The sequence below is a fragment of the Streptomyces cyaneofuscatus genome (genome assembly GCF_033109485.1).
Taxonomy (GTDB): domain Bacteria; phylum Actinomycetota; class Actinomycetes; order Streptomycetales; family Streptomycetaceae; genus Streptomyces; species Streptomyces cyaneofuscatus.
Map to the genome: position 1 here is coordinate 6,700,001 of NZ_CP137002.1, position 57,671 is coordinate 6,757,671.

51 protein-coding genes and 2 rRNA genes (2 of these 53 running past the window's edge) are annotated in these 57,671 nt (G+C 72.2%); 43 read left to right on the forward strand and 10 right to left on the reverse strand.

Going from position 1 to position 57,671, the window contains the following annotated elements; genetic code table 11:
• The 4 genes from R2B67_RS29550 to R2B67_RS29565 all read left to right on the forward strand — a co-directional run.
• Positions 1-977: ribosomal RNA gene (locus R2B67_RS29550) — 23S ribosomal RNA — on the forward strand (it extends 2,149 nt beyond the left edge of the window).
• A gap of 111 nt (positions 978-1,088) precedes the next feature.
• A 5S ribosomal RNA gene (gene rrf, locus R2B67_RS29555) occupies positions 1,089-1,205 on the forward strand.
• Between the two features lie 213 nt (positions 1,206-1,418).
• Entirely contained in the window at positions 1,419-2,627 is a 1,209-nt protein-coding gene (locus R2B67_RS29560) for a hypothetical protein (protein ID WP_317822289.1), read from the forward strand.
• Complete coding sequence (locus tag R2B67_RS29565; protein ID WP_317822291.1) at positions 2,624-3,376, forward strand: tetratricopeptide repeat protein; 753 nt, start codon at positions 2,624-2,626, stop codon at positions 3,374-3,376. The genes R2B67_RS29560 and R2B67_RS29565 overlap by 4 nt, the downstream gene beginning before the upstream one ends.
• Before the next feature lie 101 nt (positions 3,377-3,477).
• On the opposite strand, the gene R2B67_RS29570 is transcribed toward R2B67_RS29565, so the two are convergent.
• Positions 3,478-4,755 carry a DUF1015 family protein gene (locus R2B67_RS29570; RefSeq protein ID WP_317822292.1) on the reverse strand — a complete coding sequence of 426 codons (1,278 nt, stop codon included), beginning with the start codon at positions 4,753-4,755 and terminating at the stop codon, positions 3,478-3,480.
• 71 nt (positions 4,756-4,826) lie between these two features.
• On the opposite strand from R2B67_RS29570, the gene R2B67_RS29575 reads away from it, so the two are divergent.
• A complete protein-coding gene (locus R2B67_RS29575) occupies positions 4,827-5,870 on the forward strand; it encodes an HAD-IIA family hydrolase (protein ID WP_317822294.1) in 1,044 nt (347 codons plus the stop codon).
• A 145-nt stretch (positions 5,871-6,015) separates the two neighbouring features.
• Positions 6,016-6,816, forward strand: coding sequence for an ABC transporter ATP-binding protein (locus R2B67_RS29580; RefSeq protein ID WP_018515526.1), 801 nt, complete (start codon positions 6,016-6,018; stop codon positions 6,814-6,816).
• Positions 6,817-6,924: 108 nt separating this feature from the next.
• On the opposite strand, the gene R2B67_RS29585 is transcribed toward R2B67_RS29580, so the two are convergent.
• Entirely contained in the window at positions 6,925-7,272 is a 348-nt protein-coding gene (locus tag R2B67_RS29585) for an SCP2 sterol-binding domain-containing protein (protein ID WP_026242116.1), read from the reverse strand.
• 132 nt (positions 7,273-7,404) lie between these two features.
• Here R2B67_RS29585 and R2B67_RS29590 point away from each other — a divergent pair, with 132 nt between their 5' ends.
• The 5 genes from R2B67_RS29590 (at position 7,405) to R2B67_RS29610 (ending at position 12,826) form a co-directional block, all read left to right on the forward strand.
• Positions 7,405-7,737, forward strand: coding sequence for a hypothetical protein (locus R2B67_RS29590; RefSeq protein WP_381075257.1), 333 nt, complete (start codon positions 7,405-7,407; stop codon positions 7,735-7,737).
• 7 nt (positions 7,738-7,744) lie between these two features.
• Positions 7,745-8,560, forward strand: coding sequence for a TlyA family RNA methyltransferase (locus tag R2B67_RS29595; RefSeq protein WP_026242115.1), 816 nt, complete (start codon positions 7,745-7,747; stop codon positions 8,558-8,560).
• An 8-nt stretch (positions 8,561-8,568) separates the two neighbouring features.
• Positions 8,569-9,489, forward strand: coding sequence for an NAD kinase (locus tag R2B67_RS29600; RefSeq protein WP_317822295.1), 921 nt, complete (start codon positions 8,569-8,571; stop codon positions 9,487-9,489).
• A gap of 116 nt (positions 9,490-9,605) precedes the next feature.
• On the forward strand, positions 9,606-11,351 hold the full coding sequence (gene recN, locus R2B67_RS29605) for a DNA repair protein RecN (protein ID WP_317822296.1): 1,746 nt from the start codon (positions 9,606-9,608) through the stop codon (positions 11,349-11,351).
• A gap of 383 nt (positions 11,352-11,734) precedes the next feature.
• Positions 11,735-12,826, forward strand: coding sequence for a glycosyltransferase family 4 protein (locus R2B67_RS29610; protein WP_317822297.1), 1,092 nt, complete (start codon positions 11,735-11,737; stop codon positions 12,824-12,826).
• On the opposite strand, the gene R2B67_RS29615 is transcribed toward R2B67_RS29610, so the two are convergent.
• Both R2B67_RS29615 and R2B67_RS29620 read right to left on the reverse strand, forming a co-directional pair.
• The gene (locus R2B67_RS29615; protein WP_317822302.1) at positions 12,823-14,448 is read right to left on the reverse strand and encodes a PucR family transcriptional regulator; all 1,626 of its coding nucleotides are present in this window, start codon (positions 14,446-14,448) and stop codon (positions 12,823-12,825) included. The genes R2B67_RS29610 and R2B67_RS29615 overlap by 4 nt on opposite strands.
• Before the next feature lie 121 nt (positions 14,449-14,569).
• Complete coding sequence (locus R2B67_RS29620) at positions 14,570-15,520, reverse strand: TauD/TfdA dioxygenase family protein (protein ID WP_317822303.1); 951 nt, start codon at positions 15,518-15,520, stop codon at positions 14,570-14,572.
• A 516-nt stretch (positions 15,521-16,036) separates the two neighbouring features.
• Between R2B67_RS29620 and R2B67_RS29625 the strand changes: the two genes are divergently transcribed.
• From R2B67_RS29625 to R2B67_RS29665, 9 genes are all read left to right on the forward strand, one after another.
• The gene (locus R2B67_RS29625) at positions 16,037-17,287 is read left to right on the forward strand and encodes an ROK family transcriptional regulator (protein WP_317822304.1); all 1,251 of its coding nucleotides are present in this window, start codon (positions 16,037-16,039) and stop codon (positions 17,285-17,287) included.
• Between the two features lie 100 nt (positions 17,288-17,387).
• Positions 17,388-17,459 (forward strand): putative leader peptide, encoded by a 72-nt coding sequence (locus R2B67_RS29630; RefSeq protein WP_317824983.1) that lies wholly within the window; start codon positions 17,388-17,390, stop codon positions 17,457-17,459.
• Positions 17,460-17,800: 341 nt separating this feature from the next.
• Positions 17,801-19,399 (forward strand): ABC transporter substrate-binding protein, encoded by a 1,599-nt coding sequence (locus R2B67_RS29635; protein WP_317822305.1) that lies wholly within the window; start codon positions 17,801-17,803, stop codon positions 19,397-19,399.
• Between the two features lies 1 nt (position 19,400).
• Positions 19,401-20,345, forward strand: coding sequence for an ABC transporter permease (locus tag R2B67_RS29640; RefSeq protein ID WP_317822306.1), 945 nt, complete (start codon positions 19,401-19,403; stop codon positions 20,343-20,345).
• A gap of 5 nt (positions 20,346-20,350) precedes the next feature.
• The gene (locus tag R2B67_RS29645; protein WP_317822307.1) at positions 20,351-21,256 is read left to right on the forward strand and encodes an ABC transporter permease; all 906 of its coding nucleotides are present in this window, start codon (positions 20,351-20,353) and stop codon (positions 21,254-21,256) included.
• Positions 21,253-23,151: a dipeptide ABC transporter ATP-binding protein gene (locus R2B67_RS29650; protein WP_317822308.1), complete on the forward strand. Its 1,899-nt coding sequence runs from the start codon at positions 21,253-21,255 to the stop codon at positions 23,149-23,151. Before R2B67_RS29645 ends, R2B67_RS29650 begins: the two co-directional genes overlap by 4 nt.
• Positions 23,148-24,086, forward strand: a complete 939-nt coding sequence (locus R2B67_RS29655) for a formylglycine-generating enzyme family protein (protein ID WP_455679981.1) — start codon at positions 23,148-23,150, stop codon at positions 24,084-24,086. The genes R2B67_RS29650 and R2B67_RS29655 overlap by 4 nt, the downstream gene beginning before the upstream one ends.
• Complete coding sequence (locus R2B67_RS29660; RefSeq protein ID WP_317822311.1) at positions 24,083-25,915, forward strand: sulfatase; 1,833 nt, start codon at positions 24,083-24,085, stop codon at positions 25,913-25,915. The genes R2B67_RS29655 and R2B67_RS29660 overlap by 4 nt, the downstream gene beginning before the upstream one ends.
• Entirely contained in the window at positions 25,912-28,260 is a 2,349-nt protein-coding gene (locus tag R2B67_RS29665; RefSeq protein ID WP_317822312.1) for a sulfatase-like hydrolase/transferase, read from the forward strand. Before R2B67_RS29660 ends, R2B67_RS29665 begins: the two co-directional genes overlap by 4 nt.
• On the opposite strand, the gene R2B67_RS29670 is transcribed toward R2B67_RS29665, so the two are convergent.
• Both R2B67_RS29670 and R2B67_RS29675 read right to left on the reverse strand, forming a co-directional pair.
• Positions 28,232-29,002, reverse strand: coding sequence for a hypothetical protein (locus tag R2B67_RS29670; RefSeq protein WP_317822313.1), 771 nt, complete (start codon positions 29,000-29,002; stop codon positions 28,232-28,234). The two genes, R2B67_RS29665 and R2B67_RS29670, sit on opposite strands and share 29 nt — an antisense overlap.
• 171 nt (positions 29,003-29,173) lie before the next feature.
• Positions 29,174-30,976 (reverse strand): glycoside hydrolase family 15 protein, encoded by a 1,803-nt coding sequence (locus R2B67_RS29675; protein ID WP_317824984.1) that lies wholly within the window; start codon positions 30,974-30,976, stop codon positions 29,174-29,176.
• Between the two features lie 431 nt (positions 30,977-31,407).
• On the opposite strand from R2B67_RS29675, the gene R2B67_RS29680 reads away from it, so the two are divergent.
• The 13 genes from R2B67_RS29680 to R2B67_RS29740 all read left to right on the forward strand — a co-directional run bounded on the left by R2B67_RS29680 (position 31,408) and on the right by R2B67_RS29740 (position 46,152).
• The gene (locus R2B67_RS29680) at positions 31,408-33,063 is read left to right on the forward strand and encodes a CTP synthase (protein WP_030569795.1); all 1,656 of its coding nucleotides are present in this window, start codon (positions 31,408-31,410) and stop codon (positions 33,061-33,063) included.
• Positions 33,064-33,153: 90 nt separating this feature from the next.
• Positions 33,154-33,780 carry an NUDIX domain-containing protein gene (locus R2B67_RS29685; protein ID WP_317822315.1) on the forward strand — a complete coding sequence of 209 codons (627 nt, stop codon included), beginning with the start codon at positions 33,154-33,156 and terminating at the stop codon, positions 33,778-33,780.
• A 201-nt stretch (positions 33,781-33,981) separates the two neighbouring features.
• On the forward strand, positions 33,982-36,126 hold the full coding sequence (locus R2B67_RS29690; protein WP_317822316.1) for a tetratricopeptide repeat protein: 2,145 nt from the start codon (positions 33,982-33,984) through the stop codon (positions 36,124-36,126).
• A gap of 143 nt (positions 36,127-36,269) precedes the next feature.
• Positions 36,270-37,385, forward strand: coding sequence for an alanine dehydrogenase (gene ald / locus R2B67_RS29695; protein ID WP_164240680.1), 1,116 nt, complete (start codon positions 36,270-36,272; stop codon positions 37,383-37,385).
• Between the two features lie 368 nt (positions 37,386-37,753).
• Positions 37,754-38,872 (forward strand): ParA family protein, encoded by a 1,119-nt coding sequence (locus R2B67_RS29700; protein WP_018515503.1) that lies wholly within the window; start codon positions 37,754-37,756, stop codon positions 38,870-38,872.
• A complete protein-coding gene (locus R2B67_RS29705; protein ID WP_317824985.1) occupies positions 38,869-39,447 on the forward strand; it encodes a hypothetical protein in 579 nt (192 codons plus the stop codon). Before R2B67_RS29700 ends, R2B67_RS29705 begins: the two co-directional genes overlap by 4 nt.
• An 83-nt stretch (positions 39,448-39,530) precedes the next feature.
• A complete protein-coding gene (locus R2B67_RS29710; RefSeq protein ID WP_317824986.1) occupies positions 39,531-40,571 on the forward strand; it encodes a segregation and condensation protein A in 1,041 nt (346 codons plus the stop codon).
• Entirely contained in the window at positions 40,568-41,224 is a 657-nt protein-coding gene (scpB, locus tag R2B67_RS29715; protein WP_317822317.1) for an SMC-Scp complex subunit ScpB, read from the forward strand. The genes R2B67_RS29710 and scpB overlap by 4 nt, the downstream gene beginning before the upstream one ends.
• Positions 41,224-42,510 carry a pseudouridine synthase gene (locus R2B67_RS29720; protein ID WP_317822319.1) on the forward strand — a complete coding sequence of 429 codons (1,287 nt, stop codon included), beginning with the start codon at positions 41,224-41,226 and terminating at the stop codon, positions 42,508-42,510. Before scpB ends, R2B67_RS29720 begins: the two co-directional genes overlap by 1 nt.
• 126 nt (positions 42,511-42,636) lie before the next feature.
• Positions 42,637-43,293 (forward strand): nicotinamide riboside transporter PnuC, encoded by a 657-nt coding sequence (pnuC, locus tag R2B67_RS29725; RefSeq protein WP_317822320.1) that lies wholly within the window; start codon positions 42,637-42,639, stop codon positions 43,291-43,293.
• Complete coding sequence (locus R2B67_RS29730) at positions 43,290-44,369, forward strand: AAA family ATPase (RefSeq protein ID WP_317822321.1); 1,080 nt, start codon at positions 43,290-43,292, stop codon at positions 44,367-44,369. Before pnuC ends, R2B67_RS29730 begins: the two co-directional genes overlap by 4 nt.
• Complete coding sequence (locus R2B67_RS29735; RefSeq protein WP_317822322.1) at positions 44,366-45,130, forward strand: NUDIX hydrolase; 765 nt, start codon at positions 44,366-44,368, stop codon at positions 45,128-45,130. Before R2B67_RS29730 ends, R2B67_RS29735 begins: the two co-directional genes overlap by 4 nt.
• Positions 45,127-46,152, forward strand: coding sequence for an ADP-ribosylglycohydrolase family protein (locus tag R2B67_RS29740; RefSeq protein WP_317822323.1), 1,026 nt, complete (start codon positions 45,127-45,129; stop codon positions 46,150-46,152). The genes R2B67_RS29735 and R2B67_RS29740 overlap by 4 nt, the downstream gene beginning before the upstream one ends.
• 7 nt (positions 46,153-46,159) lie before the next feature.
• Here R2B67_RS29740 and R2B67_RS29745 read toward each other — a convergent pair whose 3' ends face one another.
• The gene (locus R2B67_RS29745; RefSeq protein WP_317822325.1) at positions 46,160-46,846 is read right to left on the reverse strand and encodes a nucleotidyltransferase domain-containing protein; all 687 of its coding nucleotides are present in this window, start codon (positions 46,844-46,846) and stop codon (positions 46,160-46,162) included.
• A gap of 75 nt (positions 46,847-46,921) precedes the next feature.
• Positions 46,922-47,383, reverse strand: coding sequence for a Rieske (2Fe-2S) protein (locus R2B67_RS29750; RefSeq protein WP_317822326.1), 462 nt, complete (start codon positions 47,381-47,383; stop codon positions 46,922-46,924).
• Positions 47,384-47,519: 136 nt separating this feature from the next.
• On the opposite strand from R2B67_RS29750, the gene R2B67_RS29755 reads away from it, so the two are divergent.
• The 7 genes from R2B67_RS29755 (at position 47,520) to der (ending at position 53,062) form a co-directional block, all read left to right on the forward strand.
• Positions 47,520-47,882: a DUF1304 domain-containing protein gene (locus R2B67_RS29755; RefSeq protein ID WP_317822327.1), complete on the forward strand. Its 363-nt coding sequence runs from the start codon at positions 47,520-47,522 to the stop codon at positions 47,880-47,882.
• 12 nt (positions 47,883-47,894) lie between these two features.
• Entirely contained in the window at positions 47,895-48,497 is a 603-nt protein-coding gene (locus R2B67_RS29760; protein ID WP_317822328.1) for a TetR/AcrR family transcriptional regulator, read from the forward strand.
• 68 nt (positions 48,498-48,565) lie between these two features.
• The gene (gene aroH, locus R2B67_RS29765) at positions 48,566-48,928 is read left to right on the forward strand and encodes a chorismate mutase (RefSeq protein ID WP_018515490.1); all 363 of its coding nucleotides are present in this window, start codon (positions 48,566-48,568) and stop codon (positions 48,926-48,928) included.
• Positions 48,925-50,010, forward strand: a complete 1,086-nt coding sequence (locus tag R2B67_RS29770) for a prephenate dehydrogenase (RefSeq protein WP_317822329.1) — start codon at positions 48,925-48,927, stop codon at positions 50,008-50,010. Before aroH ends, R2B67_RS29770 begins: the two co-directional genes overlap by 4 nt.
• A gap of 155 nt (positions 50,011-50,165) precedes the next feature.
• The gene (gene cmk, locus R2B67_RS29775; RefSeq protein WP_018515488.1) at positions 50,166-50,861 is read left to right on the forward strand and encodes a (d)CMP kinase; all 696 of its coding nucleotides are present in this window, start codon (positions 50,166-50,168) and stop codon (positions 50,859-50,861) included.
• Positions 50,858-51,514 carry a lysophospholipid acyltransferase family protein gene (locus R2B67_RS29780; RefSeq protein ID WP_317822331.1) on the forward strand — a complete coding sequence of 219 codons (657 nt, stop codon included), beginning with the start codon at positions 50,858-50,860 and terminating at the stop codon, positions 51,512-51,514. The genes cmk and R2B67_RS29780 overlap by 4 nt, the downstream gene beginning before the upstream one ends.
• Before the next feature lie 78 nt (positions 51,515-51,592).
• Entirely contained in the window at positions 51,593-53,062 is a 1,470-nt protein-coding gene (der, locus tag R2B67_RS29785) for a ribosome biogenesis GTPase Der (protein ID WP_237325169.1), read from the forward strand.
• An 81-nt stretch (positions 53,063-53,143) separates the two neighbouring features.
• Here der and R2B67_RS29790 read toward each other — a convergent pair whose 3' ends face one another.
• Positions 53,144-53,476: a hypothetical protein gene (locus tag R2B67_RS29790; RefSeq protein WP_317822332.1), complete on the reverse strand. Its 333-nt coding sequence runs from the start codon at positions 53,474-53,476 to the stop codon at positions 53,144-53,146.
• Between the two features lie 137 nt (positions 53,477-53,613).
• A complete protein-coding gene (locus R2B67_RS29795; RefSeq protein ID WP_026242105.1) occupies positions 53,614-54,396 on the reverse strand; it encodes a DUF8842 C-terminal domain-containing protein in 783 nt (260 codons plus the stop codon).
• Between the two features lie 519 nt (positions 54,397-54,915).
• Here R2B67_RS29795 and R2B67_RS29800 point away from each other — a divergent pair.
• The 3 genes in view from R2B67_RS29800 to R2B67_RS29810 are tightly spaced (at most 48 nt apart) and all read left to right on the forward strand, a layout consistent with a single transcriptional unit that may run on beyond the window.
• Positions 54,916-56,199 (forward strand): glycosyltransferase family 4 protein, encoded by a 1,284-nt coding sequence (locus tag R2B67_RS29800; RefSeq protein WP_317822334.1) that lies wholly within the window; start codon positions 54,916-54,918, stop codon positions 56,197-56,199.
• Positions 56,196-57,008: a transferase gene (locus tag R2B67_RS29805; RefSeq protein ID WP_317822336.1), complete on the forward strand. Its 813-nt coding sequence runs from the start codon at positions 56,196-56,198 to the stop codon at positions 57,006-57,008. The genes R2B67_RS29800 and R2B67_RS29805 overlap by 4 nt, the downstream gene beginning before the upstream one ends.
• A gap of 48 nt (positions 57,009-57,056) precedes the next feature.
• A protein-coding gene (locus R2B67_RS29810) for a helix-turn-helix transcriptional regulator (RefSeq protein WP_076967931.1) crosses the window boundary here: on the forward strand, positions 57,057-57,671 show its 5' portion. It continues 357 nt past the right edge of the window; the window shows 615 of its 972 coding nt (coding positions 1-615); it begins with the start codon at positions 57,057-57,059; its stop codon lies off the right edge, out of view.

Consider the following 57,671-nt stretch of genomic DNA (forward strand, 5'->3'; position numbering starts at 1 on the left):
TCCTAAGGTAGCGAAATTCCTTGTCGGGTAAGTTCCGACCTGCACGAATGGCGTAACGACTTCTCGACTGTCTCAACCATAGGCCCGGTGAAATTGCACTACGAGTAAAGATGCTCGTTTCGCGCAGCAGGACGGAAAGACCCCGGGACCTTTACTATAGTTTGATATTGGTGTTCGGTTCGGCTTGTGTAGGATAGGTGGGAGACTGTGAAGCGGCCACGCCAGTGGTTGTGGAGTCGTCGTTGAAATACCACTCTGGTCGTGCTGGATGTCTAACCTGGGTCCGTGATCCGGATCAGGGACAGTGTCTGATGGGTAGTTTAACTGGGGCGGTTGCCTCCTAAAGAGTAACGGAGGCGCCCAAAGGTTCCCTCAGCCTGGTTGGCAATCAGGTGTTGAGTGTAAGTGCACAAGGGAGCTTGACTGTGAGACCGACGGGTCGAGCAGGGACGAAAGTCGGGACTAGTGATCCGGCAGTGGCTTGTGGAAGCGCTGTCGCTCAACGGATAAAAGGTACCCCGGGGATAACAGGCTGATCTTCCCCAAGAGTCCATATCGACGGGATGGTTTGGCACCTCGATGTCGGCTCGTCGCATCCTGGGGCTGGAGTCGGTCCCAAGGGTTGGGCTGTTCGCCCATTAAAGCGGTACGCGAGCTGGGTTTAGAACGTCGTGAGACAGTTCGGTCCCTATCCGCTGCGCGCGTAGGAATATTGAGAAGGGCTGTCCCTAGTACGAGAGGACCGGGACGGACGAACCTCTGGTGTGCCAGTTGTCCTGCCAAGGGCATGGCTGGTTGGCTACGTTCGGAAAGGATAACCGCTGAAAGCATCTAAGCGGGAAGCCTGCTTCGAGATGAGTATTCCCACCAACTTGATTGGTTAAGGCTCCCAGTAGACGACTGGGTTGATAGGCCAGATGTGGAAGCCCTGTAAGGGGTGGAGCTGACTGGTACTAATAGGCCGAGGGCTTGTCCTCAGTTGCTCGCGTCCACTGTGTTGTTCCCGGGTTGCGAACAGTTATCGCACCGGTTGAACAGTTTCACTACTTAATTGAAGAGTGTGCTTGTTCGCTAGAACCCGATAGGGTTTCGGTGGTCATTGCGTTAGGGAAACGCCCGGTTACATTCCGAACCCGGAAGCTAAGCCTTTCAGCGCCGATGGTACTGCAGGGGGGACCCTGTGGGAGAGTAGGACGCCGCCGAACAATCTTTCAAGGACCCCTGGTCCCAGCGTTCACGCTGGGACCAGGGGTCCTTTTGTTTTTCGTCGAAGCGCGTCGGAGGGTCGGCTGCGCGAGAATGTCTGTGGTACCCGAAGACAGGAGTCACACCCATGTCCACCAACTCTCCCGACGATCGTCCGGAGCGCGAGCCGCGTCGCCGGGACGGTGGTGACCGGGGCGGTTACCGCGGTGGTCGTGACGACCGGTCCGGTTCCGCAGCGCCTCGCCGTGACAACGACCGCGGCCCGCGCCGTGACGACAGCCGGCCGACGGGTGGCGGCACCGGTGGCGGCTTCCGCCGCGATGACCGCGACCGCGACCGGGATCGTGGGCCGCGTCGTGATGACAACCGTGGCGGTGGCTCCGGTGGTGGCTTCCGTCGCGATGACAGTCGTGGTGGCAGCTCCGGGGGTGGGTTCCGTCGTGATGACAACCGTGGCGGCCGTTCCAGCGGTGGCGGCTTCGAGCGGCGTGACGATCGGCCGCGTGGGCCCCGTCGGGACGACGACCGGCCCAGCGGTGGTGGCTTCCCCCGTGATGACCGTGGCGGAAAGGCCGGAAGTGGCTTCCGTCGCGATGACAACCGCGGTGGCGGCTCCGGCGGTGGCTTCCGCCGTGACGATCGTGGCGGCCGGCCCACTGGTGGTGGGTTCGAGCGTCGTGATGACCGGCCGCGTGGCCCGCGCCGCGATGACGACCGTCCCAGCGGTGGCGGCTTCCGCCGTGACGACAATCGGGGCGGTGGCTCCGGTGGCGGGTTCCGCCGTGACGACAACCGGGGCGGCAACGCCGGTGGTGGGTTCCGGCGCGATGACAACCGGGGTGGCAGCTCCGGCGGTGGTTTCCGCCGCGACGACGACCGTGGTGGGTTCCGTCGTGATGACCGTGGCGGCCGTCCCAGCGGTGGTGGGTACGAGCGGCGTGACGACCGGCCCCGTGGGCCCCGTCGCGACGACGACCGTCCCAGCGGTGGCGGCTTCCGTCGTGACGACAACCGCGGCGGTGGCTCCGGCGGCGGGTTCCGTCGCGATGACCGCGATCGGCCCCGTGGGCCTCGTCGTGATGACGACCGTGGTGGGTACCGCGGTGGTCAGCAGCGTGACGACAGCCGTGGCGGCCGTCCGAGCGGTGGTGGGTTCGAGCGGCGTGACGACCGGCCGCGTGGCCCGCGTCGCGACGACAACCGGCCCAGCGGTGGTGGCTTCCGTCGTGATGACCGTGACCGTGGCGGGGACCGTGGTGGTTACCGGGGCGGGCAGCGTGACGACCGTGACCGCGGTGGCTTCCGTGGCGGCCGCGACGACCGTGACCGGGACAGGGACCGTGAGCCGATCAAGCGGCTGCCCATCCCGGACGACGTCACCGGCGACGAGATCGACAAGGACGTGCGCCAGGAGCTCATGAGCCTGCCGAAGACCCTTGCCGAGGATGTCGCGCGCAACCTCGTCATGGTGGCCCGGCTGATCGACGAGGACCCGGAGGAGGCGTACGCGTACTCCCGTATCGCCCTGCGGCTGGCCTCGCGCGTCGCCGCCGTGCGCGAAGCGGCCGGGTTCGCGGCCTACGCGACGCAGAAGTACGCGGAGGCGCTCGCCGAGTTCCGTGCGTCCCGGCGGATGACCGGGTCCGTGGACCTGTGGCCCGTCATGGCGGACTGCGAGCGTGGTCTCGGCCGACCCGAGCGGGCGATGGCCATGGCCGGTGAGCCCGAGGTGCAGAAGCTGGACAAGGCCGGCCAGGTCGAGATGCGGCTGGTGGCCGCGGGCGCCCGTCGGGACATGGGGCAGATCGACGCCGCCATCGTCACGCTGCAGAGCCCGGAGCTCGCCTCCAGCTCCATCCAGCCGTGGACGCCGCGTCTGCGCTACGCCTACGCGGACGCCCTGCTGGAGGCGGGGCGTGAGGACGAGGCCCGGGAGTGGTTCGGCAAGGCCCTGGAGGCCGACAAGGACGGCTCGACCGACGCGTCGGACCGGCTGGCCGAGCTGGACGGGGTCGCGTTCGTCGATGTCCTGGGTGACGACGAGGACGCGGAGTCCGTCGAGACCGACGGACCCGTCTCCTCCTCCCTCGACGACTTGCCTGAGGGCGACGACGAGGGCGACGAGGACGACGACGTGGACGAGCGGGGCGACGGGGCGGACAAAGCCTAGTCGCTGACAGCTGAGCGCTGACGCAGGAAAGGGGCGGGACTCCCTCGGGAGTCCCGCCCCTTTCTCATGCCCTGCGGCTGCCCCTGCGGCTTGCGGTGCTCTCAGTCGATGGTCAGGCTCCGCATGACCAGGCCCGTCGCCGGCTTCGGGCCGAACGACGTCGATTTACGGGGCATGGTGACGCCCTGCCTGGCCAGGTCCCGGACGACCTCTTCGCGTACCGGGTGCATGAGCACCGCCGTGGCGCCGAGGCGTTCGGCCTGCTCGACGGCGGCCTCGGTGTCGTGGATGTAGCCGATGTGCTCGGGGGCGTCCGGGATCCGCCAGACGTCGTCGAGCAGCGCCGAGTGCAGCACCGTCGCGTCCAGGGTCCGCCACGCCTCGGGGCGGTCCGTCCGGATCGTACGGGCCAGCAGGGCCGGGTCCGGGCGGTCCACCAGGTGGAAGCCGCCATCACCGGCCAGGAGGAACGCGTTGCCCTCCGCCGCCGCGCCGGCCAGGGCGTCGAGCGCATGGGGGAGCGGGCCCTCCACCGTACGGACCCGGAAGAGGCCCGACAGTCCTTCGAGCGCCCGGGCCACCGGGAGGCCGCGCAGCAGTCGGTGGATCGCGCGGACCTGGAGCGGGTGGCGGGTCGTGTCGACGAGGAGGACGAGGCCGAAGTCCCAGGGGCCCGGCGCGGTCTGTTCCCGCTGGAGCCGGAGGTAGGTGGCCCAGCGGTGGTGGCCGTCGGCGATCAGGGCCTGGTGGCGGGCGAGGTCCGTCTCGATCGCGGTGCGCTCGGCGGGGTCGGTGACGGCCCAGAGTCGGTGGTGGAACCCGTCTTCCGTGGTGGTGGAGAGCAGAGGCGGGCGCTCGGCCGTGCGCTCGATGACCGCCGCGGCGCCCCCCTCGGCGCCGTCGCCGCGGTAGGTCAGCAGCAGCGGTTCCAGGTGGGCCTGCATCGTCCGCATCAGCTCCGCGCGGTCCGCGACGATGTCGTCCATGACGTCCTCGTGCGGCAGCACGATCCCGTCGGCGGCGGGCGAGAGGGCCAGGGCGCCGATCAGGCCGCGCTGGAGGATCTCGTCGTTGCGCTGCTCGTAGACGTACAGCGTGGGCGCCGGGTCCGGGGCGATAACGCCCTCGGCCAGCCAGCGCTCCAGGGTCCGCGCCGCCTGCCGGTGCCGGTCCTCGGCGGTGTCCGCCTGGGGGAGGATGAGGCGCACGATGTTGTGCGGGTCCGCCGATTCCAGGTGGTGCAGACCGTCCGGCCTGACGACCACGTCGTACGGCGGCGAGGTCACCGCGGCCAGGCTGCCGACCCGCTCGGGGACGTAACGCAGTCCACGGAACGGGATCAGCCGCAGCCCCTGCTCGTCGGGACCTGAAGTGTTCATTTGAGCATCGTATGTGTGCACGGGGCATGCGCGATGATCGGGGGAGCGGCATGAATGAGGAGCGGAGTCATATGAGCCAGCAGCACGACAGGTACCGGCCGGCGGGGAGCAGTACGGCGCTGAGCGCGGCGTACGACACGGCTCTCCTCGACCTGGACGGGGTGGTGTACGCGGGGGGCGAGGCGATCGTCCACGCCGTGGAGTCGCTGGGCGCCGCCCGGGACGGCGGGATGCACCTCGCGTACGTCACCAACAACGCCCTGCGCACGCCGGACGCAGTGGCGGAGCACCTGACGGAGCTGGGCGTGCCCGCCGAGGCCGCCGATGTGATCACCTCGGCCCAGGCGGTCGCCCGGCTGATGGCCGACCAGCTGCCCGCCGGGTCCCGGGTGCTGGTCGTCGGCGGCGAAGGGCTGCGGGTCGCGCTGCGGGAGCGCGGTCTGGTGCCGGTGGAGTCGGCGGACGACGACCCGGTGGCCGTGGTGCAGGGATACGGCGGGCCGGACCTGGCGTGGGGACGGTTCGCCGAGGCCAGTTACGCCGTCGCGCGCGGGCTGCCCTGGTACGCGTCCAACACCGACCTGACCATCCCGGGCGCCCGGGGTATCGCGCCGGGCAATGGTGCCGCCGTGGAGGTCGTACGGATCGCCACCGGCGCCGAACCCCAGGTCGCGGGGAAGCCGTTGCCGCCGATGCACCGCGAGACCGTGCTGCGGACCGGGGCGGAGCGGCCGCTCGTCGTCGGGGACCGGCTGGACACGGACATCGAGGGCGCGTTCAACGGGGGCGTGGACTCGCTGCTCGTGCTGACCGGGGTGACGGACGCCGCCCAGCTGCTCGCCGCGGAGCCGCGCCACCGGCCGACGTACGTGGACCGGGATCTGCGGGGGCTGCTCACCGGGCAGCCCGAGGTGACGGTGGAGCGCGATTCGGACGACGTGTTCCGGTGCGGCGGGTGGACCGCGACCGTACGGGACGGGGAGGACCTGGTCCTGGAGGGCGAGGGGGATCCGCTCGACGGGCTGCGGGCGCTCTGCGGGGCCGCGTGGACCTTCGCCGGGGACGGAGCGTTCGGGCTGGACACGGAGAAGCCCGTCGCCGCGCTCGGGCTGTGATCGGGCCCTGGGGATGCGGGGAGGGGGTGCCCGGAGGCCCACGGGGAGGGGCGCCAGGAGGAAGATAGGCTAACCTAACTTGGTGCTGGTCGGAGGCCTTCCGGCCTTGATCCGCCGGACACCCTCTGCCTCCGGGAGTACGACCATGCAGCGCCTCACCGCAGAATCGGTGACCCTCGGCTACGACCAGCGGGTCATCGCCGAGGATCTCTCGGTCGAGATACCCGACAACTCCTTCACGGTGATCGTCGGGCCCAACGCCTGTGGCAAGTCGACCCTGTTGCGCTCGCTCGCCCGGATGCTGAAGCCGAGCCGGGGGCAGGTGCTGCTGGACGGGCAGGTCATCCACCAGCTGCCCGCGAAGAAGGTCGCCCGCACGCTGGGGCTGCTGCCGCAGTCCTCCATCGCGCCCGACGGCATCACCGTCGCCGACCTCGTCGCCCGGGGCCGCTACCCCCACCAGGGGCTGCTGCGGCAGTGGTCGCCGGAGGACGAGCGGGTGGTGCAGGAGTCCATGGAGTCGACTGGGGTCGCCGAGCTCGCCGACCGTTACGTCGACGAGCTCTCCGGCGGCCAGCGGCAGCGGGTCTGGATCGCCATGGCCCTGGCCCAGCAGACACCGCTGCTGCTGCTCGACGAGCCGACGACGTACCTCGACATCCAGCACCAGATCGATGTCCTCGACCTGTGTGCGGAGCTGCACGAGACGCAGGGGCGCACGCTCGTCGCCGTACTCCACGATCTGAACCACGCCGCGCGGTACGCCACGCACCTCATCGCGATGCGGGAGGGCGAGATCGTCGCGGAGGGGGCGCCTTCGGATGTGGTGGACGCGGCGTTGGTGGAGCGGGTGTTCGGGATGCGGTGTCAGGTGATCGATGATCCTGAGACCGGGACGCCGCTGGTCGTGCCTGCGGCCCGGAAGGCGCGGAAGGTCGCCGCCTGAGGGGCCCTGAGCGGGTGCGGGTGGCGCCCTGGTGGGCGCTTTGTCCTCAATCGCCGGACAGGCTTGATTGTGCCGCCGCACGTCCTGGAACCGGACAGGCCTGAGGTGCTACAGCAGTGATTTCAGCTTCAGCAGGTCCCTGAAGCCCGCCTCCAGCCGTACGCGGCCCGATGCCCACGCCTTCGCGAAGTTCAGGTCGCCGTCGACCAGGGCCACCAGGTCGTCACTCGTCATCGCGAGCCGGATCTCGGCCTTCTCGCGGGGCGGGCCCTCGACCGTGTCCTGAACCTGGATCCGGCCGTCGGCCAAACGGCCGGTGAACGTGATGTCGAGGTCCTTGATGTGACAGCTCAGCGAGCGGTCGAGCGCGGCGGCGCCGCGCACGTCGCCGTCGGCCGTCGCGAGGTTGTCGGAGAGTTTGTCGAGTGCGCTGCGGCACTCCGCCATGGTCGCCATCGTCCTCGACGGTACACCGGCCCGTCGCGGTAGCGTTTCGGCATGAGCGACTGGACGCCGGAGGCGGGAACCCCGCCCGTGAGCCCGCCTGAGGACGTGAGCCCGCCTGAGGACGTGAGCCCGCCTGAGGACGTGAGCACGCTCGAGGAGCCGGATCTGCCCCAGGACGGGCCCGTGGCCGACGCGCCCTCCTTCGAGCCCGCTGAGCCCGCGCCCCTGGGCGTGGAGCGCACCCCCACCGGCCGGGCCGAGGTCGACGCCCTGCTGGAGCGGCTGGCCGACGCGGACCACCTCCCGGCGGACGGGCACACCGAGGTGTACGAGGATGTACACCGTGGGCTCAAGTCCGCGCTGACCTCGCTGGACGCCCGTCCGGCCGGGGACGCCCGTCCGGGCGCCGCACCCGGGCCGCCCAGGCCCGGACCCACACCCGCGTACGACAACACGCACGACCACAGGAGCTGAACCGAACGTGGCAGGAGTGGCACGTCGCCGCCTCGACGCCGAGCTGGTACGCCGCAAGCTCGCCCGCTCGCGCGAGCACGCGAGCCAGCTGATCGCCGCGGGGCGGGTCACCGTCGGCCGGACCACCGCGACCAAACCCGCCACCCAGGTCGAGACGGCCGCCGCGATCGTCGTGACCAAGGACGACGACGACCCCGAGTACGTCTCGCGCGGCGGGCACAAGCTGGCCGGGGCGCTCGCCGCCTTCGTCCCGCTCGGGCTTGCCGTCGAGGGGCGGCGGGCGCTGGACGCCGGCGCGTCGACCGGCGGCTTCACCGATGTCCTGCTGCGGGCCGGGGCCCGGCAGGTCGTGGCCGTCGACGTCGGGTACGGGCAGCTCGCCTGGTCGCTCCAGTCCGATGAACGCGTCGTCGTCAAGGACCGTACCAATGTGCGGGAGTTGACATTGGAGGACATCGACGGGGAGGCGGTCGGCCTGGTGGTGGGGGATCTGTCCTTCATTCCGCTCGGGCTCGTGCTGCCCGCCCTCGCCCGGTGCGCCGCGCCCGACGCGGACCTGGTCCTCATGGTCAAGCCGCAGTTCGAGGTGGGCAAGGAGCGGCTCGGCAGCGGCGGGGTGGTGCGGAGTGAGGAGCTGCGCGCCGAGGCGGTACGTGAAGTGGCGCGCCGGGCCTGGGGACTCGGGCTCGGCGTACGAGGGGTGACGGCCAGTCCGCTGCCCGGCCCCTCGGGGAACGTCGAGTACTTTCTGTGGCTGCGGGCCGGCGCACCTGAGCTGGATCCCGCGGATGTCGACCGTGCAGTGGCGGAGGGGCCCCGTTGACGACGAATGTGACGACGAACGCAGAGACGACGAACGCGGAACGGACCGTCTTCCTGCTGGCGCACACCGGCCGTCCGGCCGCGATCCGCAGCGCGGAGCTCGTCGTGCAGGGCCTGCTGCGCAACGGGCTCGGCGTCCGGGTCCTGGCGACCGAGGCGGCCGATCTGCCGCTCCCGGACACCGTGGAGACGGTAACCGACACCTCCTGCGCCGCCGTCGACGGCTGCGAGCTGCTGATCGTCCTCGGCGGTGACGGCACCCTGCTGCGCGGCGCGGAGTTCTCCCGCGCCTCCGGGGTGCCGATGCTCGGCGTCAACCTCGGACGTGTCGGCTTCCTCGCCGAGGCCGAGCGCGACGACCTCGACAAGGTGGTCTCGCGGGTCGTCACCCGTGACTACGAGGTCGAGGAGCGCATGACGATCGACGTCCTTGTGCATGCGAACGGTGACGTCGTCCACGCCGACTGGGCCCTCAACGAGGCGGCCGTGCAGAAGGTGTCGCCCGAGCGGATGCTCGAAGTCGTCCTGGAGATCGACGGGCGGCCGGTCACCGGGTTCGGCTGCGACGGGATCGTCTGCGCCACCCCGACCGGCTCGACCGCGTACGCCTTCTCGGCGGGCGGGCCTGTCGTCTGGCCCGAGGTCGAGGCGCTGCTGATGGTCCCGATCAGCGCCCACGCCCTGTTCGCCAAGCCCCTGGTGACCTCCCCGACCTCCGTCCTCGCCGTCGAGGTCCAGCCGCACACCCCGCACGGGGTGCTGTGGTGCGACGGGCGCCGGACCGTGGAGCTGCCCGCCGGCGCCCGGGTCGAGGTGCGGCGCGGGGCGGTGCCCGTACGGCTGGCGCGGCTGCACCAGGCCTCGTTCACGGACCGGCTGGTGGCGAAGTTCGCGCTGCCGGTATCGGGGTGGCGGGGCGCGCCGCACTGACCGGCCGGGAGGTCATTCGACGGCCCACGCGGTCCTCGGGAACGCCCGGGAACGCTCGGGAGAGTGAATCCGGGAGCGGGGGCCGTCGCGCGTCCGCCTCGGAACCTCGTAAGGTCATGTCCGTGTTGGAGGAGATGCGGATACGGTCGCTCGGAGTCATCGACGACGCGGTGGTGGAGCTGTCACCCGGTTTCACCGCGGTGACGGGTGAGACCGGCGCGGGCAAGACCATGGTCGTCACGAGCCTCGGGCTGCTGCTCGGCGGGCGCGCGGACCCCGCCCTCGTACGGGTCGGGGCCAAGGCCGCGGTCGTCGAGGGCAGGATCACGGTGTCCGAGGGCGACGCGGCGGCGCTGCGGGCCGAGGAGGCCGGGGCGGAACTCGACGACGGTGCGCTGCTCATCAGCCGTACCGTTTCGGCGGAAGGACGCTCACGGGCCCATCTCGGCGGCAGATCCGTGCCGGTGGGGGTCCTCACCGAGCTGGCGGACGAGCTGGTCGCCGTGCACGGGCAGACCGACCAACAGGGGCTGCTCAAGCCCGCCCGGCAGCGGGGCGCCCTGGACCGGTACGCCGGGGACGGCGTGGAGGTCCCGCACGCGAAGTACGCGGCGGCCTACCGCCGGCTGCGCGCCGTCGCCACCGAGCTGGACGAGCTGACCACCCGGGCCCGGGAGCGGGCCCAGGAGGCGGATCTGCTGCGCTTCGGGCTGAACGAGGTCGCCGCCGTGGAGCCGTTGCCGGGGGAGGACACCGAGCTGGCCGCCGAGGCGGAGCGGCTCGGGCACGCGGAGGCCCTCGCCTCCGCCGCCTCCCTCGCGCACACCGCGCTGGCGGGGAATCCGGAGGACCCCGAGGGTGTCGACGCCACGACGGTGGTCGCCGCTGCCGGGCAGTCCTTGGACGCGGTCCGGGCCCACGACCCGGCGCTGGCCGCGCTGGCCGACCGGATCGGGGAGATCTCCATCCTGATCGCGGACGTCTCCGGCGAGCTCGCCGGGTACGCCGACCAGCTGGAGGCCGATCCGCTGCGGCTGGCCGCCGTGGAGGAGCGGCGGGCCGCGCTCACCACCCTGACCCGCAAGTACGGCGAGGACATCGCTGCCGTGCTCGCCTGGGCACAGGAAGGCGCGGGCCGGCTCACCGAGCTGGAGGGCGACGACGAGCGGATCGGCGAGCTGACCGCCGAGCGCGACGCGCTGCGCTCCGAACTCTCCGCCCTCGGACAGGCGTTGACCGACGCCCGTACGGAGGCCGCCGCCCGGTTCGCCGAGGCGGTGACCGAGGAGCTGGCGTCGCTCGCGATGCCGCACGCCCGGGTCTCCTTCGCCATCCGGCAGACCGAGGCGGCCGACGAGGCGTCCGGCATCGACATCGGCGGGCGGAGTGTCGTCTACGGCCCTTCGGGCGCCGACGAGGTGGAGCTGCTGCTCGCCCCGCACCCCGGGGCCCAGCCCCGGCCGATCGCCAAGGGCGCATCGGGCGGTGAGCTGTCCCGGGTGATGCTCGCGGTCGAGGTCGTCTTCGCGGGCTCCGACCCGGTGCCGACGTACCTCTTCGACGAGGTCGACGCGGGTGTCGGCGGCAAGGCGGCGGTCGAGGTCGGGCGGCGCCTGGCCAAGCTCGCCCGCTCCGCCCAGGTCGTCGTCGTGACGCACCTGCCGCAGGTCGCGGCCTTCGCCGACCGCCAACTGCTGGTCGAGAAGACCGTGGACGGCTCGGTGACCCGGAGCGGGGTAACGGTCCTGGAGGGCGAGGACCGGGTCCGGGAGCTGTCCCGGATGCTGGCCGGCCAGGAGGACTCCGAGACGGCCCGCGCCCACGCCGAGGAGCTGCTGGCGACGGCGCGCAAGGACGGATGACGGCGGGTGCGGGGCCGGGCGGGGAGGTCTCCCGCCCGGCCCCGCACGCGTATCCAGGCTTCCTCCATGAGTACGAACGTGGGTCGGCCCGAGGGCGTGCGGCCGGGGTGCTCGCGGTGCTGGCCGCCGGGGGCTGCGGGGCGTACGACGACCTCGTGGGGGCCGATGACCCGCGCCGGGGGTTCCGGGCGCATCTGGGGGCTGCAGGGACGCCGGCGATGGCAACATCACGCCCTCTGATTCACCCGTGAGAGTGGTGCGGCGTGGCCCGTTGTCGCTGCGTGCCCGGCAGCAACGTTCCGGCAGTCCCGGAACGCGCGTACGGACTGGCATCCTTGGCGCTGTACCTACCGCCGACTCCGGGACCCCGGGAGCCAATCAACGTGTCACAGCTGCGTACGGTCCAAGTCCTGGGCGGCGGCAGTGCGGGCAGCAGCGCGCACGTCAGCTCGCTCGCCGCGGGGCTGGTGGCGCGCGGGGTGCAGGTCACCGTCTGCGCCCCGCCCGCGGTGGACCACGCCTACGACTTCACGGCGACCGGGGCCCGCTTCCTGCCGGTGCCCCGGCGCAGCGACCCGGCCGCCGTCGCCGCGCTCCGCGCCGCCTGCGCGGGGGCCGACGTGGTCCACGCCCACGGGCTGCACGCCGCCTCCCGCACCGCCTTCGCCCTCAGCGGGCGGACCGTGCCCCTGGTGCTGACCTGGCACACCCGGCGGTACGCCGAGGGCGCCCGCCGCCAGATCCTGCACCTGCTGGAGCGAAGGGCCGTACGGGCGGCCGCCGTTGTCCTCGCCCCCTCCTCCGACCTGGTGGACCGGGCGCGGGTCCGAGGGGCCCGGGACGCGCGGCTCGCCCCGGTGGCCGCCCCCGTGCCGCGCTCGGCCGGCACCCTGCACGACGGCAAGGCGCGGGCCGAACTGGGCGCGGTCGAACGGCCGTTGCTGATGGCCGTCGGCAGCCTCGTGCCGCACCACGGCTTCTCCGCCCTGCTGGACGCCGCCCGTATCTGGCGCGGGCTCGACCCCGTACCCCTGCTCGTCATCGCGGGGGAGGGGCGCGACCGGGACGCCCTGCAACAGCGCATCCGGGACGAGGAGTTGCCCGTACGACTGATCGGATGCCGGGACGATGTGGGTGAGTTGATCGCCGCTGCCGACCTGGCCGTGCTGCCGAGCCGCTGGGAGGGCCGCTCTCTGCTGGCGCAGGAGGCGCTGCGGCTGGGGGTGCCGCTGGTCGCGACCGAGGTCGGCGGTGTGCCCGAACTGGTCGGTGAGGCTGCTGAGTTGGTGCCGTTCGGGAACGCGGAGGCGCTCGCCCGTACGGTTGTGCGGTTGCTGGGCGACCCCGAGCGGTGCGCGCGGCTGGCCGAGGCCGGGCGGGAGCAGGCGGCGAGCTGGCCCACCGAGGACGACACCATCGCCCACGTGCTCAGCGTGTACGACGAGTTGGCGCAGCCGCTGCCTTCACGCACCTAGCTTGTGTGGCGGCGGGCCCGCAGCGCCAGGCTGAGGGCCAGGACCGTCTGCGGGTCATCCAGGTCCGTGCCCAGCAGCTCACCGATCCGGGCCAGCCGGTTGTAGAGCGTCTGGCGGTTGAGGTGCAGCTCGCGCGCGGTCTCCGCCTTGCGGCCCGCGTGCGCCAGATACGCCTGGAGCGTCGGCAGCAGCGGCGGGCGCGAGGTCCGGTCGTGCTCGCGCAGCGGGCCGATCGCCCGGTTCACGAACGCCGCCAGGTCCGGGTGGTCCCGCAGCCGCCACAGCAGCAGGTCGATGTCGAGCCGCCGGGCGTCGTACCAGGGCCGGTCGTCCAGACCCTGCGCCGCCGTGGCCGTCTCCGAGGCGTGCCGCAGCCCCGCGCCCGCCGCCGCCCAGCTTCCGGCGACACCGACCACGACCACCGGCGGCTGCGACCCGGCGCGGTCGAGGCCGGCCCGCCCCACGCCCGCGCGCAGCGCCGCCGCCACCCGGTCCGCCACCGCCGTGCGCTCGCCCTCCGAGCGCAGCCCGAGCAGCAGCGGCACCCGCCCCTCCACCGGCCGTACGCCCAGCAGCACCGGCACCCCGACCGAGGCCAGCTCCTCCAGCACCGCGCGGGCCAGCAGCGCCCAGTTGCCCGACGGGGACAGCTCGGGCGCCAGCCGCATCACGACCGGGAGGAGCGGGGTGTCCCCGGGCCGGAAGCCGAGCACCCGGGCCTGGGCCGGGGCGTCCTCCGGGGTGATCCGGCCCTCCGCCAGGTCGGTGAGGAAGTCGCCCCGGCCCCGGGCCGCCAGCTCCTCCTCCTGCCGGGCCTGCATCAGGACGACGGCGAGCAGGCCCGCCGCCCGCTCGGCCGCCATCCGGTGCACGGTGGCCAGCGGGCCCGAGACGGCGAGCAGCACCAGCCGCGCCCGTACGGCACCGGTGTCCGGACCGCCGCCCGGCACGTCCACCAGGAGCGCACCGGTCGGCGGCGACTCCCGGGCCGCCCGGTCGCCGCGCATGCCCTCCCAGACCTGGAGCGGGTCCGCGCCCACCGGACCCGTGCCCGTGGACGCCGCGTACAGGAGTTGCCCGTCGGGCGTCTCCAGGAAGACCGGGTTGGCGGTGAAGTCGGCGAGGATGCCGAGGACCTGCGGCACTCCGCCGCCGTCGAGCAGCGCCCGGGTGGCGCGCCGGTGCACCTCCTCGGCCTGCTGGAGCAGGGCGTAGTGCCCGTTGACGATCTCGGTGTGCACCTCCTCGGTCACCGCGACGAACGGCACCTCGCGGTGGAGCTGCACCAGCGGCAACCCGGCCGCGCGGGCCGCGTCCACGATGGAGGCGGGCAGCCGGCTGAAGCGCGGGCCCAGCTCCACCACCAGGGCGGCGATGCCCCGGTCGGCGAGGCGGCGGACGAACGCGCGCTGCTCGGCGGGGCGGGTGCCGAGGCCGAGGCCCGTGGTGAGGAGCAGCTCGCCGCCCTTGAGGAGCGATGCGATGTTGGGGACCTCGCCCGCGTGCACCCAGCGCACGGTGCGGCTCAGCCGGTCCGCGCCGGCCACCACCTCCGGGAGCCCCGCACGCAGCCCCGGCAGCTCCAGTGCCCGCTGCACGGTGATTCCGCTGTGGCTCTCCACGTACCCGGCCCGCTTTCCCCTTGTACCGCCGCCGCCCGTGCCCCGGGCGGTCGTCCTGTTCAGGACGCTACCGCCCGGGGCGCGGGGTGCGCATGGCAGGGGAGGCGTGGAGACCGTGGGGTCAGGCGGCCGTGGAGGCTCCGGACGGGATGCCGAAGGACGGGTCCGGCACCTCCTCCGGCGAGATCAGCGTCGAGGAGCGGCCGTCGACGCCCACCGGCACGTCCCCGTCGATGGTGACGCGGCGGAGCTTGCGCTCGTGGGCGTCGGAGTCGTCGACCCCGTAGTGCTGGGTGGCGCGGTTGTCCCAGATCGCCACGTCGCCCACCTGCCACTGCCAGCGCACGGTGTTCTCCGGGCGCTCGATGTGCGACTGGAACAGATCCAGGAGCGTACGGGAGTCGCGGCCCGTGAGGCCCGCGATGCGCTGCACGAAGTTGCCCAGCAGCAGGGTGCGCTCACCGGTCTCGGGGTGGACGCGGACCACCGGGTGCTCGGTGAGGAACTTCGTCGAGGTGAACACCTCCTTGTACTGCTTCAGTGCCTCGGGGAGGGCCTGCGGGCGCAGCGCCGCGTAGTCGTAGTCGTTGGAGTGGACCGCGCGCAGCGAGTCGGCCAGGACCCGGAGAGGCTCGGGGAGCCCGTCGTACGCGGTGGCGGTGTTGGCCCACAGCGTGTTGCCGCCGTACGGCGGGATGACGACGGCGCGCAGGATGGAGAAGGCCGGGTAGGCGGGGACGAAGGTGACGTCGGTGTGCCACTGGTTGGCCCGGCCGCCGTGGTCGGAGTCGATACCGAGGGAGTAACGGCCGTCGGCGGACGGCACGGTGGGGTGGGCGACCGGGGTGCCGAGCAGTTTGCCGAACGCCTCGTGGCTCTCCTCGTCCAGGTGGTCCTGGCCGCGGAAGAAGACGACCTTGTTGGCGAGGAGCGCCGCCCGGATCCCGGCGACGGTCTCGGGGGAGAGGTCCCCGCCGAGGCGGACGCCGGAGATGACGGCGCCGAGGCGGCCGCCGACCTTCTGGACGGTGAGGGCGGAGGTACGGGCGGGGGCGGTGGTTGCCGAGGACATGGTGAGTTCCTTTCGGGCCCAAGACCATCCATTGATTAATCTTGGAGCGAAATTAATTCGGGCGAGGATGGGCCTCCGCTGGAGAACCAGGGGTGAAGCGGGGGCCTATGAAGAGGAGGAAGCGCGGTGCGGCCGGAGAGAGGGCCGGTCAGGCGGCGGTACAGCGGCCGGGACACCCGGGCGCTGCTGCGGTGCGGCCGGCGTGGGCGGGCCGCGCGTCGGAATCGGCCGTCGCGAACATGGACCGGAGAATTCCAGCGCCCCTCCGCGTACGTCAAGCACCCGCCCGTGGGCCGGGAGGCGTCCGGCGGTGGTTGAATCGGCGCTCGCGCACGGCCCGGCCGCTGTCCGGCAACGCCCCGTCAAACCGCCTCTGAGCAGCGGTTTTCCCGGCGATCCCGGACACGTCGGCCACCCCGTCAGACCACCGGGCGCGGGAGGTGGCGCGATTTCACGCCGCCGTAATGTTGCGAGTGCCCCCGTGCCCCCCGTGGCGCAGGACCGAAGGAAGGCCCCATGACTGCCGCCCCCCAGCTCCCTCGGACGACCACCGCGCCCTCGGCCCGGACGGCCGACCGGCTGCCCCGCGCGACCGGCGACGGCCGGCGCGAGGCCAACGCCGCGACGGTGCTGCGCGCGGTCCTCGACCACGGGCCCGTCGCCCGCAGGTCGATCGCCCAGCTCTCCGGCCTCAGCCCCGCCGCCGTATCGCGCCAGTGCGTCGACCTCGTCCGCCTCGGCCTCGTCCGTGAGCTGCCCGAACGGGTGGAGAGCAGCGGCGTCGGCAGACCCCAGATCCCGGTCGACCTGCATACCGGGGAGAGCGACGGGCCGGTGGCGGGCGGGGTCCACATAGGGGTGCCCGGTTCGACGTTCGGCCTGCTGGATCTACGGGGCCGGCTGCTGGCCCGCCGCACCTTCCCGCACGACGGCATCGCCTCCCAGGACCTCTCGCGTGAAGTCGTCGCCGGGCTGCGCGCCTTCCTCGCCGACACCACCGGGGACCACCACCTCCTGGGGGTCGGCGCCGCACTCGGCGGGTGGGTGGACCCGGCGCTCGGGACGGCGGTGCGGCACGACACCCTCGGCTGGCACCAGCGGCCGCTCGCCGCCGAACTCTCCCGGGGCCTCGGCGGGATCGACGTACGCATCGACAACCACGCCCGCGCCATCGCCCAGTCCGAGATCCTCTTCGGCCGGCCCGCCGCCCGCCGCAGCCTGGTCCACCTCTTCATCGGCAACGTGGTCGACGCGGCCCTCGGCATCGCCGGGGTGGTCCATCAGGGGCCGGGCTCCGGCGCGGGGGACGTGGCCCACCTGCCCGTACCGGACTCCACGGTCACCTGCCCGTGCGGGCGGACCGGCTGCCTGGAGGCGACGGCCTCGAACATGGCGGTCGCCCGGACCGCCGTGCGGCGCGGGATCGTGCCCGAGGCCGATGTGTTCCTGCTGGTGGACGCGGCGGCGGCCGGGGACCGGCGGGCGGACCGGCTGCTGCGCGAGCGGGCCCGCGCGGTCGGCCGGGCGACCGCCCTGCTGCTGGATGTCCTCAACCCGGACCTGGTCGTGGTCACCGAGCACTCCAGCCTGCTCAACCCGGAGTACCTGGAGGAGATCAGGGGCGCCGCGGTCGACCTCTCGCATGTCTGCGGGGACCCCGAACGGATCGTCAGTCCGCATGCCGGAATGACCGTGCTGCCCGTCGCCGGGGGGACGATCGCGCTGAATCCCCTGTTCAGGAGCCCTTTGGCGGCCTCTCAGCGGTAGCGGCGCGTATGGGGCAGGAGGTGATTTCGTACCAAGATCCGGACAGACCAGGTTGACCGTCCGGCGAAGCCACTGTCATATTGCTCCCGTGAACCCGGACATGCGCCTCATCTCCCGCAGGCACGTCGACCTCTGTCGACAGGCCAGCGCGGTCTGTGCCGTCCACAGCTGACCCGGACCCCTCCCGCGCTCCCGGACCCGTTCCGCGGAGCTGTTCCACGGACCCGGTCCGGTGCCCGGCCCCGCTCCACGCGGCCCGGCGCTGATCCCACGCCTCACGTGTCACCTCTCGCGGTCGCCCCGCTTCTGACCCGTACGGCCTGACGCCGTACGTCCGCACACCCATACCTCCGTACACCCATACCTCCGTACACCCGTGAACCCGCACACCCGTGCTCTGCGCGCCGGTGGCGCCTCTGTCTCCCTTCAATTGCTCCCGCAGCGGAATCAATTGGCGCCACCCGCACCCGCTTCGCCCCACCCACCGTCCCTCACTGTCACAGGCAGGCTTCGATGACCGAGCTGTACCCCTCCCCGTCCCCGTCCACCGGACTCTCCCGGCGCTCCACCCTGCTCGCCGGCGGCGGCAGCGCCCTGCTGCTCGGACTGGGCCTGACGGGCTGCCGCTCGGCGGTCTCCGAGAGCTCGTCCGCTCCCGAGGAGACCGGTGGCAAGCCCCGGCGCGGCGGTACCCTCAACCTCGCCGTCAACTCCGACTTCGTCCCGGCGCTGCTCTTCGCGCAGAGCGGCCAGTCCCTCCAGCAGCGGCTGATCTACAACACCCTGACCCGGTACGACGACGCCCTCACGCCGAAGCCGGAGCTCGCCACCTCCTGGACGTACGCGAAGGACGGACGCAGCATCACGCTGAAGCTGCGCGACGACGTCACCTTCCACGACGGCCGCCCCTTCACCGCCGACGACGTGATCTTCGCGGTGAAGAACCTTCAGAACCCCGTGCGCGCCGCCCAGTTGCGCAGCACGGCGGCCACCGTCAACGGGTTCGAGAAGCGCGGTGACCACGAGCTGGTGCTCAAGCTCGCGCATCCGGTCAACAACCTCTTCGACCTCTTCGAATTCATGATCATCACCGATGAGAAGACGGTCGAGGACGCCGTCACCGGCAAGAAGCTCATCGGCACCGGCCCGTTCAAGCTGAAGAAGTGGAGCCCCGGCTCCGGGCTGAGCCTGACCCGCAACGACAGCTACTGGCTGCCGGACCGCCCCTACCTCGACGGCGTCGAACTGCGGGTGATACCCCAGGCCGACGCGCTGATCTCGTCCCTGCGCTCCGGCCAGTCCCAGCTCTCCTTCGGCGTCCCCGGCAAGAGCCTGGGTGTCATCAAGAGCGACCCCAAGCTGAAGATCACCAACTACGACACCGGAGCGGGCGCCATCTACCTCGGCGTCAACACCACCGTCGCCCCGCTCAACGACAAGACCGTCCGCCAGGCCCTCGCCTGGGCCATCGACCGCGACCGGCTCCTCGCGCAGACGCTGGGCGGTTACGGTCTCGCCTCCGCCGCTCCGTGGCCCAAGTCCTCGCCCGCCTTCAGCGAGGCCCACCGCACCCACTACACCCACAACCCCGGCAAGGCCCGCGAGCTGCTGAAGTCCGCCGGGCACAGCAAGCTCGCCTTCCCGCTGCTGCACATCGGGCTGCCCGGTGAGACCGCCATCGCCGAGTCCATCCAGTACGACCTCAAGCAGATCGGCGTCACCACCACCCTGGAGCCCACCGACGGCGCCACCGCGCAGAAGAAGCTGATCTCGCAGGAGATGCCGGCGCTGTGGTCGATGGGCCACGGCTTCGCCCAGGTCCAGCCCTCCACCCTCGCGGTGAGCGCGTACCCGTTCAACGAGGCCAAGAACACCTCCAAGTACCGCTCCGCCACCTACACCAAGGTCGTCCAGGAGGCATGGACGAAGCCGGAGACGAGCGCGGCCGAGGCCAACGCCCTGCACGAGAAGATCTCCGGGATCCTGCTCGACGAGGCGTTCATCATCGACCTCGTCGTACGCGGCCAGGTCCAGGTCAACGCCGACCGGCTGCACGGCGTCGCGCTCAACAAGTTCTCCTATCTCAACCTCGACGACGCCTACTTGGTGTGACATGCGCGGCTACCTGCTGAGGCGGCTGCCCTCCGCCCTCCTCGTCCTGCTCGGGGCCTCGTTCCTGATCTTCACCATCCTCCGGCTCGTCCCCGGCGATCCGGCGTCCTCGCTGGCCGGGCCCGACGCGGACGCGGCGACCGTCGCCGCGATCCGCGAACGGCTCGGCCTGGACGCGCCGTTGCTCTCCCAGTACGGCCAATGGATCGGCTCCCTGGTCACCGGCGACCTCGGACCCTCGTACGCGATCGGCGGCCAGGTCTCCGACCTGATCGCCGACGGCCTCGGCGCCACCGCCGAACTGACCGTGGCCGCCCTGCTGTTCGTCATCGTGCTCGGCAGCGCCTTCGGCATCCTCGGCGCCACCTCGCGCAGCGGCTGGGTCCGCAGCGCGATCCGGGTGACGACGACCGCCGCCCTCGCCGTACCGCCGTTCGTCAGCGGTGTCCTGCTCGTGCTGCTGTTCGCCGTCGTCCTCGGGGTGCTGCCGCCGGGCGGACGGGTGTCGTTCCTCGGCGCCCCCGACCTGGCCGCGCAGTACCTGCTGCTGCCCGCGCTCTGCCTCGCCCTCCCGAGCGCCGCGGTCCTCGGCCGCTACCTCAAGGACGGCATCGAGCGCGCGCTAGCCGAGGACTACATCCGTACCGCCACCGCCGCCGGGGTCGCCCCGCGCCGGCTGCTGTGGCGCCATGCCCTGCCCAACGCCCTCCCGCCCGTCGTCACCCTGCTCGGAATGCAGACCGGGCACCTGCTCGGCGGGGCCGTGCTCGTCGAGGCGATCTTCGCCTGGCCGGGCCTCGGCCAGCTCGCCGAGCAGGGCCTCAGCCGGCGCGACTACCCGGTCGTCCAGGACCTGCTGCTCCTGCTGGTCGCCGTGTTCGTCGTCGTCCAGCTGCTCACCGACCTCGTGTACGCCTGGCTCGACCCCCGGATCAGGTGGGAGTGACCGCCATGACCTCGACCCCCGACCTCGCCCCGGCGTCCCCGGCGACGCTCCGGAAACCTGTACGGGCCCCGCGGAGCACCGGCACCCGCAAGACCTCCCGCCACCCCTACCGCGCCGCCCTCTCCACCGCCCGCGCCCGCACCGGCCTCGTCCTCGTCGGCGCGGTCGTCCTCGCCGGCCTGCTGGCCCCGCTGGTCGCCGGGCACGGGCCCACCGACCAGAGCGGCCTCAGCCTCGCGGGCGTCGGCACCCCCGGGCACCCGCTCGGCACCGACGACCTCGGCCGCGACCTGCTCAGCCGCGTGCTGTACGGCATCCGCGCCGACCTCGGGATCATCGCGATCGCCGTCCCCGTCGGCGCGGTCCTCGGCTGCCTGTTCGCCCTGGCGGCGGCCGCGCACCCGGTCCTCGACACCCTGGTCCAGCGGATCTTCGACCTGATCCTCGCCTTCCCGGGCCTGATCCTGGCGCTCGCCGTGACCGCGATCCTCGGCCCCGGCCCGCTCCCCGTCATCCTGGTCATCGCCCTCGCGGAGATCCCGGCGTTCGGGCGGCTGCTGCGCGGCGGGATCCTCGTCCAGCGCGAGCGGGAGTACGTCACCGCCGCCCGGGTCGGGGGCAGTTCGGCCCCCCGGGTGCTGGTCCGGCACATCCTGCCCAACGCCGCCGACCCGCTCATCGTGCAGGCCGCCGTCTCCCTCACCGTCGCCGTCTTCATCGAGGGCGCGATGAGCTTCCTCGGCGTGGGCGTCCGGCCGCCCGAGCCCACGCTCGGCTCGGTCCTGAGCCAGTCCATGCCCTACCTCGCCCAGGCCCCGCACTTCGCGGCCGGGCCGCTGATCACCGTGACCGCGCTCGTCCTCGGGCTCTCGCTCATCGCCGAGGCGCTCAACCGGGAGGTACGCCGATGACCGCCCCCGAACTGCTCGAAGCACCGAGGGCCGCCCACGATCTACTCCAAGTCCGCGACCTGGGCGTCGAGTTCACTGCCCCCGACGGCTCCACCCTGCGCGCCGTGCGCGGGGTCTCCTTCACCCTGCGCCGGGGCGAGACGCTGGCCGTCGTCGGCGAGTCCGGCTCCGGCAAGTCCACCACCGCCCTCGCGCTGACCCGGATGCTGCCCGGCACCGGGCGCGTCTCCACCGGCTCGGTCCTGCTGGACGGCCAGGACCTCGCCGCCGCGAGCGCCGAGGAGCTGCGCGCGGTGCGCGGCGCCCGCATCGGCATGATCTTCCAGGACCCGATGACGGCCCTGAACCCGGTGCTGACCGTGGGCCGCCACCTGGACGAGGTGCTGCGGGCCCACGGGTCCTGGGAGAAGCACGGCCGCAAGCGGGACAAGGCCGCGCGCCGGGCCCGGGCCGTCGAACTCCTCGACCGCGTCGGCATCCCCGAGCCCCACCGCCGTGTCGACGACCACCCGCACCAGTTCTCCGGCGGCCAGCGCCAGCGCATCCTCATCGCGATGGCCCTGGCCGGTGAGCCCGACATCCTGCTCGCCGACGAGCCGACGACCGCGCTCGATGCCACCGTCCAGGATCAGATCCTCACCCTCCTCGCCGACCTCAACCGCGAGACGGGCACGGCACTCGTCCTCATCACCCACAACATGGGCGTCGTCGCCCGCTCCTGCGCACGCGTCCTCGTCATGTACGGCGGCACCGTCGTCGAGGACGGCCCTACCGCCGAGGTCCTCACCCGCCCCCGCCACCCCTACACCGCAGGCCTCCTGGCCGCCGTCCCCCGCCTCTCCGCCCCCTCCGGCACCCGCCTCACCGGCATCCCCGGCTCCCCGCCCGACCTCACCCTCCTCGGGGACGGCTGCGCCTTCGCCGAGCGCTGCACCTTGGTGGAGGACCGCTGCCGTACGGGGGTGCCCCCGCTGGTCGAGCTGACCGACGGCGTACGGGCGGCCTGCCTGCCCGCCGCCGCGCGCACCGAACCCCTTCCCGCGCCCGCCCCGCCCGCCCGGATCGACCGCCCCGCCACCGGGGCCGTGGTCCTGGAGGCGGACGGCCTGCGCAAGACGTACAAGCGGCGCGGGGTGCGCGGGCGCGGGTTCACCGCGCTCGACGGGGTGTCGCTGACGCTGGCCGAGGGCGAGACCCTGGGCATCGTGGGGGAGTCCGGCTCGGGCAAGTCCACCCTGGCCCGGGTCCTGGCCCACGCCCACCCCTCCGACGGCGGCACGGTCAGGCTGCGCGGCCAGGACGTCACCCGGCCCGCACGCCGTGAGCTGCACGCGGTGCGCCGGCAGATCCAGATGGTGTTCCAGGACCCGTATGCCTCGCTCAACCCCCGGATGACGGTCCGCCAGATCGTCGCCGAACCGCTGATCGCCTTCGGCCTCGGCGACCGGGACGAGCGCGAGGCCCGGGTCGCGGAGCTGCTCACGCTCGCCGGGCTCGACCCGGCCGTGGCCGACCGGCACCCGCGCTCCTTCTCCGGCGGGCAGCGCCAGCGCATCGGCATCGCCCGGGCACTCGCCCCCGAGCCGTCCGTCCTGATCTGCGACGAACCCGTCTCCGCACTCGACGTCTCCGTCCAGGCCCAGATCGTCGGCCTGCTCACCGACCTCCAGCGCGACCTGGGCCTCGCCCTCGTCTTCATCGCCCACGACCTCGCGGTCGTCCGGCAGGTCAGCCACCGCATCGCGGTCATGCACCAGGGCCGGATCGTGGAGAGCGGCAGCGCCGACGACATCTGCGAGAACCCCCAGGACCCGTACACCCGGGCCCTGTTGGCGGCGGCACCGGAGCCCGTACCTGTAACACCCGTGCCCCGAAAGGCGGAGGTGCCGGCATGAGCGCGTGCTGCACCCCGGGACGCGCGTGTACGGGAGCGTCCACGGCCGCCGTCCTGCCACTTCCGGTGGTACGCCGATCGGCCGGCACAGAAGCGGGGCAGATGGCCGAACTCCCCGGCGGCACCTTCCGGATGGGCGACGCCTTCCACGAGGGCTACCTCGCCGACCGGGAGGGCCCGGTCCGTGAGGTCACCGTGGCGCCCTTCGCCATCGACACCACCGCCGTCACCAACGCCGCGTGGGCGGCCTTCGCGGACGCCACCGGCTACCGCACCGACGCCGAGCGCTACGGCAGCAGTTACGTCTTCCACCTCCTGCTCCACCCCAAGGCCGCCGAGCGCCACGTCCTCGGTCGGGTGCCCGGCGCGCCTTGGTGGCTCGGCGTCGCCGGGGCGTCCTGGGCCGCGCCGGAAGGGCCGGGCTCCGACGTGGCGGACCGCGCGGACCACCCGGTCGTCCACATCTCGTACGGTGACGCCCTCGCCTACTGCGACTGGACCGGCACCCGGCTGCCCACCGAGGCCGAGTGGGAGTACGCCGCACGCGGCGGCCTGGACGGCGCCCGCTATCCGTGGGGCGACGACTTCACCCCCGGCGGCCGGGAGATGTGCAACACCTGGCTCGGCCGCTTCCCGCACCGTTCGGACCGCCCCGGCGGCCGCACGGGCACCGTGCCCGTCACCGCCTACGCGCCGAACGGCTACGGGCTCCACAACACCTCCGGCAACGTCTGGGAGTGGTGCACCGATGCCTTCGGGCCCGGTGAGCGGGTCATCCGGGGCGGCTCCTACCTCTGCCACACCTCGTACTGCAACCGCTACCGGGTCGCCGCCCGCTCCCACAACACCCCCGACTCCTCGACCGGCCACGGCGGCTTCCGCCGCGCCCGCGACCTGACACCACCCAGCACGACAGAAGAAGGGGCCACCGCGTGAAGGCCGTCATGGTGATGTTCGACAGCCTCAACCGGCACCTGCTGCCGCCGTACGGCGCCGACTGGACCCACGCCCCCAACTTCCGCCGCCTCGCGGACCGTACGGTCACCTACGACACCTGCTACGCCGGGTCCATGCCCTGCATGCCGGCCCGCCGCGAACTCCACACCGGGCGCCACAACTTCCTGCACCGGGGCTGGGGCCCGCTGGAGCCGTTCGACGACTCGATGCCCGAGATCCTCAAGCGGCACGGCGTCTACACCCACCTCGTCAGCGACCACCAGCACTACTGGGAGGACGGCGGGGCGACCTACCACGGGCGCTACAACTCCTGGGAGTTCTTCCGGGGGCAGGAGGGCGACGCCTGGAAGGGGCAGGTCGCCGACCCGGAGATCCCCGACTCCCCGCGCGCCACCCGCAACGACCTCTGGCGCCAGGACTGGGTCAACCGGCAGTACCTGGACACCGAAGCGAAGCAGCCGCAGACGCTCACCTTCGACGCGGGCCTGGAGTTCCTGCGGACGAACCACACCGAGGACAACTGGTTCGTCCAGATCGAGACGTTCGACCCGCACGAACCCTTCTTCACCCAGGACCACTACAAGGAGCTCTACCCGCACGACTACGACGGACCGCACTTCGACTGGCCCGACTACAACCGGGTCGCCGAGACCGAGGAGCAGGAGCAGCACGCCCGTTACGAGTACGCGGCGCTGCTCTCCATGTGCGACCACTCGCTGGGCCGGGTGCTCGACGCGATGGACGAGCACGGGCTGTGGGACGACACGCTGCTGATCGTCTGCACCGACCACGGCTATCTGCTGGGGGAGAAAGGGTGGTGGGCGAAGGTCGTCACACCCTGGTACAACGAGCTGGTCCACACCCCGCTCTTCGTCCACGACCCGCGCCGCCCCGACCGCGCCGGGACCCGCGACGCGGCCCTCGTCCAGACCATCGACCTGGCCCCGACGCTGCTGGACTTCTTCGGCGCCGAACTCCCGCCGGACATGCAGGGCCGCCCGCTCAGCGAAACCGCTGACGCACAACACTCAAGGGAATGCGCCCTGTTCGGGATGTTCGGCGGCCACGTCAACATCACCGACGGCCGGTACGTCTACATGCGCGCGTGCCACGACGACACCAACCAGCCGCTGTACGAGCACACGCTGATGCCCACCCGCATCCGGGGCCGCTTCACCCCCGAGGAGCTGACCGGGCTGACCCTGGCCGACCCGTTCCCCTTCACCAAGGGCGTGCCCACCCTCCGTATCCCCGCTCACCCCTCACCGCTCCTGGGCCCGCAGCGCTTCGGCACGCTCCTCTTCGACCTGGAGACCGACCCGCTCCAGGAGAAGCCGATCAGCGACCCGGCCGTCGAACTGCGCCTGGCCCGGCAGCTGGTGGTGCGGCTCCGCGCCAACGACGCCCCCGCCGATCAGTACGCCCGCCTCGGCCTCCCGTACGCGCCGGAGGACGTCACCGAGGCCCACCTGCTGGTCGACGCCCAGCGCGAGCGGGCCGAGGCAGGCCGCCAACCGGCCGCACGATCGGATGAGTTCACCGAGGGCGCGCTCAACCTCCGTACCCCACTGGCGGACCTCCTGGCCGAGCCGGCGGCGGCCGACACGGTCCGCCGCATCGTCCCCGGCCTCCTCGACACCGAGCTGCTCACCGTCCGGGGCGGCTCCACCCTGCTCCAGATCGCCGCCTTCACCGGTCACCCGGGACGGCCCCAACTCGCCGCTGTGGCGGACGAACTGGCCCGCCTCTTCCCCGTACCCGACGCACCGGACCACCACCCCAGCCACGACGGAGAGCCCCGCCGATGACCACCGACCCCACCCGTCGCGACACCACCACCGCCACTCCCACCCGCCGCGACCCCTACGACGGCTTCCCCGGCCGCATCGGCCGCACCTTCGCTGACTCCGAGCCGTCCTGGCCGCCGCGCACGGCCCCCGGCGAGAAGGCACCCAACATCGTGGTCGTCCTCGTCGACGACATGGGCTACAGCGACATCGGCCCGTTCGGCTCCGAGATCGCCACGCCCACGCTCGACACCCTGGCCGACGAGGGCGTCCGGCTCTCCAACTACCACACGATGCCGCTCTGCTCCCCGGCCCGCGCCGCCCTGCTCACCGGCCTCAACCCGCACCGCGTCGGCTACTCCATGGTCGCCAACTCCGACCCCGGATTCCCCGGTTACGGCATGGAGATCGCCGACGACATCCCCACCCTCGCCGAGCTGCTCCACGACACCGGCTACGCCACGTACGCCGTCGGCAAGTGGCACCTGGTCCGCGACTCCGCCTCCAACGCGGCCGACGACCGGGACAACTGGCCGCTGAACAAGGGCTTCGACCAGTACTACGGCGTCCTCGAAGGACTCACCAGCCTCTTCCACCCGCACCAACTGGTCCGCGACAACAGCCCGCTGGACATCGACGAGTTCCCGGACGACTACTACTACACCGACGACATCACCGACCAGGCGATCTCCATGGTGAAGTCGCTCCGCGCCCACGACCCCGACAAGCCGTTCTTCCTCTACCTCGCCCACAACGCCGTACACGGCCCGCTCCAGGCCAAGGCCGAGGACATCGCCCGCCACCAGGGCCGCTACGACGAGGGCTGGGACGTCCTGCGGGAACGCCGCTTCGCCGCCCAGCTCGCCGCCGGACTCCTCCCGCCCGGCACCGAACTCCCCGACCGCAACAGCGAGGCCGGGCTCGACGTCCCGGCCTGGGACAGCCTTGACCAGGAGCAACAGAAGCTCTACGCCCGCTACATGGAGGTGTACGCGGCGCTCGTCGACAACATCGACCAGAACCTCGCCCGGCTCACCGAAACCCTCGAAGCGCTCGGCGAACTCGACAACACCATCATCGTCTTCACCTCCGACAACGGCGGCACCGGCGAAGGCGGACTCGAAGGCACCCGCTCCTACTTCAGCCGCTTCGTCCACCACCCCGCCCTCCCCGGCGACTGGACCCCCGACGTCGACCGCGACCCCGCCCTCATCGGCGGCCCGCGCAGCCTGGTCCACTACCCGCGCGGCTGGGGCATGGCCTCCAACACCCCCTTCCGGCTCTACAAGGGCCACACCTACGCCGGCGGGGTCCGTGTCCCGTTCGTCCTGTCCTGGCCCCGGGGCGCCCGCGAAGGCCTGCTCACCCCGGGCGTCCGGACCCAGTACCAGTACGTCACCGACATCGCCCCCACCCTGCTCCGGCTGGCCGGTCTCGACCGCCCGGCCGAGCGGCGCGGGGTCACCCTCCAGGAGCCGGACGGCATCAGCTTCACCCCCGTCCTCGCCGACCCCGACCACGCCTCCACCCACCCCGAGCAGTACTGCGAGATGACCGGCAACCGCAGCTACTACCGGGACGGCCACAAACTCGTCACCCTCCACCGCCCCGGCACCCCCTACGACGACTCCGAGTGGGCGCTCTACGACATCCGCACCGACCCCACCGAGATCCACGACCTCGCCGCCGAACGCCCCGGCCTGGTCAAGGAGTTGTCCGAGGCCTGGGAGGCGGCCGCCTGGCGCAACGGGGTCTTCCCGCTCCCCGACGGCAGCGGCGCCCTCGCTCGCCGCAACCCCGCCGAACAACGCCTGACCCGCCCCCTGACCCTGCTGCCCGGCACACCGGAGCTGGAGCGCTACCGCTCCTCCCGGCTGGTCTCGCTGCGCTCCTTCGAGATCACCGTCGTCATCGACGCGACGGGGGAGGGGGTGCTCGTATCCCACGGCGACCAGGGCGGCGGCTACAGCCTGTACGTCGAGGACGGGCGGCTGCACCTCGCGTACAACGAGTACGGCGTCCTGCACGAGACCGACGCGGGCCCGCTCGCGCCGGGCGAACATGTCATCGCTCTCACCGCCACGGCGGAGAAGGGCCTGCGCTGGTCGTTCACGGTCAGCGTCGACGGTGAGGTGCGGGCCACGCCCCCCAGCGTCCACCAGCTCATCGGCATGGCCCCGTTCCAGGGCATCAGCATCGGCATCGACCGCAAGTCCCCGGTCTCCTGGCCCCTGTTCGAACGCCACCGCTCGTTCCGCTACCAGGGGACGCTGCGCTCGGTCACCTACACCCCCGGCCAACCGGGACCCGACTCACCGCACGCGGTGGCCGCCGCGCTCAAGCAGGCGGCGGCGGCCTTCGAGTGAGCCGGCTCGTATGAGCCGGCCCGGGTGGCGGATTCCCGTGCTCTGCCAGGAGGGTGGTGATCCCCGCGCGGACGAACTTCCGGGCCCGTTCAGCGCGTCGGGCCCGGAAGTCGTCAGAAGCGGACGGGTTCTTCAGGAGGTCCGCCCCGTATCTGCGTCGGCGGATGTCATCCACGACGGCCGTCGGTGCTCCCATGGAGCTCAGCTCTTCGAGAGCTTCTCCTTTGGTGATCAACTGGCCATCGCGCAGGGTCACCGATGCTCTCGCGAAGGTCAGCATCCCCAGATCCACCCAGATGTCCTGGAGCCATAGTTCCGCTTTGGCGTTGCCTGTCACAGGCAGCCAGTAGTCCTCCAGCTCGGCACGGATGAACTCTGCGAGCTCTTGGTCGCTCACCCCGGGCAGCAGGCCGACCGGTGGCGGTCCGTGGAGGACGACCGCCCCCAGGGCCAGTTCGCGCCGGCTCACCGGGGAGACGGGACGCTCGAACCACTCGCCCTGAGCCCAGGTCGGGTGGTGCTGTGCCGTATCGGATGTGTCTCCCCGGGGCACATAGGTGCAGTGCAGGCTCCGGGCAAGGGGGACGTCGGCGATCAGACGTTCATGCACAGCTCGCAGTTCCGCTTGCTGCGCGCCATCGAGCTCCGTACCGACCAGCGCTACCAGGTCGAGATCACTGCGCCCTGGCTGGTAGTCCCCCAGAGCCAGCGATCCGTGCGCCCAGAGAGCGACCAGTGGCACTCGGGCTCCTGCATCGGACGTGAAGCGTGCGAGCAGAGGCTTCACAGCAACGGGAAGGTCACGCACGGAGGCCATCCTCGTACGGTACTGAACGCGGCCCCGGTCGTCCGCGTCGACGACGACCGGGGCTGTCCTGACCACAGAGAGCGGAACCATTCGTCCCGCAGGGCCTCAGCCCACGTACGCCCCGCTCGCCGTCAGCCGCAGGGCCGTGTCGATCAGCGGGACGTGGCTGAACGCCTGCGGGAAGTTGCCCACCTGGCGCTGCAGGTTGGAGTCCCACTCCTCGGCCAGCAGGCCCAGGTCGTTGCGGAGCGCCAGCAGCTTCTCGAACAGCTGGCGCGCCTCGTCGACCCGGCCGATCATCGCGAGGTCGTCGGCCATCCAGAACGAGCAGGCCAGGAACGCGCCCTCGTCGCCGGCCAGACCGTCGACGCCCGCCTCGTCGCCCTCGGTGGGGTAGCGCAGGATGAAGCCGTCCTCCGTGGACAGCTCCCGCTGGATCGCCTCGATCGTGCCGATGACCCGCTTGTCGTCCGGCGGCAGGAAGCCCATCTGCGGGATGAGCAGCAGGGAGGCGTCCAGCTCCTTCGACCCGTAGGACTGGGTGAAGGTGTTGCGCTCCTTGTCGTAGCCGCGCTCGCAGACGTCCCGATGGATGTCGTCGCGGAGCTCGTACCACCGCTCCAGCGGGCCCTCGACGTCCCCGGACTCGACCAGCTTGATCGTCCGGTCGACCGCGACCCACGCCATCACCTTGGAGTGCACGAAGTGGCGGCGCGGACCGCGCACCTCCCAGATGCCCTCGTCGGGCTCCTCCCAGTGCTTCTCCAGGTACTCGATCAGCTTGAGCTGGAGGCCCATCGCGTAGTCGTTGCGGGTCAGCCCCGTCATGTGCGCCAGGTGCAGCGCCTCGGTGACCTCGCCGTACACGTCCAGCTGGAGCTGGTTGGCGGCGCCGTTGCCGACGCGGACCGGGCCGGAGTTCTCGTAGCCGGGCAGCCAGTCCAGCTCCGCCTCGCCGAGCTCGCGCTCGCCGGCGATGCCGTACATGATCTGGAGGTTCTCCGGGTCGCCCGCCACCGCCCGCAGCAGCCACTCACGCCACGCCCGGGCCTCTTCCCGGTAGCCGGTGCGCAGCAGGGAGGAGAGGGTGATCGCGGCGTCCCGCAGCCAGGTGTAGCGGTAGTCCCAGTTCCGTACGCCTCCGATCTCCTCGGGGAGCGAGGTGGTCGGCGCGGCGACGATGCCGCCGGTCGGGGCGTACGTGAGGGCCTTCAGGGTGATCAGGGAGCGGACGACCGCCTCCCGATAGGGCCCGTGGTACGTACACTGATCGACCCATTCGCGCCAGAACAGCTCGGTCGCCTCCAGGGACCCCTCCGGGTCGGGGAGGGCGGGCGGCTCACGGTGCGAGGGCTGCCAGCTGATCGTGAAGGCCACCCGGTCGCCGGGGCCGACGGTGAAGTCGGAGTAGGTGGTCAGGTTCGCGCCGTAGGTGTCCGCCTCGGTGTCCAGCCAGACGGAGTCCGGCCCGGCGACGGCGACCGTACGGCCGTCCACCTTGTGCACCCAGGGCGTCACCCGGCCGTAGCTGAACCGCATCCGCAGCTCCGAGCGCATCGGCACCCGGCCGCTGACGCCCTCCACGATCCGGATGAGCTGCGGCGCCCCGTCACGCGGGGGCATGAAATCGGTCACCCGTACGGTGCCGCGCGGCGTGTCCCACTCCGATTCCAGGATGAGGGAGTCACCGCGGTAACGGCGCCGGTCCGCGGAAAGCGGCTCGGCCCCTTCCGGCCTCGCGGGACCCAGACGCCAGAAGCCGTGCTCCTCGGTGCCCAGCAGTCCCGCGAAGACGGCGTGCGAATCGAAGCGGGGCAGGCACAGCCAGTCGGCCGTGCCGTCCCGGCAGACCAGGGCGGCGGTCTGCATGTCTCCGATGAGTGCGTAATCCTCGATGCGCCCGGCCACGTGCGTCTCCAGTCGAACGGCCATGTCGCCCCGTCCGGGGCGCTTACTGGGGGAGGGTTTCAGGGGGTCGTAGTGGAACCGACGAGTCCCGTACCGGCTGAGCGGGCCTGTGGTGCCGCCGTCCGGCCGTCTCGGCAGCGAGTGTCCGAGCAGGATACGACGCGGTACGAAGATCCGCGCGACGGTCCCCGCAACATCTCTGAGCTGATCGGGTGGGACGTGAAACGACTGGGGTGATGGTGTGACGCCCCTGTGCAGGGTGTGGCCGGAAGCAGCCTCCCCTCGTCGCTGTTACCCTGGTAGCCCGTGGACCGGTGGTCGTATCCGACAGCGGACGAGGCCCCCGAACCCGCAGCGACGGCACCCCGGAATCCCCGGATCGGCGGCCGGTACGCACCTCACAACCGCGACCACGGGAGCCCCCTTTGGCTATGCAGCCCACATCCACGACGACCAAGCACATCTTCGTCACCGGGGGTGTCGCCTCCTCCCTCGGCAAGGGTCTGACTGCCTCCAGCCTGGGTGCCCTGCTCAAGGCGCGTGGCCTGCGGGTCACGATGCAGAAGCTCGACCCCTACCTCAACGTCGACCCCGGCACGATGAACCCGTTCCAGCACGGTGAGGTGTTCGTCACCAACGACGGCGCCGAGACCGACCTGGACATCGGGCACTACGAGCGCTTCCTCGACGTGGACCTCGACGGCTCCGCCAACGTGACGACCGGCCAGGTGTACTCGCAGGTCATCGCCAAGGAGCGGCGCGGCGAGTACCTGGGCGACACCGTCCAGGTCATCCCGCACATCACCAACGAGATCAAGCACCGCATCCGCCGCATGGCCACCGACGACGTGGACGTCGTCATCACCGAGGTCGGCGGCACGGTCGGCGACATCGAGTCGCTGCCCTTCCTGGAGACCGTCCGCCAGGTCCGCCACGAGGTCGGCCGCGACAACGTCTTCGTCGTGCACATCTCGCTGCTGCCCTACATCGGCCCCTCCGGCGAGCTGAAGACCAAGCCGACCCAGCACTCCGTCGCCGCCCTGCGCAACATCGGTATCCAGCCGGACGCCATCGTGCTCCGCGCCGACCGTGAGGTCCCGACCTCCATCAAGCGCAAGATCTCGCTGATGTGCGACGTCGACGAGGCCGCGGTCGTCGCCGCGATCGACGCCAAGTCGATCTACGACATCCCCAAGGTGCTCCACACCGAGGGCCTGGACGCCTATGTCGTCCGCAAGCTCGACCTGCCCTTCCGGGACGTCGACTGGACCACCTGGGACGACCTCCTGGACCGCGTCCACAACCCCGATCACGAGGTCACCGTCGCCCTGGTCGGCAAGTACATCGACCTGCCCGACGCCTACCTCTCGGTCACCGAGGCCATCCGCGCCGGCGGCTTCGCCAACAAGGCCCGCGTCAAGGTCAAGTGGGTCACCTCCGACGACTGCCGCACCGCCGCCGGTGCCGCCGAGCACCTGGGCGACGTCGACGGCATCCTCATCCCCGGCGGCTTCGGCGAGCGCGGTGTCGACGGCAAGGTCGGCGCCATCCGCTACGCCCGCGAGAACAAGGTCCCGCTGCTGGGCCTCTGCCTCGGTCTCCAGTGCATCGTGATCGAGGCGGCCCGTTCGCTGGCCGAGATCCCCGACGCCAACTCCACCGAGTTCGACGCCGCCACCTCCCACCCGGTCATCTCGACCATGGAGGAGCAGCTCGCCTACGTCGAGGGCGCCGGCGACCTCGGCGGCACCATGCGGCTCGGCCTCTACCCGGCCAAGCTCGCCGAGGGCTCCCTGGTGCGCGAGGCGTACGCGGGCGAGCCGTACGTCGAGGAGCGCCACCGCCACCGCTACGAGGTCAACAACGCCTACCGCGGTGAGCTGGAGAAGAAGGCCGGACTGGTCTTCTCCGGCACATCCCCGGACAACAAGCTCGTCGAGTACGTCGAGTACCCGCGCGAGGTCCACCCCTACCTGGTCGCCACCCAGGCCCACCCCGAGCTCCGCTCCCGCCCGACCCGCCCGCACCCGCTCTTCGCCGGTCTGGTGAAGGCGGCCGTCGCGCGCAAGACCGGCGCGGCCGAGTAGTTCCGAGGCATTACGGTTGACCGGGGTACGCATCCTTGCCGGACGCGTGCCCCGGTTTCTCGTTTTGTACGTGGTACGTGGGAGGACGCAGTGGGTATCCAGGACACGCCCGAGGAGTGGCAGGTCACCGCGACCGTCACCCCCTTCACCGGCAACAAGACCAGCGTCCGCACCGACCAGGTGGTCATGCCCGACGGCTCCGTCCACGGCCGTGACTACCAGGTCCACCCCGGCTCCGTGGCGATCCTCGCGGTCGACGAGGACGACCAGGTGCTCGTCGTGCGCCAGTACCGCCACCCGGTCCGCCAGCGGCTCTGGGAGATCCCGGCCGGACTGCTGGACGTTCCCGGTGAGAACCCGCTGCACGCCGCGCAGCGCGAGCTGTACGAGGAAGCGCACGTCAAGGCCGAGGACTGGCGGGTGCTGACCGACGTCTACACCACGCCCGGCGGCTGCGACGAGGCCGTACGGATCTTCCTCGCCCGCGGCCTCTCCGATGTGGAGGGCGAGCGGTTCGCGGTCTCCGAGGAGGAGGCCGACATGGAGCAGGCCCGCATCCCGCTTCCCGAGCTGGTGCGTTCGGTGATCGCGGGGGACCTGCACAACAACTGCCTGGTCGTCGGGGCGCTCGCGCTCACCGCCGTCCTCGCGGGCGACGGCGTCGACTCGCTGCGGCCCGCCGAGGCGCCCTGGCCGGCCCGGCCGTTCGAGGCCTGACGGCCCGTCCGCCGCCTTTCTCCACACCCCCGGTCGGGCGATCGTCCGAAACGACGATCGTAAGAAATGCTGATCCGATCGGGGGATGTTCCCCTGGCTCCGCCCCGCTCCGCAGTGATCCACACCACCGCTGAACTACGCTCGAAAGGTCCCGACCGGAGTTCCGGCGGGCACGGCGTGCAGCGAAGTGGAGCGTGGCCCGTGACCGATCAGGCGGTGGACACCAGCGGCCCGGCGGAGGCTGCGGGGACCGAGGAGCCGTCCGGCGCCGCCCCGCCCCGATTCTTCGGCCGGGAACGCGAGTTGAAGGCCCTGCGGGCGGACATCGAACGCGCCGGCCTGGACACCCTGGCCGGCCGCAAGACCCCCCGTGCCCGGGTCCTGCTCATCGCGGGCCGCCCCGGCTCCGGCCGCAGCGCGCTGGCCGCCGAACTCGCGGGCTCCCTCACCGGTACGGGCACGGCCCCGGCCGACGCGTCCGGACCCGGAACCGGAACGGGCGCCCTGCCCTGGGGCGTTCCCGGTACAGGCTCCGGCGACTACCCCGACGGGGTGCTCCGGGTCGGCCTCACCGAACCCGGCGGCGAGCGGGTCCCCACCGAACGCACCGCCGCCGAGATCCTGGACCTGCTCGGGCTCCCCCTCCCGCCCGGCGCGGATCAGGACGAGCTCTCCGAGATGGTCCGCGAGGCCCTCGCCGTACGCCGTCTCGTCCTGCTCCTCGACGACGCGGCCGACGCCGAACAGGTCGACCCGCTGCTCCCGGAGAACCCGGACTGCCTGGTCGTCGCCGTCGCCACCGGCCCGCTGACCGGCATCCCCGACGTCCGGCCCTGCACCCTCGGCGGCCTGGAGGCGGGCGCCGCCGTCCAGCTGCTCGCCCGCGCCATCGGCCAGGTCCGCATCACCGTCGACCCGCGCACCGCCGAGAGCCTGGCCGAGGAGTGCGGGGGGCAGCCCGCCGCACTCGCCCTGATCGGCGGCTGGCTCGCCGCCCACCCCATGGCCTCCGTCGCCGACGTCACCAAGCAGCTCCACGAACTGCCCGACACCGGCGACCAGCAGCCCACCGGGGCCCGCCCGCTGGCCCGCGCCTTCCGCCTCGTCCATGACTCCCTGCCGCAGGCCGCCGCCCGGATACTGCGCCTCCTCGCCCTCGCGCCCGCCGGACTCGCCGACGCCCACACGGCCTCCGCGCTGGCCGGCTGCTCGGTCTCGGCCGCCGAGAAGACCCTGGACGACTTCGTGAAGCTCGGGCTGCTGCGGACGGACGGCGCCGCCCACCCCCAGTACGGCATCCCCGGCTGCCTCGCCCCGATGCTGCGCGCCCTCCTGGAGGACCGGGACCGCCCGGCCGAGATCCAGCTGGCCCGCGCCCGGATGCTGGAGCGGACCGTGCGGAGGCTCCAGGCCTGCCGGGCGGTCACCGAGGCCGAGGGGACCACCGCCCACCGCAAGCTCGCCGGGCTGCCCCGCTCCCTGCGCTTCCCCAGCGCCGAGGAGGCGGGCGTCTGGCTCCTGCTGCGGCAGCCCGCCCTGCTCGCCTCGGCCCGGCTCGCGGTGGCCGACGGCGAGCTGGACACCCTGGCCCGCCGCCTCGTCGCCGCCCTGGTGCGGGCGCTGGCCGTGCACCGGGGCACCGAGGCCGCCGCCCCCGAGCTGTACGGGCTGCACGGCCTGGTCCTGGACGTGGCCGAACGCCGCAACCTGCCCCGCGAACAGGCGGCGGCCCTGCTGAACCTCGCCGACCTGGACGCCCGCACCGGCCGCCCCCGGGACGCCCTGACCCGCTACCGGGCCGCGCTGGACGCCGGACGGGCCGCCGGCGACCTCTATGCGACGGGCCGCGCGATGGAATCCGTAGGCAGTACGTACGCCGAGCTCGGCGACTACCACCGGGCCTCCGACTGGTACGGCCGCGCGCTCGCCCAGCGCCTCACCCAGGGGGAGCGGGCGGACGAGGCCCGCCTCTACGGACGGCTCGGCGCCGTCCACAGCTACGCCGGGCGGTACGGCGAGGCCCTGCGGAACTGGCGGGCCGCCGCGGCCGGCCACCGCAGGCTCGGCGACCTGGCGGCCCAGGCGCGGGCGCTCAGCGAGGCGGCGCGGGTGCAGGAGTACGCGGGGCGGCCGCACGACTCGCTGCACACCTGCCGGGAGGCGGCCGAGCTGGCCCGTCGCGCCGATGACGTGCGGCTTCAGGCGGCGCTCCAGCTCCGGCTGGCCGACACCCTGGACCGGCTCGGCGACCCGGCGGCGGCCCGGCTGCACCGGTCGGCCGCCGACAGATTGCTGGACGAGGAGGGTTCTGCCTACGAAATCCGCAGTGCTTCGACAGAAAGTTAATGCTTTGTAAGGCTAGACAGCGCGAAGTCCTTCATTAGACTGGCTCTGCCGCGCTCGTTCGTGGCGTCTCCATTTAAGCTGTATATATCCGGGTCTGTCCTGTCGTGCCCGGATTACCCTCCGAGCCAAGGACCGTGATCGACGTGAAGGTCGGCATCCCCCGCGAAGTCAAGAACAACGAGTTCCGGGTGGCGATCACCCCCGCCGGAGTGCATGAGCTCGTCCGCCACGGCCACCAGGTCGTCATCGAGAAGGACGCCGGCGTCGGCTCGTCCATCCCGGACCAGGAGTACGTCGCCGCCGGCGCGCAGATCCTGGGCACCGCCGACGAGGTCTGGGCCACCGCCGACCTGCTGCTGAAGGTCAAGGAGCCGGTCGCCGAGGAGTACCACCGCCTCCGCAAGGACCAGACCCTCTTCACGTACCTGCACCTCGCCGCCTCCCGCGAGTGCACCGACGCGCTGCTGGCCTCCGGCACCACCGCCATCGCCTACGAGACGGTCGAGACCGCCAACCGCGCGCTCCCGCTGCTCGCCCCGATGTCCGAGGTCGCGGGCCGTCTCGCCCCGCAGGTCGGCGCGTACCACCTGATGCGCTCGGTCGGCGGCCGCGGTGTGCTCCCCGGCGGCGTCCCCGGCACCCACGCCGGCCGTGCCGTCGTCATCGGCGGCGGTGTCTCCGGCTGGAACGCCACGCAGATCGCCGTGGGCCTCGGCTTCCACGTCACGCTGCTCGACCGCGACATCAACAAGCTGCGCGAGGCCGACAAGATCTTCGGCACCAAGGTGCAGACCGTCGTCTCCAACGCCTTCGAGCTGGAGAAGGCCGTCGTCGAGGCCGACCTCGTCATCGGCGCCGTGCTGATCCCCGGAGCCAAGGCCCCGAAGCTGGTCACCAACGAGCTCGTCGCCAAGATGAAGCCCGGAAGTGTACTTGTCGACATTGCAATCGACCAGGGCGGCTGCTTCGAGGACTCGCACCCGACCACCCACGCCGAGCCGACCTTCCAGGTCCACGACTCGGTCTTCTACTGCGTCGCCAACATGCCCGGCGCGGTCCCGAACACCTCCACCTATGCGCTCACCAACGCCACGCTGCCGTACATCGTGGAGCTGGCGAACCGTGGCTGGGCCGACGCCCTGCGCCGCGACGCCGCCCTGGCCAAGGGCCTCAACACCCATGAGGGCCAGGTCGTTTACCGCGAGGTGGCCGAGGCGCACGGTCTCCCGCACGTCGAGCTGAGCACGCTGCTCGGCTGACGGGTCAACACCTCCCGTCAACATCGCACCTCCGGCCGGACCTTGCCGAGCAAGGTCCGGCCGGAGGTGTATCGGGCCCCATGGGGCCCTTGTGCAACTCGCCTCGAACGTAACCCTTTACCCGTTTCGTGCAGCGGCGAAATGTGTGGCTTGGTCGCTGTGCACCCTTGACAGCGAGGCGTTCGATTGCCGACACATCGGGCCGGGTCCGGCGGATTGTGTTGCTGCGGACCGGTGACACGCCATAGAGTCGCCAATCGTCGGCATGGTGCCACGCTGACCTATCGATAAGTTTCCTGGTCACGTCCAAGGAGGTAAGACGACTTGTGAATGAGTCGACAATTACTCCCGGGGGTGGTCAACCAGGGATGCCTGCACGGGGTCTGAGCCCGATCGGGCTCGAAGCTGTCGGCTCCGTCGCTGTCCGCACCTTCACCACCCAACAGCACATGACGACAGCCCCCCAGATGATGGACGGCCTACACGTGAACGCCACGGCCGGCAACGAGAGTGGCCGGAACACCGACCGCTTCGCCGACTTCGCCGAGGTGCCCGAGGGGCACTTCTACGACCCCGACGCCGAGTACGAGCCCGATCCGGAGTACGCGGCCACGCTCGCGCCCGACGCCGCGCGCCAGCGCCGCGAGCGCATCGGCCCGACCGGACGGCCCCTGCCGTACTTCCCGATCCCGGGTCCCCTGACCGACCACGGCCCCGCGAAGATCATCGCGATGTGCAACCAGAAGGGCGGCGTCGGCAAGACCACGTCGACCATCAACCTGGGTGCCGCGCTCGCCGAGTACGGACGCCGTGTCCTGCTCGTCGACTTCGACCCGCAGGGCGCCCTCTCGGTCGGCCTCGGGGTCAACCCGATGGAGCTCGACCTCACCGTCTACAACCTGCTCATGGAGCGGGGCATGGCGGCCGACGAGGTCCTGCTCAAGACCGCCGTCCCGAACATGGACCTGCTGCCGAGCAACATCGACCTCTCGGCCGCCGAGGTGCAGCTCGTCAGCGAGGTGGCCCGCGAGTCCACGCTCCAGCGCGCCCTGAAGCCGCTGATGGCCGACTACGACTACATCGTGATCGACTGTCAGCCCTCGCTCGGCCTGCTCACCGTGAACGCCCTGACGGCCGCTCACAAGGTCATAGTGCCGCTGGAGTGCGAGTTCTTCGCGCTGCGCGGGGTGGCGCTGCTCACCGAGACCATCGAGAAGGTCCAGGAGCGGCTCAACCCCGAGCTGGAGCTCGACGGCATCCTCGCCACCATGTACGACTCCCGTACGGTGCACAGCCGCGAGGTCCTGGCGCGTGTCGTCGAGGCCTTCGACGAGCACGTCTACCACACGGTCATCGGGCGCACGGTCCGCTTCCCGGAGACCACGGTCGCCGGTGAGCCCATCACCACGTACGCCTCCAACTCGGTCGGTGCCGCCGCCTATCGCCAGCTCGCCAGGGAGGTGCTCGCCCGGTGTCACGCCGAGTGAGTCTGCCGGGGGCCGACGAACTGTTCCGTACGACCGGGGGAGGGATGGGCCTCCAGTCCTCCTCCCCGGCGGACCGGCGACGCAAGGCGAACGGTGAGCCCCGGGTGCCCGCACCGGCCGGGGAGAGCGACCCCGCGGGCCGGTCCTCCGAGGCCGGTGAGGAGCACGCCTCCGCCGACGACGCGGGCGACGCGCGCGGCCGGGGTGCAGAGGGCGACCGCCAGGCCGCCGCTGCCCCTGCCCCCGCTCCGGCCCCGCCGTCCGGCGACCGGTCCGCCGCCGCCTCCACTCCGGCGGAGCAGTCCCCGGCCGTCCAGCAGCAGCGCAGGCGCGGTGGTGGACGCGGAGCCAACCGGCGCCCCAGCGGCCGCGAACGCCACGACGAGAAGATCACGGTCTACGTCTCCGCCGAGGAGCTGATGGACCTGGAACACGCCCGGCTCGTCCTGCGCGGCGAACACGGCCTCGCCGTCGACCGCGGCCGCATCGTCCGCGAGGCGGTGGCGGTGGTCCTCGCCGACCTGGAGTCCCGGGGCGACGCGAGCATCCTCGTACGGCGGCTGCGCGGCCGCTGACCGGCGCCGCGCCGGTAGCCTGCCGGATGGGACCCGCCGACCGGCGGGGCCCGTCCGCGCCCCCGCCCCCCTTCTGGACCACCATGCCCCCGCCCCACGACCCCGCCGCCCCGCGCCGCCGCGCCCTGGGCCGGGGGCCGGGGGCGGCGGCGCCCGTGGAGCCCGTAGAGGTGGCCCAGGAGCCCGTACGGGGGCCGGAAGCCGTTCCCGTACCGGAAGTACCGGAAACGCCGCCGGAGCCCGTACAGGCCGAGTCGGAGCCCGTACAGACCGCAGCCGAGCCCGCCGAGGCGCCGGAGGCGGCCGACGACAAGCGCTTCACGGTCCGGCTTGTGAACTTCGAGGGCCCCTTCGACCTCCTCCTCCAGCTGATCTCCCGGCACAAGCTGGACGTGACCGAGGTCGCGCTCTCGAAGGTCACCGACGAGTTCATGGCGTACATCCGCGCCATGGGCCCCGACTGGGACCTCGACCAGACCACCGAGTTCCTCGTCGTCGCCGCCACCCTGCTGGACCTGAAGGCCGCCCGGCTGCTGCCCGCCGCCGAGGTGGAGGACGAGGCGGACCTGGCGCTCCTGGAGGCGCGGGACCTGCTCTTCGCGCGGCTGCTCCAGTACCGCGCGTACAAGCAGATCGCGGACATCTTCAGCGGCCGCCTGGAGTCCGAGGCCCGCCGCCACCCCCGTACCGTCGGCCTGGAGGACCACCACGCGGAGCTGCTGCCCGAGGTCGTCATCAGCATCGGGCCCGAAGGGTTCGCCAGGCTGGCCGTCAAGGCGATGCAGCCGAGGCCCAAGCCCCAGGTGTACGTCGACCACATCCACGCCCCGCTGGTCAGCGTCCGTGAGCAGGCGGGCATCGTGGTGGAGCGGCTGCGCGAGGCCGGGGCGGCGGTGAGTTTCCGCACGCTCACCGAGGACGCCCCCGACACCCTCACCGTGGTCGCCCGCTTCCTGGCCCTGCTGGAGCTGTACCGGGAGAAGGCCGTCACCCTGGACCAGGACGAGGCGCTGGGCGAGCTGCTGGTGGCCTGGTGCGGCGGGGAGGGCGCGGAGCCGGTGGTGACGGACGAGTTCGACCAGGAGCTCAACGGGGGCAGTGACGAGGAGGACGTACGGGAATGAGCGAGCAGCCGACCCAGGGGGACGACACGGGCGCCGTCGCCTCGCTGGACCTGAAGCCCGCCCTGGAGGCGGTCCTCATGGTCGTCGACGAGCCCGCCACCGTCGATCAGCTGGCCAAGGTGCTCCAGCGGCCCCGCAGAGCCGTGACGGACGCGCTGCGGGAGCTGGCCGACGAGTACACCGTGCAGCGCCGGGGCTTCGACCTGCGGCTGGTGGCGGGCGGCTGGCGGTTCTACACCCGCCCCGAGTACGCGGCGGCCGTCGAGGGCTTCGTCCTGGACGGCCAGCACGCCCGGCTGACCCAGGCCGCGCTGGAGACCCTGGCGGTGGTCGCCTACCGGCAGCCGGTGAGCCGGTCGCGGGTCTCGGCGGTGCGCGGAGTCAACTGCGACGGCGTCATGCGGACCCTCCTCCAGAGGGGCCTGGTGGCCGAGGCGGGCGCGGAACCCGAAACAGGTGCGATCCTGTACAGGACGACGAACTACTTTCTGGAGCGAATGGGCCTGCGCGGCCTGGACGAGCTCCCGGAACTCGCGCCCTTCCTCCCCGAGGCGGACGCGATCGAGGCTGAGACGCTAGAGGGTGTGCCGTCGTTCGATCCGGACGCACCGGACACCCCGGATACTCACGCAGACGACAAGACGGAATTTTGATGCGAAGCAGTGGCAGGAACAGCGGAAGCGGCAGCGGCGGTCAGGGCGGCCGGAGCGGCGGCCAGGGCGGTCGCCCCGGCGGTCAGGGCGGCGGCGGACGCGGCGGCAGCGGCCAGGGCGGGCGGCCCGGAGCCTCGGGCGGCCGTCCCGGCGGCCAGGGCGGTCGTCCCTCCGGCGGCCAGGGCGGACGCGGCGGCAGCCAGGGCGGGCGTCCCGGCGGCCAGGGCGGGCGCGGCGGCTACCAGGGCGGCGGGCGTGACGAGCAGGAGCAGCGCCCCCGCCGTCCCCGCCCCGAGGAGCGCCGCTACGACGTCGGCAACGACGCCCCCGGCGCCCGCGCCGAGCAGGACGGCCCCCGCAAGGGCCGCGGCTCGGCGGCCCGCGGCGGCGCCAAGGGCGGTCCGAAGCCCGCACAGGGCGGCGGCAGCCGCAGCGGTGGCTTCCGGCGCGGCGGCAGCCCTTCGCGCCCCCGCGAGCTGGACGCCAAGATCGAGCAGCGCAACCGCGACCGGTACGCGAACAAGCCCGACCTCAAGCTCCCCAAGACCCACCCGGGCGCGGAGGAGGAGGGCGAGCGGCTGCAGAAGGTCCTCGCCCGGGCCGGCATGGGCTCGCGCCGCGCGTGCGAGGAGCTGATCGAGCAGGCCCGTGTCGAGGTCAACGGCGAGATCGTCGTCGAGCAGGGCATGCGCGTCGACGTCCACAAGGACGAGATCAAGGTCGACGGCCTGACCGTCGCCGCGCAGTCGTATCTCTTCTTCGCGCTGAACAAGCCCGCGGGCGTCGTCTCCTCGATGGAGGACCCGGACGGCCGCCAGTGCCTCGGCGACTACGTGACCAACCGCGAGACGCGGCTGTTCCACGTCGGCCGGCTCGACACCGAGACGGAGGGCATCATCATGCTCACCAACCACGGTGAGCTGGCCCACCGCCTCACGCACCCCAAGTACGGCGTGAAGAAGACCTACCTGGCCGCCATCCAGGGCCCCCTGCCGCGCGACCTCGGCAAGCGGCTCAAGGACGGCATCCAGCTGGAGGACGGCTACGCCCGCGCCGACCACTTCCGCGTCGTCGAGAACACCGGCAAGAACTACCTGGTCGAGGTCACCCTCCACGAGGGCCGCAAGCACATCGTGCGCCGGATGCTGGCCGAGGCCGGCTTCCCGGTCGAGCGCCTGGTGCGGACGTCCTTCGGGCCGATCCCGCTGGGCGACCAGAAGTCCGGCTGGCTGCGCCGCCTCACCAACACCGAGGTCGGCATGCTGATGCGCGAGGTCGGTCTCTAACAGCGCTCCCACCAGGCCCGCGGCCGGTATCCGTTCGGAAAGTTCGAACAGAACCGGCCGCGGGCCTTTTGCTGCCCCCGCCCACCCTTTATAGTCAGAGTGACCATTAAAGAAGGAGGCGGGCCCGTGAGCCTCGCGGACATACTCGATCCCTTGCAGCAGCCCCTGGTGACGGTCCTGGACACCCCGGTCAGCTGGACCGAGGTGCTGGGATTCGGCAGCGGCGCGCTGTGCGTGTGGCTCGTGGCCCGCCAGCACATCGCCAACTGGCCGATCGGCATCGCCAACAACGTCTTCTTCATCCTGCTCTTCGCCCAGGCCGGCCTGTACGCCGACGCCGGCCTCCAGATCGTCTTCATCACCCTCGCCGCGTACGGCTGGTGGACCTGGACCCACGGGGGTGGACCAGGGACCTCGGCCCTGCCGGTGCGCAGGACGACGCGCACCGAATGGGCCTGGCTGCTCGCGGCGGGGGTGGTGGGGACCGCCGGGCTCACCCTGCTGCTCACCCGGGCCACCGACTCCACCGTCCCGTTCTGGGACGCTCTGACGACCTCGCTGTCGCTGATGGCGACGTACGGGCAGTGCCGGAAGCGGCTGGAGTCCTGGTGGCTGTGGATCGCGGCGGACGTGGTCTACATCCCGCTGTACGCGCACAAGGGGCTGTACCTGACCTCGCTGCTGTACGCCGGGTTCCTCGCGCTCTGCCTGGTCGGCCTGCGCAACTGGCACCGCGACCTGACCGCCCGTAACTCCCGTCCGCTGGAGGCGGTCACGGCATGAAGACGTACGAACACGGCCTGGTCCTCGGCAAGTTCTACCCGCCGCACGCCGGTCACCACCACCTCGTCCGGACCGCCCAGGACCACTGCGAACGGCTGACCGTGCTGGTCTGCGCCGCCTCCGTGGAGTCCGTACCGCTCGCCGACCGGGTCGCCTGGATGCGGGAGATCCACCCGGACGTCACGGTGGTCGGCGCGGTCGACGACACGCACATGGACGTGACCGACCCGGCGGTCTGGGACGCGCACATGGCCGTCTTCACCGCCGCCGTGCCCGAGCGGGTCGACGCGGTCTTCACCTCGGAGGCGTACGGGGAAGAGCTCGGCCGCCGCTTCGGCGCCGCGTCCGTCCTCGTGGACGCCGAGCGCACCCTCTTCCCGGTCTCCGGCACCGCCGTGCGCAAGGACCCGGTCGGCTGCTGGGACTTCCTCCGGGCACCCGTCCGGGCCGCCCTCGCCCGCCGGGTCGTCGTCCTCGGCGCCGAGTCCACCGGCACCACCACCCTCGCGCGGGCCCTCGCCGGCCACTACCGGGCCCGTGGCGGGGTCTGGGCGGGGACGGGGTACGTCGCGGAGTACGGGCGCGAGTACAGCGAGCACAAGCTCGCCGCCCTGCGCGAGCGGTGGCCCGGGGCCGTCTGGGAGGACGTCACCTTCACCACCGACGACTTCCCCGTCATCGCCGAGGCCCAGAACGAGCGCGAGGAGGCCGCCGCCCGCACCGGCTCCCCGGTCCTCTTCTGCGACACGGACTCCTTCGCCACCACCGTCTGGCACGAGCGGTACGTCGGCGGCCGCAACCCGCTCGTCGAGGAGATCGCGGACCGGGTCGGCCACCACCTGTGGCTGCTCACCGACCACGAGGGCGTCGCCTTCGAGGACGACGGGCTGCGGGACGGCGAGGAGCTGCGGCCCTGGATGACCGACCGCTTCCGCGCCGAACTCACCCGTACGGGAAGGCGGTTCATCGAGATCACCGGCCCGCCCGAGGTCCGCCTCGCGCAGGCCGTCGCCGCCGTCGACGAACTCCTCGCCACCGGCTGGGACTTCGCCGCCCCGCTCCCGGAGAAGCGATGAGCACCGGCGTACCCGAGGGGTACGACCCGCACGCCTTCCCGCCGTTCGCGGTCACCGTCGACCTCGCGGTCTTCACCGTCCGGGACGAGACGCTCCATGTGCTGCTGGTCGAACGCGGCCAGGACCCGTTCCGGGGCCGCTGGGCGCTGCCGGGCGGCTTCGTCCTGCCCCGCGAGTCCGCCGACGAGGCCGCCCGCCGCGAGCTGGCCGAGGAGACCGGCCTCGGCCCGGACGCCGTGGGCGCCCTCCACCTGGAGCAGCTGCGCACCTACACCGACCCGGACCGCGACCCGAGGATGCGGGTCGTCTCGGTCGCGTACGCCGCCCTCCTGCCGGACCTCCCCGAACCGCGCGGCGGCGGCGACGCGGCCAGCGCGCGATGGTGGGCGACGGGCGCCACCGGCCCGCTCGCCTTCGACCACGACCGCATCCTCACCGATGCCCGCGACCGGATCGGCGCCAAGCTCGAATACACCTGCCTGGCCACGGAGTTCTGCCCGGCCGAGTTCACCCTCGGCGAGCTCCAGCAGGTGTACGAGACGGTGTGGGGCGTCGCACTGGACCGCCCCAACTTCCGCCGGAAGGTCCTGAGCGCGCCCGGCTTCGTCGAACCGGTCGACGGCCCGCCGCGCCGCACGGGCGGCCGGGGCAAACCGGCCGCGCTGTACCGGGCGGGCGGAACCACGACCCTGCACCCACCGCTGCTGCGACCGCAGCCCACCGACGCACCCCTCTCGCGCCCGGAAGGACGAACGCCATGACCATCGCCACCCGAAGGCTCACCAAGCAGGCGGCCACCGGCTCGCTGACCGGGCTCGCGCTCGGTGACGCGCTGGGCTTCCCCACCGAGTTCAACGACGTGCCCGCCATCCTCGCCAAGTGCGGCCCCTGGCGGCAGATGGGCCTCCCGACCCCCGCGATCGTCACCGACGACACCCAGATGACGATCGCGCTGGGCCGGGGCATCCGCACCGCCATGGACAGCGGGCTGCTCACCCCGGAGCGCATGGTGGACCCGGTCCGCCGGGAGTTCATCGCCTGGTACCACTCGCCGGAGAACAACCGGGCCCCCGGCAACACCTGCCTCTCCGCCTGCCGCATGCTCGAATCCAGCCGGGTCTGGCAGGAGGCGAGCCAGACCCGCTCCAAGGGCTGCGGCGCCAACATGCGGGTCGCCCCCGTCGGCCTCGTCCCCGGCCTCAGCGACGAACAGCGCGCCGGCGCCGCCCAGCTCCAGGCCGCCCTCACCCACGGCCACCCCACCGCGCTCGCCGCCTCCGACCTGACCGCCCGCGCGATCCACCTCCTGGCCCAGGGCGCCGAACCGCTCGGCCTGGTGGGCCAGCTGCGCAGCTACGCGTACGAGAACACCGGCCGCTACCACGCCCGTTGGCTCGGCGACCTGTGGCGGTACGCCGGGGACACCTCGCCCGAGGCGTTCATCAGCCGCGGCTGGGACGAGTGCCAGAGCGCCCTGGCCGCCCTCCAGGAGGCCCTGCGCGACCCGTCCCCGGAGACCGACCCGTGCGAGCGGACCGGCGACGGCTGGATCGCCGAGGAGGCCCTCGCCACCGCCCTGCACTGCTTCCTGCTCTTCCCCGAGGACCCGCTCACCGCCCTTCGCCGGGCCGCCTGCACCCGCGGCGACTCCGACTCGATCGCCTGCCTGGCGGGCGCCTTCGCCGGGGCCCACCTGGGCGCGGGGGCCTGGCCCCAGGAGTGGTCGGAACGCATCGAGTACCGGAGCGACCTGCTCTCCCTGGCGGCGCTCTGGGACGCTTGAGCGACCTCTATGCCGACGCCCGCCGGACCCGTACGAGAAAGTCCTCCACCGCCGCCCGGTCCGGCTCGGGTGGTAGCCGGGAGTTGTCCGCCGCAGCGTCGTTCTCCTCGGCCAGGCGGTTCATCCGGCGCTCCACCTCCGGCCAGGGCACCTCGCCCCGCTTCACCGCCAGCAGCTCCTCGCGCGCGTCGCCGACGTCGATGTGCAGCTCGCCGGTGCGCAGCAGGTCCCGGCCGCTCGTCAGCAGTCGCAGCAGGTGCATCGCGTGCTTCCAGCGGGGCTCCCCGTACTGCCGTACGTCGGCCTCCAGCTTCTTCCGCTGGCCCAGCGCGTAGCGGACGAACGTGGCGTGCGCCAGGCGGGAGAGGAACGCCCCGCGCAGTTCCAGCAGTTCGCGGCCGGTGTCGTCCACGTACTCCACCAGCGGGGAGTGCAGGCACTCCAGCACGTTCGGGTTGGCCCGCAGCGCCAGCTCGCAGAAGCGCTCCAGCTCCCAGGAGAACTGCTCGGGGGCTGGGCCCTCGATGTGCGCCGGGGGCTTGGTGAGGCGCCAGAACAGCGGGGTGGGGGCCACGAACACGCCCCGCCGGTCGGTGTCGCTGTCCTCCGTCGCCAGCCCGAACGCGCGGGAACCCATCACACACGCGTAGACCGTGTGGTCGCTTACGAGAGCCTCGTCGGTGGGAGTGATCATGGCGGCGAGGGTACGGGGGCGGCGGGCCGTCCCGCCCCCGAAATTCCGGCCGCCACGCCTGGGGAGCCCCGGCCCTCAGCCCAGCCGGATCGCTCCGCCCTCGACGGTGATCTGCTCGGCCGGCAGCGGGCGGGTCGCCGGGCCGGCCTCGACCGCCGCGTCCGTGATGGAGAACTTGGAGCCGTGGCAGGGGCAGTTGATGGTGCCGTCGCTGACCGTCGAGACGAGGCACTGGGCGTGCGTGCAGACGGCGGAGAACGCTTTGAACTCACCCTCCTCCGGCTGCGTCACCACCACTTTCTGCTCCTTGAAGATGGTGCCGCCGCCGACCGGGATGTCGCCCGTCGCGGCCAGCTCCTCACCGCCGGGCGAGGCGTCGGGGGAGGTCCCGGGCGATGCCGTGTCCGATGCCGTCGGCGTACCGCTCGCGTCCCCTCCGCCGCTCTCGTCGCCGGACGATCCGCAGCCGGTCACCAGGGCGGCGGCGCCCGCCGCGCCCGCCGTCAGAACAGTCCTTCGCCGTGCGTTCGCGTTCATGGGCTCTCCAGTTGTCGTGGGGTGATCCGTGCCCGCCATCGTGGTGCCGGGGGGCGCGCAGGTGAAGCAACCGGGCGGGCCGAGGGCACTTCCTGTACAGTCGTCCAGGAAATCGCCCCCTGGGAGGCCGACCGTCATGCACATCGCAGCTCAGGTCCTGGTCGCGCTCGTCGCGCTGATCCACGCCTACTTCCTCGTCCTGGAGATGTTCCTCTGGGACACCGACCGCGGCCGTAAGGTCTTCGGTACGACTCCCGCCTTCTCCCGGGAGAGCGCCACCCTCGCCGCCAACCAGGGCCTCTACAACGGGTTCATGGCCGCCGGTCTGGTCTGGGGACTCATCGCCGCCGACCCTGTTGGCTTCCAGGCGCAGGTCTTCTTCCTGAGCTGCCTGATCGTCGCCGGGGTCTACGGGGCCGCCACCGTGAGCCGGAAGATCCTGTACGTCCAGGCGGTCCCGTCCGCGATCGCCCTCGGCGCCGTCCTGCTCGCGGGCTGAGATCCTGGGCCGATGAGCCCCGCAGTGACCGACGGCAGCGCCGACCCCCGTACCGCACGCACCCGGGCCAAGCTCCGCGTCGCCCTGCTCGCCGCCTGCGAGCACCGGCCACTCGAACAGGTCAGCGTGGCGCAGGTGGTCCGCGGGGCCGGCGTCGGGCGGGCCACCTTCTACCTCCACTACGACGACCTGCACGCCCTTGCGGTGGACGCCTGCGCCGAGGTCGTCACCGAAGCCGTCGACGCCCTGCACGCCTGGGACGGCACACCGCCAGGACCCGACGCACCCCCGGCCCCGCTCGCCGCGCTCCTCGCGTCCGTCCACACCCGGGCCCCCGTCTACCGCAGCCTCCTGCGCGAAGGCGGCGGCGGGCCGCTCGGCGAGCTGCTCCACCGGGAGCTGCGACAGCGCAGCCTCGACGAGCTGTCCGCCCGCCGCCCGGCGGACACCGGACACGACCTCACCGCGAGCGCCGTCGCCGGGATCTTCACCGGCGTCCTCGCCGACTGGGTCCACGGACGCACCACCGCGACGCCCGAACACCTCGCCGACCGGATCTGGCGCATGCTCCTCGCCGTCCACGCCGCCGCCCGTCTCACCCAGAGAGCGCGGTGAACCGGCCCGCCGCCGCCCCTCTAGGGTGATCAGGAGCAGCGCGGAAGTGAACGAGCGAGGAGTGCGACGTGGCGGTACGAGCGGTCCGAGGCGCCGTCCAGCTGGAGCGGGACGAGGCCGGGCACATGGACGAGCGGGTCGGTGAGCTGCTCACGGCCGTCCTGGAACGCAACGAGCTGGTCGCCGACGACCTGATCAGCATCTGGTTCACTGCCACCCCGGACCTGCACAGCGACTTCCCGGCCGCCGCCGCGCGCGGCCTCGGCATCGTCGACGTCCCCCTGATCTGCGCCCAGGAGCTGGACATCGAGGGCGCCATGCCCCGCGTCGTCCGCCTCCTCGCCCACGTCGAGACCTATCTCTCGCGCGCGGAGATCAGCCACGTCTACCTCGGCGCCACCGCCGCCCTGCGCAAGGACATCGCCCAGTGAGAACCGCCCTCGTCATCGGAACCGGACTCGTCGGCACCTCCGCCGCCCTCGCGCTCTCCGGCCGCTCCGTCCACGTCCACCTCGTCGACCACGACCCCGAGTCGGCCCGCACCGCGGCCGCGCTCGGCGCCGGCAGCGACGAGCCGCCGGCCGGCCCGGTCGACCTCGCGGTCATCGCCGTACCGCCCGCCCACACCGCCACCGTCCTGGCCCGGGCCATGCGCGACGGGGTGGCCCGGGGCTACCTGGACGTCGCCAGCGTCAAGGGCGGCCCGCGCCGCGAGCTGGAGGCGATGGGCCTCGACCTCACCCCGTACATCGGTACGCACCCGATGGCGGGCAAGGAGCGTTCGGGGCCGCTCGCCGCCACCGGCGACCTCTTCGAGGGCCGCCCCTGGGTCCTCACCCCGACCCGGGACACCGACACCGAGGTCCTCAACCTCGCGCTGGAGCTGGTCGCGCTCTGCCGGGCCGTCCCCGTGGTCATGGACGCCGACGCCCACGACCGGGCCGTCGCCCTCGTCTCCCACACCCCGCAGCTGATCTCCTCCATGGTGGCCGCGCGGCTGGAGGAGGCCGACGAGACCGCCGTACGCCTGTGCGGCCAGGGCATCCGCGATGTGACCCGGATCGCCGCGTCGGACCCCCGGATGTGGGTGGAGATCCTCTCCGCCAACCCCGGGCCGGTCGCCGACGTGCTGGCCGGGGTCGCCGCCGACCTGGAGGAGACGGTGACCGCGCTGCGCGGCCTGCACTCCGCCGACGAGGAGAAGCGGCGCGCGGGCACCGACGCCATCGAGGACGTCCTGCGCCGGGGCAACGCGGGCCGCGTCCGGGTCCCCGGCAAGCACGGCGCCGCCCCCGCCGCGTACGAGACCGTGGCCGTCCTCATCGGCGACAAGCCGGGCGAGCTCGCCTCGATCTTCGCCGACGCCGGCCGGGCCGGGGTCAACATCGAGGACGTCCGCATCGAGCACGCCACCGGGCAGCAGGCGGGCCTGGTCCAGATCATGGTGGAGCCGAGCGCGGCACCCGTGCTGGCGGCGGCGCTGACCGAGCGCGGCTGGTCGGTCCGCAGCTGAGCCCGGTGGGGGAGAAGCGGCCGGGGTGCCCGGCCGCCACCCCCGTACGGGGACGGAGCCTCCCCCGTACGGGGTACAAGGGCGCGCCCGGCACTCGGTAACCTGGTACAAGGCCGCCCTCAGGCCCGTCCGTCCCCACCCCGTGTACCAGGAAGGTGTCCACCACCGTGGAAACCGCAAGCTCCGCCGTGATCGTCGCCATCGACGGGCCCTCGGGCACCGGAAAGTCGAGCACCTCCAAGGCCGTCGCCGCCAAGCTCGGCCTGAGCTACCTGGACACGGGCGCGCAGTACCGGGCGATCACCTGGTGGATGCTGACCAACGGCATCGACGTGAACAGCCCCGCCGAGATCGCGACCGCGGCCGCCAAGCCCGTGATCATCTCCGGCACCGACCCGACCGGCCCGACGATCACCGTCGACGGCGAGGACGCCTCGGGCCCGATCCGCACCCAGGAGGTCACCTCCAAGGTCAGCGCCGTCAGCGCGGTCCCCGAGGTGCGCACGATCATCACCGAGCTCCAGCGCTCCATCGCCGCGGGCGCCGTGGGCGGCATCGTCGTCGAGGGCCGTGACATCGGCACCACCGTGCTGCCCGACGCCGACCTGAAGATCTTCCTCACCGCCTCCCCGGAGGCCCGCGCCGCCCGCCGCAGCGGTGAGGTCAAGGGCTCCGACCTCGCCGCCACCCGCGAGGCCCTGATCAAGCGGGACGCCGCCGACTCCGGCCGTAAGACCTCCCCCCTCGCCAAGGCGGACGACGCCGTCGAGGTGGACACCACCGACCTGACCCTCCAGCAGGTCATCGAGTGCGTCGTCACCCTCGTCGAGGAGAAGCGGACCGCCGCGTGAGTGACGCCGCGGGGGCGCCCACACTGCGCGGAGCCGCGGTCGGGCGAGGGATCGGCATCGGCCTGATGTACGGGCTGTGGAAGCCGCGCGTGCTCGGCGCGTGGCGCGTGCCCGCCGCCGGACCCGTCATACTCGCGGTGAACCACTCCCACAACATCGACGGACCGATGCTGATGGGGACCGCACCCCGGCCGGTGCACTTCCTGATCAAGAAGGAGGCGTTCGTCGGCCCCCTCGACCCGTTCCTGCACGGGATCGGCCAGATCGAGGTGGACCGTACGACCGTCGACCGCACCGCCATCAGCCACGCGCTGGGCGTCCTGGCCGACGGCGGCGCGCTCGGGATCTTCCCGGAGGGCACCCGGGGCGAGGGCGACTTCGCCTCGCTGCGGGCCGGACTCGCGTACTTCGCGGTACGGGGCGGGGCGCCCATCGTCCCCGTCGCCGTCCTGGGAAGCACCGAGCGCCGCGGACGGTTGATACGGGGGCTGCCCCCGCTGCGCAGCCGGGTCGACGTCGTCTTCGGTGACGCGTTCGACGCGAGCGCCGGCGACGGGCGGCGTACGCGCAAGGCGCTGGACGAGGCGACCCTGCGGATCCAGGCGAAGCTCACCGCCCACCTGGAAAGTGCCAAGCGCCTCACCGGGCGATAGGCCAGACTTGACCTGACTTGAGTAGTGGACGGCGCTGATCGCGGTCCATCGATGATGATGCAAAGAGGAACGGACTTCATGAACGACCAGATTCACTCCGGCGGCTCGGACCACGAGCACGGAGAACTTGGCGATGCCGAGTACGCGGAGTTCATGGAGCTCGCCGCGCAGGAGGGCTTCGACCCCGAAGAGGTCGAGGGCGCCCTCGGTGAGGCCGGTCACGGCCCGCTCCCCGTGCTCGCCATCGTCGGCCGCCCCAACGTCGGCAAGTCGACCCTGGTGAACCGGATCATCGGCCGCCGTGAGGCCGTCGTGCAGGACAAGCCCGGCGTCACCCGCGACCGCGTCAGCTACGAGGCCGAGTGGGCCGGCCGCCGCTTCAAGGTCATGGACACCGGCGGCTGGGAGCAGGACGTGCTGGGCCTCGACGCCTCCGTCGCCGCCCAGGCGGAGTACGCCATCGAGACGGCCGACGCGGTCGTCTTCGTCGTCGACTCCACCGTCGGCGCCACCGACACCGACGAGGCCGTCGTCAAGCTGCTGCGCCGGGCCGGCAAGCCCGTCGTGCTCTGCGCCAACAAGGTCGACGGCCAGAGCGGCGAGGCCGACGCCACCGCCCTGTGGTCGCTCGGCCTCGGCGAGCCCTACCCGGTCTCCTCGCTGCACGGCCGCGGCACCGGCGACATGCTGGACGCCGTCCTCGAAGCCCTCCCCGACGCCCCGGAGCAGAAGTTCGGCACCGCGCTCGGCGGCCCCCGCCGCATCGCGCTGATCGGCCGTCCGAACGTCGGCAAGTCCTCCCTGCTGAACAAGGTCGCGGGCGAGGACCGGGTCGTCGTCAACGAGCAGGCCGGCACCACCCGCGACCCGGTCGACGAGCTGATCAAGCTCGGCGGCATCACCTGGAAGTTCATCGACACGGCCGGCATCCGCCGCCGCGTCCACCTCCAGGAAGGCGCGGACTACTACGCCTCGCTCCGTACGGCGGCCGCCGTGGAGAAGGCCGAGGTCGCCGTCGTCCTGATCGACTCCAGCGAGTCCATCAGCGTCCAGGACCAGCGGATCATCACCATGGCCGTGGAGGCCGGGCGCGCCATCGTCGTCGCCTTCAACAAGTGGGACACCCTCGACGAGGAGCGCCGCTACTACCTGGAGCGCGAGATCGAGACGGAGCTCGCGCAGATCTCCTGGGCCCCCCGGGTCAACGTCTCGGCCCTCACCGGCCGGCACATGGAGAAGCTCGTCCCGGCGATCGAGACCGCGATCGAGGGCTGGGAGACCCGCGTCCCCACCGGCCGGCTGAACGCCTTCCTCGGTGAGATCGTCGCCGCCCACCCGCACCCGATCCGCGGTGGCAAGCAGCCGCGCATCCTGTTCGGCACCCAGGCGGGCACCAAGCCGCCGCGGTTCGTGCTGTTCGCCTCCGGCTTCCTGGAGCACGGCTACCGCCGCTTCGTCGAGCGCCGGCTGCGCGAGGAGTTCGGCTTCGAGGGCACCCCGATCCACATCTCGGTCCGGGTCCGCGAGAAGCGCGGCCGCAACAAGTAGCGCGTACGGGTAGCGCCTACGGGAGAGCCCCGGCACCGATCCGTACGGTGGATCGGTGCCGGGGCTCTCCCGCACCCGCTCTCAGGACTCCCGGGTCCCCGGCGGAAGCGCCGCGGGCCGGGGACGCCCGGCGTGCCGGCCGACCCGCTGCCAGGAGCCGAGGGTGCCGGTGTGCTGGCTCTGGACGCCGCTGCCGGTCCCGGTGTGGCGGCTCTGACCGGCCGGGGAGGAGTGGCTGCCGCCCAGCGGGGCCCGGGTGGCGAACAGCCCGGCGCCGAAGGCCGGGAAGCGGAGGTTCTCCTCACCGCTCCGGTCACCCGGCAACGCCCGGAACGAGCGCCGGTACTCGGAGTACAGCGCGTCGTAGATCGGGGTGGCGGACGTGCCCACCGATGGCTCCTGCGAGGGACGCATGGCAGGAATCTGGCTCTGGTGCTGGCGGGAGGAGTCGTATGAGTGCACGTAGGTGCCAACGACCTCATCGCCCGTCGGATGCGGTCCCGCCGGAGAAAACGCTGTTCGGCGGGGGTGCCCGAGCGGGGCGGGCATGATCAGGTCCCGGCCAGCGGCATGGACGCGGCGACCAGGACCCCGTTGACCGCGGCCTTCTCCAGGGCGTCCCGGAGCAGGTCCTCGCGCGGCTGCTGGCCGATGGTGCCGGCCGGTGCGGCGAAGACGAGGACCGTCTGCGACTTGTTGACCGCGGCCCGCCAGCCGTCGGTCACCTGGAGCGGCTGGTGGGCCTGCCACCAGGCGACCGGGTTGCCTCCGCCGGAGCCCGGCTGCAGCACGGCGTGCAGCTGGCCCACGGCGAGCAGCACCGACCAGCCGGGCAGCGGCGCCGGCAGCGCGGTCAGGTCGGGGGCCGGGTGGAAGCCCTGCTCCAGCAGCAGCTGGAGGAACTCGTCGCCCCCGCTGCCGTCGGTGCCGGGCCGGGCGACCGGTCCGGTCGGTTCGACGACCAGGGCCGGGCGGACATCGTCCTCGATGAGAACGAGACCGCTGGTGATGCCGAGGACGGCCTGTTCGGGCATGCGCCCCTCCGTGTTCTTCTGCTCGCTGCCGGTGATGCTGCGTACCGCGCCCTGGAGCTGGTCCTCCGCGACCTTGACGACCTGCGAGGGGATGCACGTCGCGTGGGCGAACGCGAGTACGGCGGTCTCGTCCCCGATGAACAGCACCGTGCTGGTGCGTTCCTGGTCGGAGTCGCCGGGAGTGCGGCAGGAGGTGCAGTCGTAACTGCCGGGGGTGTCGTCGCCGACGAGCAGCCGGTCGGCTTCGTCGTCGCCGATCTCGGCGCGTACGTCCTGGCTGACGTCGAGCATGCGCGGCACGGGTGGCTCCTCGAACTCGGTGCGTGGGCCGGGGGGTTCCCGGCTCATGAAGAGACAACGCGGGATCCGTGGCCGGGGTCACGCACCGGTGGCGACGGAAGTGAGGACAAGGTCGACAGATCGCTACATCGAGGAGTCGACCTCCGTGCCCCGGAGGCCGGGGCGCCGGGCGCCGGGATATTCGCCGGAAGTTTTCGCCGGACGCAGGCAACCCGCCCGCCTTTCCTTACGTCAAGCACGGAGGGAAAGCGTCGCTGGAACGGGTGGCGGGCAGACGGCCGGACGGTGCACCGGCCGTCCCCGACGTATGCGCGGGATTCCGGTCGGTGACGGTGAAGCGGATTCACGGCTTCCGTAAACCTGCTGGTCAGCCACGGTTCCGGCGGTGCGACGGGAGTATTCGGACACCGCGACGCATTCCCCGGCTGAATCCAGCCGGATTCCGCACGCATTCCGGGGGTGAACCGCCGGGACGTACAGTCGCAAGAGACGGCCAGACCAGGGGGAAACGGCGGCGCCATGCATATTTCATTTCTTCTGCACAACGCGTACGGCATCGGGGGGACGATCCGTACCACCTTCACACTCGCCCGCACCCTCGCCGAACAGCACGACGTCGAGATCGTGTCCGTCTTCCGGCACCGCGAGGCCCCCGCGTTCGGCACGCCCGACGGTGTGACCCTGCGCCACCTCGTCGACACGCGGAAGAAGAGCGCGACGTACGACGGTGACGACGCCGAACACGCCCGGCCCGCAACGGTGTTCCCGCGCGGTGACAGCCGGCACAAGCAGTACAGCAAGCTCACCGACGCCCGGATCGCCGCCCATCTCCAGCGGCTCGACGCCGATGTCGTCGTCGGCACCCGCCCCGGCCTCAACGTCCACATCAGCCGGCAGACCCGCCGGGGCCCGGTACGCGTCGGGCAGGAACACCTCACGCTCGACAACCACGGCTACCGCCTGCGGCGCGAGATCGCCCACCGCTACACGCTGCTCGACGCCCTCACCACCGTCACCCGCGCCGACGCCGAGGACTACCGCAGCCGGATGAAGCTGCCCGGCGTACGGATCGAGGCCATCCCCAACGCCGTTCCCGAGCCCGCCTGTCCGCCCGCGGGCGGCGACCTGAAGTGGGTCGTCGCGGCCGGCCGGCTGCACCGGGTCAAACGGTACGACCTGCTCGTACAGGCCTTCGCCCAGGTCGCCGCGGTCCGCCCGGACTGGCGGCTGCGGATCTACGGCGGTGCGGACGCCTCCGGCGACGAGAAGACCACGCTGCGCGCCCTCATCGACCAACTGGACCTGCACAACCACGTGTTCCTGATGGGCTCCGCCACCCCCCTGGAGGCGGAGTGGCCCAAGGGCTCGATCGCCGCCGTCACTTCGGACCGCGAGTCCTTCGGCATGACCATCGTCGAGGCGATGCGCGGCGGACTGCCGGTCGTGGCCACCGACTGCCCGCACGGACCGGCCGAGATCATCGAGGACGGCACCGACGGCCGGCTCGTGCCGAAGGGCGACACCGACGCGATCGCCGCCGCGCTGCTCCAGCTGATCGAGGACGACGGCCTGCGCCACCGGATGGGCCGCGCCGCGCTGTCCGCGTCGGAGCGCTTCGACCCGGCGCGGATCGCCGAGCGCCACGAGCGCCTGTACACCGAACTGATCGCCCAGGGCGCCCGGCGCCGGGGCCACGGCCCTGTGCGCACCGCGCTGCACCGCACCCGGGGCACCGTGCTCGACGGGGCGTACGCGCTCCGCTACAAGGCCGCCGACGTGCTCCGCAAGGGGAAGACCGCATGACCGCCACCGCCACCACCGTCCGGGCCGACTGCGCCGCCGATCCGGCCGGAGCGCTCACCTTCGACCTGGCCCCCGCCGCCACCGCCCCCGAGGCCGTGCTGCTCCTGCGGCGCCGGGGAGCGGCGGGCACCACGGTCCGGCTCCCGCTGACCAGCACCGCCCCCGGGCGGCTGCGGGCGGTGCTGCCGCCCTCCGCCGACGTACCCGAGGGACGCTGGGACGCGTACGTGGAGGAGCCCGGCTCCGAGCACACCCTGACCGTCCTCCCGGGGCTGCGGGATCTGCGCGCCCTCGTCGACCGCACCCCCGACACCGGCACCGCCACCATCCGCTCCCGCGTCCCCTACCCCACGCTCGACGGCCGCCTCGCCCTGCGCTGCTGGGTCCGCGCCCCGCACGCCGAGGCCGGCGCCATCCGCGTCGGCCCGTCCGGCATGAGCGCCGAGGGCGAGCTCTACGGGGTCGAGGCGGGGGAGGGGGCCGTGGTGGAGGCCCGGCTGCCGGGCGAGCCCGCCCGGGTCCACCGGGTGCCGCTCACCGCCTCCGGGCAGCCAGGCGGCTTCGCCTTCACCCTGCCCTACGCCCCGCTGGCCGAGGGGCCCGTCACCGAGGAGCGGCTCTGGCGGCTGTGGGTGATCCCCTCGCCCGGTGCGAAGGCGGTCAGGATCTCCCGCATCCTCGACGACGTCTGGTCCCGGGAGCACACCTTCGTCTACCCGGGCCGCCCGGTGGCGGACGGTGTCCGCGCCACACCCTGCTACAGCGCGGCGAACGACCTCTGCGTGCGAGTGGTGCCCGCGACCGCCTGATCCGTTCGCGGACAGGTGCTGTCCGCAAGCCCTGGCAGACTCGTCCCCATGTTGGAGACCTCGGCACGACTGCTGCGCCTGCTCTCACTGCTCCAGGCCCACCGGGACTGGTCCGGCGCCGATCTGGCCGAGCGGCTCGGCGTCACCCCGCGCACCGTGCGCCGGGACGTCGACAAGCTGCGCGAGCTCGGCTACCCGGTGAACGCCAGCCCCGGCACCGGCGGCGGCTACCAGCTCGGGGCCGGGGCCGAGCTGCCGCCGCTCCTGCTCGACGACGAGGAGGCCGTCGCGGTCGCCGTGGGGCTGCGCACGGCCGCGGGCCACGGCATCGAGGGCATCGGCGAGACCTCCGTACGCGCCCTGGCCAAGCTGGAGCAGGTGCTGCCGAACCGGCTGCGGCGCCGGGTGAGCGCGCTCGGCGCCTTCACCGTGCCGATGCTGCGCGGGGCGGAGACCGACACCGTCGATCCGGCGCTCCTCACCGAGCTGGCCGCCGCCTGCCGGGACAGCGAGCGGCTCCGCTTCTCCTACCGCTCCCACGGCGGCTCGGACTCCCGCCGGACCGTGGAGCCGCACCGGCTCGTCTGCACCGAGCACCGCTGGTACCTGGTCGCCTGGGACCTGGACCGGGCGGACTGGCGGACCTTCCGGGTGGACCGGATC

Bases quoted from the DNA above. Each gene is read 5' to 3' on its own strand.
- R2B67_RS29565 (WP_317822291.1), top strand. From the start codon at position 2,624: ATGAGCCTGCCGAAGACCCTTGCCGAGGATGTCGCGCGCAACCTCGTC.
- R2B67_RS29570 (WP_317822292.1), bottom strand. From the start codon at position 4,755: ATGAACACTTCAGGTCCCGACGAGCAGGGGCTGCGGCTGATCCCGTTC.
- R2B67_RS29575 (WP_317822294.1), top strand. From the start codon at position 4,827: ATGAGCCAGCAGCACGACAGGTACCGGCCGGCGGGGAGCAGTACGGCG.
- R2B67_RS29580 (WP_018515526.1), top strand. From the start codon at position 6,016: ATGCAGCGCCTCACCGCAGAATCGGTGACCCTCGGCTACGACCAGCGG.
- R2B67_RS29585 (WP_026242116.1), bottom strand. From the start codon at position 7,272: ATGGCGACCATGGCGGAGTGCCGCAGCGCACTCGACAAACTCTCCGAC.
- recN (WP_317822296.1), top strand. From the start codon at position 9,606: ATGTCCGTGTTGGAGGAGATGCGGATACGGTCGCTCGGAGTCATCGAC.
- R2B67_RS29620 (WP_317822303.1), bottom strand. From the start codon at position 15,520: ATGTCCTCGGCAACCACCGCCCCCGCCCGTACCTCCGCCCTCACCGTC.
- R2B67_RS29625 (WP_317822304.1), top strand. From the start codon at position 16,037: ATGACTGCCGCCCCCCAGCTCCCTCGGACGACCACCGCGCCCTCGGCC.
- R2B67_RS29635 (WP_317822305.1), top strand. From the start codon at position 17,801: ATGACCGAGCTGTACCCCTCCCCGTCCCCGTCCACCGGACTCTCCCGG.
- R2B67_RS29640 (WP_317822306.1), top strand. From the start codon at position 19,401: ATGCGCGGCTACCTGCTGAGGCGGCTGCCCTCCGCCCTCCTCGTCCTG.
- R2B67_RS29645 (WP_317822307.1), top strand. From the start codon at position 20,351: ATGACCTCGACCCCCGACCTCGCCCCGGCGTCCCCGGCGACGCTCCGG.
- R2B67_RS29650 (WP_317822308.1), top strand. From the start codon at position 21,253: ATGACCGCCCCCGAACTGCTCGAAGCACCGAGGGCCGCCCACGATCTA.
- R2B67_RS29655 (WP_455679981.1), top strand. From the start codon at position 23,148: ATGAGCGCGTGCTGCACCCCGGGACGCGCGTGTACGGGAGCGTCCACG.
- R2B67_RS29665 (WP_317822312.1), top strand. From the start codon at position 25,912: ATGACCACCGACCCCACCCGTCGCGACACCACCACCGCCACTCCCACC.
- R2B67_RS29680 (WP_030569795.1), top strand. From the start codon at position 31,408: ATGCAGCCCACATCCACGACGACCAAGCACATCTTCGTCACCGGGGGT.
- R2B67_RS29700 (WP_018515503.1), top strand. From the start codon at position 37,754: ATGCCTGCACGGGGTCTGAGCCCGATCGGGCTCGAAGCTGTCGGCTCC.
- R2B67_RS29710 (WP_317824986.1), top strand. From the start codon at position 39,531: ATGCCCCCGCCCCACGACCCCGCCGCCCCGCGCCGCCGCGCCCTGGGC.
- scpB (WP_317822317.1), top strand. From the start codon at position 40,568: ATGAGCGAGCAGCCGACCCAGGGGGACGACACGGGCGCCGTCGCCTCG.
- R2B67_RS29720 (WP_317822319.1), top strand. From the start codon at position 41,224: ATGCGAAGCAGTGGCAGGAACAGCGGAAGCGGCAGCGGCGGTCAGGGC.
- R2B67_RS29730 (WP_317822321.1), top strand. From the start codon at position 43,290: ATGAAGACGTACGAACACGGCCTGGTCCTCGGCAAGTTCTACCCGCCG.
- R2B67_RS29735 (WP_317822322.1), top strand. From the start codon at position 44,366: ATGAGCACCGGCGTACCCGAGGGGTACGACCCGCACGCCTTCCCGCCG.
- R2B67_RS29740 (WP_317822323.1), top strand. From the start codon at position 45,127: ATGACCATCGCCACCCGAAGGCTCACCAAGCAGGCGGCCACCGGCTCG.
- R2B67_RS29745 (WP_317822325.1), bottom strand. From the start codon at position 46,846: ATGATCACTCCCACCGACGAGGCTCTCGTAAGCGACCACACGGTCTAC.
- R2B67_RS29750 (WP_317822326.1), bottom strand. From the start codon at position 47,383: ATGAACGCGAACGCACGGCGAAGGACTGTTCTGACGGCGGGCGCGGCG.
- R2B67_RS29755 (WP_317822327.1), top strand. From the start codon at position 47,520: ATGCACATCGCAGCTCAGGTCCTGGTCGCGCTCGTCGCGCTGATCCAC.
- R2B67_RS29760 (WP_317822328.1), top strand. From the start codon at position 47,895: ATGAGCCCCGCAGTGACCGACGGCAGCGCCGACCCCCGTACCGCACGC.
- der (WP_237325169.1), top strand. From the start codon at position 51,593: ATGAACGACCAGATTCACTCCGGCGGCTCGGACCACGAGCACGGAGAA.
- R2B67_RS29790 (WP_317822332.1), bottom strand. From the start codon at position 53,476: ATGCGTCCCTCGCAGGAGCCATCGGTGGGCACGTCCGCCACCCCGATC.
- R2B67_RS29800 (WP_317822334.1), top strand. From the start codon at position 54,916: ATGCATATTTCATTTCTTCTGCACAACGCGTACGGCATCGGGGGGACG.
- R2B67_RS29805 (WP_317822336.1), top strand. From the start codon at position 56,196: ATGACCGCCACCGCCACCACCGTCCGGGCCGACTGCGCCGCCGATCCG.